Source organism: Paenibacillus sp. fava2 (assembly GCF_058313675.1).
The window spans coordinates 3916010-3973680 of sequence record NZ_CM177755.1 but is presented as its reverse complement, the minus strand read 5'-3'; the positions used below and the strand labels follow the sequence as shown (position 1 = coordinate 3973680).

General features: G+C 47.6%; 50 protein-coding genes, 1 pseudogene and 1 other annotated feature (1 of these 52 cut by a window edge). Of the genes and pseudogenes, 7 read left to right on the top strand and 44 right to left on the bottom strand.

Going from position 1 to position 57671, the window contains the following annotated elements; translation table 11 throughout:
- The 5 genes from AC4G46_RS17120 to AC4G46_RS17100 form a co-directional block, all read right to left on the bottom strand.
- Positions 1 to 730, bottom strand: partial view of a heavy metal translocating P-type ATPase gene (locus AC4G46_RS17120; protein WP_491123793.1) — the start only. It extends 1706 nt beyond the left edge of the window; only the first 730 of its 2436 coding nucleotides appear in the window; it begins with the start codon at positions 728 to 730; its stop codon lies beyond the left edge, outside the window.
- An 81-nt stretch (positions 731 to 811) separates the two neighbouring features.
- Complete coding sequence (locus AC4G46_RS17115) at positions 812 to 1012, bottom strand: copper ion binding protein (protein WP_221801635.1); 201 nt, start codon at positions 1010 to 1012, stop codon at positions 812 to 814.
- Positions 1013 to 1036: 24 nt separating this feature from the next.
- On the bottom strand, positions 1037 to 1354 hold the full coding sequence (locus tag AC4G46_RS17110; RefSeq protein WP_054940734.1) for a metal-sensitive transcriptional regulator: 318 nt from the start codon (positions 1352 to 1354) through the stop codon (positions 1037 to 1039).
- Positions 1355 to 1790: 436 nt separating this feature from the next.
- A complete protein-coding gene (locus AC4G46_RS17105) occupies positions 1791 to 3467 on the bottom strand; it encodes a methyl-accepting chemotaxis protein (protein ID WP_491123792.1) in 1677 nt (558 codons plus the stop codon).
- Between the two features lie 428 nt (positions 3468 to 3895).
- Positions 3896 to 4336 carry a DUF4175 domain-containing protein gene (locus AC4G46_RS17100; protein ID WP_221801631.1) on the bottom strand — a complete coding sequence of 147 codons (441 nt, stop codon included), beginning with the start codon at positions 4334 to 4336 and terminating at the stop codon, positions 3896 to 3898.
- Positions 4337 to 4515: 179 nt separating this feature from the next.
- Here AC4G46_RS17100 and AC4G46_RS17095 point away from each other — a divergent pair, with 179 nt between their 5' ends.
- Positions 4516 to 5109, top strand: coding sequence for a hypothetical protein (locus AC4G46_RS17095; protein WP_491123791.1), 594 nt, complete (start codon positions 4516 to 4518; stop codon positions 5107 to 5109).
- A 297-nt stretch (positions 5110 to 5406) separates the two neighbouring features.
- On the opposite strand, the gene lgt is transcribed toward AC4G46_RS17095, so the two are convergent.
- From lgt to AC4G46_RS17080, 3 genes are read right to left on the bottom strand one after another with little or no spacing between them, the layout of a single operon-like run.
- Positions 5407 to 6192: a prolipoprotein diacylglyceryl transferase gene (lgt, locus tag AC4G46_RS17090; RefSeq protein WP_068724081.1), complete on the bottom strand. Its 786-nt coding sequence runs from the start codon at positions 6190 to 6192 to the stop codon at positions 5407 to 5409.
- Positions 6193 to 6214: 22 nt separating this feature from the next.
- Complete coding sequence (locus tag AC4G46_RS17085; protein WP_491123790.1) at positions 6215 to 6844, bottom strand: YVTN family beta-propeller repeat protein; 630 nt, start codon at positions 6842 to 6844, stop codon at positions 6215 to 6217.
- The gene (locus AC4G46_RS17080) at positions 6808 to 7335 is read right to left on the bottom strand and encodes a YncE family protein (protein ID WP_491123789.1); all 528 of its coding nucleotides are present in this window, start codon (positions 7333 to 7335) and stop codon (positions 6808 to 6810) included. Before AC4G46_RS17080 ends, AC4G46_RS17085 begins: the two co-directional genes overlap by 37 nt.
- A gap of 60 nt (positions 7336 to 7395) precedes the next feature.
- On the opposite strand from AC4G46_RS17080, the gene AC4G46_RS17075 reads away from it, so the two are divergent.
- Entirely contained in the window at positions 7396 to 8109 is a 714-nt protein-coding gene (locus tag AC4G46_RS17075) for a C40 family peptidase (RefSeq protein ID WP_491123788.1), read from the top strand.
- Positions 8110 to 8929: 820 nt separating this feature from the next.
- Here the strand turns inward: AC4G46_RS17075 and AC4G46_RS17070 are convergent.
- From AC4G46_RS17070 to AC4G46_RS17025, 10 genes and pseudogenes are all read right to left on the bottom strand, one after another.
- A pseudogene (locus AC4G46_RS17070) lies at positions 8930 to 9902 on the bottom strand (NAD(P)H-dependent flavin oxidoreductase).
- 40 nt (positions 9903 to 9942) lie between these two features.
- A complete protein-coding gene (locus AC4G46_RS17065) occupies positions 9943 to 10689 on the bottom strand; it encodes an energy-coupling factor transporter transmembrane component T family protein (RefSeq protein ID WP_491123787.1) in 747 nt (248 codons plus the stop codon).
- Positions 10682 to 11539 (bottom strand): ATP-binding cassette domain-containing protein, encoded by an 858-nt coding sequence (locus AC4G46_RS17060; RefSeq protein ID WP_491123786.1) that lies wholly within the window; start codon positions 11537 to 11539, stop codon positions 10682 to 10684. The genes AC4G46_RS17065 and AC4G46_RS17060 overlap by 8 nt, the downstream gene beginning before the upstream one ends.
- The gene (locus tag AC4G46_RS17055; RefSeq protein ID WP_491123785.1) at positions 11524 to 12324 is read right to left on the bottom strand and encodes an energy-coupling factor transporter ATPase; all 801 of its coding nucleotides are present in this window, start codon (positions 12322 to 12324) and stop codon (positions 11524 to 11526) included. The genes AC4G46_RS17060 and AC4G46_RS17055 overlap by 16 nt, the downstream gene beginning before the upstream one ends.
- 27 nt (positions 12325 to 12351) lie before the next feature.
- Positions 12352 to 13137, bottom strand: a complete 786-nt coding sequence (locus AC4G46_RS17050) for an SDR family NAD(P)-dependent oxidoreductase (RefSeq protein ID WP_491128907.1) — start codon at positions 13135 to 13137, stop codon at positions 12352 to 12354.
- A gap of 5 nt (positions 13138 to 13142) precedes the next feature.
- Positions 13143 to 13496, bottom strand: coding sequence for a MaoC family dehydratase (locus AC4G46_RS17045; protein WP_491123784.1), 354 nt, complete (start codon positions 13494 to 13496; stop codon positions 13143 to 13145).
- Entirely contained in the window at positions 13493 to 13873 is a 381-nt protein-coding gene (locus tag AC4G46_RS17040; protein ID WP_491123783.1) for an FAS1-like dehydratase domain-containing protein, read from the bottom strand. The genes AC4G46_RS17045 and AC4G46_RS17040 overlap by 4 nt, the downstream gene beginning before the upstream one ends.
- Positions 13870 to 15021 carry a thiolase family protein gene (locus AC4G46_RS17035; protein WP_491123782.1) on the bottom strand — a complete coding sequence of 384 codons (1152 nt, stop codon included), beginning with the start codon at positions 15019 to 15021 and terminating at the stop codon, positions 13870 to 13872. Before AC4G46_RS17035 ends, AC4G46_RS17040 begins: the two co-directional genes overlap by 4 nt.
- The gene (locus tag AC4G46_RS17030; RefSeq protein ID WP_491123781.1) at positions 15018 to 16508 is read right to left on the bottom strand and encodes a class I adenylate-forming enzyme family protein; all 1491 of its coding nucleotides are present in this window, start codon (positions 16506 to 16508) and stop codon (positions 15018 to 15020) included. Before AC4G46_RS17030 ends, AC4G46_RS17035 begins: the two co-directional genes overlap by 4 nt.
- A 7-nt stretch (positions 16509 to 16515) precedes the next feature.
- Positions 16516 to 17067: a biotin transporter BioY gene (locus tag AC4G46_RS17025; RefSeq protein ID WP_491123780.1), complete on the bottom strand. Its 552-nt coding sequence runs from the start codon at positions 17065 to 17067 to the stop codon at positions 16516 to 16518.
- A 222-nt stretch (positions 17068 to 17289) separates the two neighbouring features.
- Between AC4G46_RS17025 and AC4G46_RS17020 the strand changes: the two genes are divergently transcribed.
- Positions 17290 to 18267, top strand: coding sequence for a biotin--[acetyl-CoA-carboxylase] ligase (locus tag AC4G46_RS17020; RefSeq protein ID WP_491123779.1), 978 nt, complete (start codon positions 17290 to 17292; stop codon positions 18265 to 18267).
- 698 nt (positions 18268 to 18965) lie between these two features.
- Here AC4G46_RS17020 and AC4G46_RS17015 read toward each other — a convergent pair.
- The 13 genes from AC4G46_RS17015 to AC4G46_RS16955 all read right to left on the bottom strand — a co-directional run bounded on the left by AC4G46_RS17015 (position 18966) and on the right by AC4G46_RS16955 (position 28598).
- Positions 18966 to 19736: a nucleotidyltransferase gene (locus tag AC4G46_RS17015; RefSeq protein WP_491123778.1), complete on the bottom strand. Its 771-nt coding sequence runs from the start codon at positions 19734 to 19736 to the stop codon at positions 18966 to 18968.
- Between the two features lie 115 nt (positions 19737 to 19851).
- Positions 19852 to 20095: a binding site (T-box leader), on the bottom strand.
- A 668-nt stretch (positions 20096 to 20763) separates the two neighbouring features.
- The gene (locus AC4G46_RS17010) at positions 20764 to 20991 is read right to left on the bottom strand and encodes an SHOCT domain-containing protein (protein WP_491128906.1); all 228 of its coding nucleotides are present in this window, start codon (positions 20989 to 20991) and stop codon (positions 20764 to 20766) included.
- Between the two features lie 20 nt (positions 20992 to 21011).
- Positions 21012 to 22274, bottom strand: coding sequence for a sensor histidine kinase (locus AC4G46_RS17005; RefSeq protein ID WP_491123777.1), 1263 nt, complete (start codon positions 22272 to 22274; stop codon positions 21012 to 21014).
- A gap of 76 nt (positions 22275 to 22350) precedes the next feature.
- Positions 22351 to 23049 carry a response regulator transcription factor gene (locus AC4G46_RS17000; protein ID WP_491123776.1) on the bottom strand — a complete coding sequence of 233 codons (699 nt, stop codon included), beginning with the start codon at positions 23047 to 23049 and terminating at the stop codon, positions 22351 to 22353.
- Between the two features lie 79 nt (positions 23050 to 23128).
- Positions 23129 to 23392 (bottom strand): FAD/FMN-containing dehydrogenase, encoded by a 264-nt coding sequence (locus tag AC4G46_RS16995; protein WP_491123775.1) that lies wholly within the window; start codon positions 23390 to 23392, stop codon positions 23129 to 23131.
- Between the two features lie 127 nt (positions 23393 to 23519).
- Positions 23520 to 23891: a rhodanese-like domain-containing protein gene (locus AC4G46_RS16990; RefSeq protein WP_491123774.1), complete on the bottom strand. Its 372-nt coding sequence runs from the start codon at positions 23889 to 23891 to the stop codon at positions 23520 to 23522.
- Between the two features lie 202 nt (positions 23892 to 24093).
- On the bottom strand, positions 24094 to 24411 hold the full coding sequence (locus tag AC4G46_RS16985) for a rhodanese-like domain-containing protein (RefSeq protein ID WP_491123773.1): 318 nt from the start codon (positions 24409 to 24411) through the stop codon (positions 24094 to 24096).
- A gap of 223 nt (positions 24412 to 24634) precedes the next feature.
- Positions 24635 to 24904: a metal-sensitive transcriptional regulator gene (locus tag AC4G46_RS16980; RefSeq protein WP_491123772.1), complete on the bottom strand. Its 270-nt coding sequence runs from the start codon at positions 24902 to 24904 to the stop codon at positions 24635 to 24637.
- Between the two features lie 155 nt (positions 24905 to 25059).
- Entirely contained in the window at positions 25060 to 25848 is a 789-nt protein-coding gene (locus AC4G46_RS16975; RefSeq protein WP_491123771.1) for a sulfite exporter TauE/SafE family protein, read from the bottom strand.
- A 319-nt stretch (positions 25849 to 26167) separates the two neighbouring features.
- Positions 26168 to 26395 (bottom strand): sulfurtransferase TusA family protein, encoded by a 228-nt coding sequence (locus AC4G46_RS16970; RefSeq protein ID WP_342561092.1) that lies wholly within the window; start codon positions 26393 to 26395, stop codon positions 26168 to 26170.
- Between the two features lie 15 nt (positions 26396 to 26410).
- Positions 26411 to 27559 carry an MBL fold metallo-hydrolase gene (locus AC4G46_RS16965; RefSeq protein WP_491123770.1) on the bottom strand — a complete coding sequence of 383 codons (1149 nt, stop codon included), beginning with the start codon at positions 27557 to 27559 and terminating at the stop codon, positions 26411 to 26413.
- Positions 27560 to 27578: 19 nt separating this feature from the next.
- Positions 27579 to 27974, bottom strand: coding sequence for a DsrE/DsrF/DrsH-like family protein (locus tag AC4G46_RS16960; RefSeq protein ID WP_491123769.1), 396 nt, complete (start codon positions 27972 to 27974; stop codon positions 27579 to 27581).
- Positions 27975 to 28019: 45 nt separating this feature from the next.
- On the bottom strand, positions 28020 to 28598 hold the full coding sequence (locus tag AC4G46_RS16955) for a sulfurtransferase TusA family protein (RefSeq protein ID WP_491123768.1): 579 nt from the start codon (positions 28596 to 28598) through the stop codon (positions 28020 to 28022).
- Between the two features lie 358 nt (positions 28599 to 28956).
- On the opposite strand from AC4G46_RS16955, the gene AC4G46_RS16950 reads away from it, so the two are divergent.
- From AC4G46_RS16950 to AC4G46_RS16935, 4 genes are all read left to right on the top strand, one after another.
- The gene (locus AC4G46_RS16950; RefSeq protein ID WP_491123767.1) at positions 28957 to 29418 is read left to right on the top strand and encodes a nuclear transport factor 2 family protein; all 462 of its coding nucleotides are present in this window, start codon (positions 28957 to 28959) and stop codon (positions 29416 to 29418) included.
- A complete protein-coding gene (locus AC4G46_RS16945; RefSeq protein ID WP_491123766.1) occupies positions 29415 to 29990 on the top strand; it encodes a TetR/AcrR family transcriptional regulator in 576 nt (191 codons plus the stop codon). The genes AC4G46_RS16950 and AC4G46_RS16945 overlap by 4 nt, the downstream gene beginning before the upstream one ends.
- On the top strand, positions 29987 to 30457 hold the full coding sequence (locus AC4G46_RS16940; protein WP_491123765.1) for a DinB family protein: 471 nt from the start codon (positions 29987 to 29989) through the stop codon (positions 30455 to 30457). Before AC4G46_RS16945 ends, AC4G46_RS16940 begins: the two co-directional genes overlap by 4 nt.
- Before the next feature lie 305 nt (positions 30458 to 30762).
- Positions 30763 to 31083, top strand: coding sequence for a hypothetical protein (locus AC4G46_RS16935; RefSeq protein ID WP_491123764.1), 321 nt, complete (start codon positions 30763 to 30765; stop codon positions 31081 to 31083).
- Between the two features lie 542 nt (positions 31084 to 31625).
- On the opposite strand, the gene AC4G46_RS16930 is transcribed toward AC4G46_RS16935, so the two are convergent.
- From AC4G46_RS16930 to AC4G46_RS16870, 13 genes are all read right to left on the bottom strand, one after another.
- The gene (locus tag AC4G46_RS16930; RefSeq protein ID WP_491123763.1) at positions 31626 to 33083 is read right to left on the bottom strand and encodes a beta-N-acetylhexosaminidase; all 1458 of its coding nucleotides are present in this window, start codon (positions 33081 to 33083) and stop codon (positions 31626 to 31628) included.
- Positions 33084 to 33117: 34 nt separating this feature from the next.
- A complete protein-coding gene (locus AC4G46_RS16925; RefSeq protein WP_491123762.1) occupies positions 33118 to 35922 on the bottom strand; it encodes an alpha-mannosidase in 2805 nt (934 codons plus the stop codon).
- A 4-nt stretch (positions 35923 to 35926) separates the two neighbouring features.
- Entirely contained in the window at positions 35927 to 36925 is a 999-nt protein-coding gene (locus AC4G46_RS16920) for a glycoside hydrolase family 130 protein (RefSeq protein WP_491123761.1), read from the bottom strand.
- Between the two features lie 58 nt (positions 36926 to 36983).
- Positions 36984 to 38303, bottom strand: a complete 1320-nt coding sequence (locus AC4G46_RS16915) for a glycoside hydrolase family 125 protein (RefSeq protein ID WP_491123760.1) — start codon at positions 38301 to 38303, stop codon at positions 36984 to 36986.
- Positions 38304 to 38322: 19 nt separating this feature from the next.
- On the bottom strand, positions 38323 to 41550 hold the full coding sequence (locus AC4G46_RS16910) for an alpha-mannosidase (RefSeq protein ID WP_491123759.1): 3228 nt from the start codon (positions 41548 to 41550) through the stop codon (positions 38323 to 38325).
- Positions 41551 to 41552: 2 nt separating this feature from the next.
- Positions 41553 to 43889: a glycoside hydrolase family 3 N-terminal domain-containing protein gene (locus AC4G46_RS16905; protein WP_491123758.1), complete on the bottom strand. Its 2337-nt coding sequence runs from the start codon at positions 43887 to 43889 to the stop codon at positions 41553 to 41555.
- 57 nt (positions 43890 to 43946) lie between these two features.
- Positions 43947 to 44864: a carbohydrate ABC transporter permease gene (locus tag AC4G46_RS16900; RefSeq protein ID WP_491123757.1), complete on the bottom strand. Its 918-nt coding sequence runs from the start codon at positions 44862 to 44864 to the stop codon at positions 43947 to 43949.
- A 28-nt stretch (positions 44865 to 44892) separates the two neighbouring features.
- Positions 44893 to 45819 (bottom strand): ABC transporter permease, encoded by a 927-nt coding sequence (locus AC4G46_RS16895; protein WP_491123756.1) that lies wholly within the window; start codon positions 45817 to 45819, stop codon positions 44893 to 44895.
- 90 nt (positions 45820 to 45909) lie between these two features.
- Positions 45910 to 47442: an ABC transporter substrate-binding protein gene (locus AC4G46_RS16890; protein ID WP_491123755.1), complete on the bottom strand. Its 1533-nt coding sequence runs from the start codon at positions 47440 to 47442 to the stop codon at positions 45910 to 45912.
- A gap of 199 nt (positions 47443 to 47641) precedes the next feature.
- Complete coding sequence (locus AC4G46_RS16885; RefSeq protein WP_491123754.1) at positions 47642 to 49159, bottom strand: response regulator; 1518 nt, start codon at positions 49157 to 49159, stop codon at positions 47642 to 47644.
- A complete protein-coding gene (locus AC4G46_RS16880) occupies positions 49152 to 50975 on the bottom strand; it encodes a sensor histidine kinase (protein WP_491123753.1) in 1824 nt (607 codons plus the stop codon). The genes AC4G46_RS16885 and AC4G46_RS16880 overlap by 8 nt, the downstream gene beginning before the upstream one ends.
- 132 nt (positions 50976 to 51107) lie before the next feature.
- The gene (locus AC4G46_RS16875; protein ID WP_491123752.1) at positions 51108 to 56132 is read right to left on the bottom strand and encodes an endo-beta-N-acetylglucosaminidase; all 5025 of its coding nucleotides are present in this window, start codon (positions 56130 to 56132) and stop codon (positions 51108 to 51110) included.
- A gap of 408 nt (positions 56133 to 56540) precedes the next feature.
- Entirely contained in the window at positions 56541 to 57380 is an 840-nt protein-coding gene (locus tag AC4G46_RS16870; protein WP_491123751.1) for a hypothetical protein, read from the bottom strand.
- Positions 57381 to 57671: the final 291 nt, after the last annotated feature.

The following is a 57671-nucleotide window of genomic DNA, read 5'->3' as shown; positions in this document are numbered from 1 at the left end:
CTGCCGAAGTCCCGAGGGCTACCAGAACGTCCATATTGGCACTTTTATTACGTAGCGCTTTATACGCACCAACATAAAAATGGCCACCGATATAAAATTGAACTGGTGTAGCCAAAATCAGTTGGAACCAGGGGTCCATGAAAATCATAGGCATCCAAATCCAAGACAAGAAAGAGAAGTGGCTGATCATGGACCATAGTAACGGTAAAGAGAGAATGGCGGAAATGATAAACCGTCTTTTTTGTTTAGAGATTTCTTTTTGTTTATGTGCTGAGGCGTCCTGCTGCCCTTCCTTCGGCATGGCCTTATACCCGAGCTGCTCCACCTTTTTTTGCATGTCTTCCAAAGTAACCGTCGCTGGGTCATACTCGACCCGGGCCGTTTCAAGGGCAAGATTAACATTCGCCGTTACAACACCGGGCAATTTATTTAATCCCTTTTCAATGCGATTGGCGCAAGCGGCGCAGGTCATCCCAGTGATTTGGAAATCCGTGGTTTGCCTTACAGTGCCGTAGCCTAAATGTTCAATCTGTTCTTGCATTTGGGGAATGGTTGCACGTTTGGGGTCAAATGTCACAGTCGCCCGTTCCAAGGCGAAATTCACATTTGCCTCCGTCACTCCATCCATTTTTTTTAATCCTTTCTCGATCCGGTTGGCACAAGCAGCACAGGTCATTCCTGTGATCTGTAAGGTTGTCTGTTCCTCGCTTTTGGATATCGTAGAACTCATTATCTATCCCTCACTTATATACCCCCAGGGGGTACATTAAATTGAAAAAAGGGGCCATCTTTGCGATGGCTACTTACGGACTTAGACGACATCGTAACCTTGCTCTTCGATGGTATTCTTTATGGCTTCCAAGGTTACACTAGATTCATCAAAAACGACTTCAACTGTTTTTTTCTCCAGGTTCACTTTTGCATCAGCCCCAATGTTTTTAACGGCTCCTTCAACACTTTTTACACAATGTCCGCAAGACATTCCTTCTACATGTAATGTTTCGTTCTTCATCTTTCATTCCTCCATATCGTTTGTTTATTTCATTAATTTATTCATGGTAACCAGAATCTCATCAATCACTTCATGTTCGCCGGATTGGATTCGTTCAATCACGCAGCTTTTCATATGACCTTCCAGAACCATCTTCCCTACGCTATTGAGAGCCGACTGAATCGCCGCAATTTGATTTAGAACGTCATCGCAATAGGTATCTTTTTCTATCATCCCTTTAACCCCACGAATTTGACCCTCAATCCGGTTTAACCGGGTCATTAGATTGGCCTTCGTTTGATCAGAATGATGACTTTTTCGATGATGTCCATGAGATGCAGTCTGTTCCACTGATTGTTCCATGTGCCTCACCTCTCACCATCAATATACCATACCCCCCTACCGTATGTAAACAGGGGATTAGGAAGTACTTCATCTCCTTTTTTAGGAGGTTCATTTAACCTCTTTGTTTATGCACCTGTATATAACCTCTGCCTTTTGTAATTTTTGCAGAAACTGCGGTTAATTACAGCCCACAATGATCCTCAGTTTGATCACGATAGACGAAGTCACGGTCTACGGAAACCCTTGATATCATGTAAATGATAATTGGCTTTTAGCTGAGATAATTATAGTGTGCCTCATATTGATAAGCTTCGCTTGATCGTCTTTCTAATGGGATAGGAATTTGACTTCCTGAACGGCACCATCAAATAAAGACTGTCAAGCCCGTGGTATATATCAACGGGCTTGTTCTATATATCATTAAGGTAAGTCTAGTGATTGGCCGTACATGATGCTACAGTTTGAAGATACGGATAGACTTTAGCAATTGGTCAACCGATTGGGACATGTTTTCAAGAGCCCCTGATATCTGGTTAACCATTTGACTTTGCATATCCGAAGTTTGGACCACATCTTGAATACGAGAAGAAGTGTGTTCGGCAATCGTAGTCACATCCGCAACAGAATCAGAAATGTAGTGAGAACCTGTTGACATTTGTCTTGTTGCTTGATATACATTTTGATTCTGAGAAGCTACATGTTGAGAGGAGATAATGATCTGTTCGAAGGATTTCCCTGCAGAGATTAGGTGCTGGTTCCCCGCTGTTAATTGAGCTAAACTTGTGTTCATCCCTTCGGCTGCTTCACTGGTGATATGTTGAACCTTTTCAATGAGTATTCTTATTGCTTGGGCTGAGTTTTCAGACTGCTCAGCTAGTTTTTTCACTTCATCTGCAACCACAGAAAATCCTCTCCCAGCTTCTCCTGCACGCGCAGCCTCAATGGAAGCATTCAACGACAGCAAATGGGTCTGTGAGGATAAATCGGTAATAACGGTCGCAATGTTCCCGATACTGCCTGAGCTATCCGATAATTGTTGTATTTTACTAGCTACATGTGTGATGGATGCGTTCAAATGGTTGATTACAGAAATGATGCTTAGAAGCCAATCGTTACCTTGATCCGCATGCACAACCATATTTTCCGATGCACTGGCGACTTGTGATGACCTTTGGACGATTTCTTGTATGCTAATTTGGATATGTTCAACGGCCTCCATACTTTGATTCATGCCCTCAACCTGTTTGGATGCACCTTGGAGTATGGATTGCAAGGTACGATCGATCTCAAGTGATGAATCTCCTACGCCATTGATATGTATTTGAACAACACCAGAAACTTTATGTACCTCATCCGCGGCCTGCTGAGCCTTAGACACTAGTGTATGTAAGTTATGAGTCATTAGATTAAATGCTCTCGAAAGGATACCCAACTCATCCTTAGAAGTGACGGGGATATCTGTGATACTAAGATCGCCATTTGCAACTCGTTCCGCCATGATAGTGACTTGTCTTAAGGGTGCGGTTAATTTTCTTGTGAAAAGAGCGGTGAGGAATAAAGCGATAAGGAGTCCGATCATCGTAAATACAATCATTTTTACTTTAAAACGACTAATTGCCTGATTATACATTTCCTTGCCCATACTAATATGGAACGCCCCAATTACAGTTCCGTCTGAGGATCTAATGGGTTCATAAACCGCCATTTCAGTTCCATCATGCGCTTCACCTACATACGACTTTCCACCTAAGACGATGGATTTTACGTTCGACTCAAGTATTATTTCTGTGATGTTCATATTATGGCTACCCTTAGACGATGCAGCTACACCCTTCTCGCCTTTAAAAATTACAATGTCATCACCAGTTAATGCTCCAACGAACAAAGCAACGTCATGATTTCCCTCTATAGAGACCTCGCCTTTAAACAACTTCCCATCCTTCAGCGTCCATTCTCCGGGAAATTTAACATCTAGCAGTGCAGTCGCTAACTTTGTGTTAGACACCATCTTTTGTTCTGCGAGGTGGGTAACCTGGGCATTCATATTCGCGATGGCATAAGTACTGAAGGAAACGATGAGTATTAAAATGAAAAGGCTTATATATAGAATCAGTTTGCTGGATAACTTCATTTCGTTCCTCCACCTTTGTTATTCACATGAAGATAGCTCTAATAAGGCTAGTTAAAAAAGGAGACCGCCACCCCAACTTAGGAGTGCGCGATCTCTCAGACTGACAGTTATTGATCAGAATAAATCGGTAAAATCTCACTTGATGCAGTACAATTAGTGTTTTTTGTTTCGCATCATTAAAGGCATAAGTACGAGATGTGAAAGCGGGCATAACAACAATACACTATAGGCAAGCATATTACTTGTTGAACCACTTACATTATTAGCAATGATTAAAATAACGAACAGCACGATCGGAAGTATACAACACATCATCATCAGACGATGGGCTGGGCCTTTTTTATGATGATTGTTATGACTGTCATGCTGGTTATGGTTTCCGCAACAGCTCATGAAATAACCTCCTTAAACTTTAATCATATAGTCTATTAAATACTTACGCTCTGCCCAGGGATATCTGTCCTATGGTTTCTTTGCATCATTTCATCCATATTGGAATCCCGCATCATCTCATCCATTGTGGTACCTTCCATCATGTCCACCATATCCGGTTTTTTCATCATTTCACTCATGTCTTTATCTTCCATCATTTTTTCCATATCAAGTCCATTCATCATTTCGTCCATGCCTGGCTGCTTCATCATTTCAGACATATCGGTATTGCTCATCATATCCGTCATAACTTCATCGTTCATTGTATCGTTCATGTTCGCCATATGGTGAAAATACGTCTCCTGCTGAGCTACCTCTTGCTTGGAAGAAACATCCCCTTTGGAGATCTCGGAATCAACTCCTGTAGCGTATACTGCGGAACCGATTCCCAACGTCAATATAAAAGCACCCAAGCCAGTTAATAATTTCGCATTCATTTTTCTTTTCGCCTCCTGTAACTCCATGGTACAAGAGATCCTTGTGGAATTTATGTAGCATTTATGGGCTTTTAATGGAGAATACATTTTAATCCTTTCTCATATCACTGTTTGTAGGTAGAGGACACGCTTTACAAGTAGCTTATTCAACCAAACTCACATTAAAAGGAGGGATTAAAGTGTCATCCTTAGGACTTGCAGTTGTTTTTTATATCTTCATTTTGGTCTGGTCTTTTGTCATTATCCTGCGATTTATGGCGACAGTTACAGAATCGATTCGAATGGTTTCGCCTATGGTAGTCGGGATGATTGTTGGTTTTGGAGGCGGTACTTTGAGCGGCCTCTATATTGCCGGCCCTGTTCAATCTTTGGTGTTAGGTGTCCTTCTAGGGATCTTTTCTGGAAGCATAATAGGAGGACTGATGGGTTTGGGGGCGTTCTTAAACGGAGCATCGTCTGGGATGATGGCCGGATTAATGGGGGTTATGCTGATACAAATGTTTCCTCAATCAGAATGGAAAGATGTTCTATTCTTTTTTATGGTCGTATCCGGATTCTTGCAATTTGCCCACACTTTATTGTTGCAGCGCTTATCTAGCGAGAACGTAATCGAAGGTACTTTTAAGGTCTTGAGTTCACCGCTATTCATGTTCCTCTTCATTTCAACAGTCCTTATGGTATATGTCACCGTTGCAAATCATAACGATCCTGAACAAGCGAAGCCGCTAGGTTTACAAAAAACGATTCAGAATACGAACCATACAAATCATTAATCTTTGAGGGTCGGGTTCAATGTTCACATAAGATAGTTACCAGACAGTTTTAAAGTGGTAATATGAAGAGTTGGCCTTATATAAAAAAAAGCCACCATGACGTTCCCATGGTGGCAGATACAACTGTACTCCGTCATAACAGAAGAACACGGCAGAGCCGGTTTTAATCCATTCACCCCAGGCAAATGACTACTAGTTACTTGCGGAGCTATATCAATGATATCAACACTACCTATATGGTAGATCCAAAATAGCTATGCGATAAGCACAAAGGATGTTCTCTTCCACTCATGCACCTTACACCCTATGTACTGTCTCTTTCACCTGGTTCCTTGTGAAGAAATAAAGGAACACAGACAGAGAAATAACAAGAATACTCATACTCGTCCACTGACCTGCTGTCCAGCCTAACGCATAACGCGGTGAATCTCCACGCAGAAATTCCATAGAAAACCGGACCAGGGCATACATAATATTATAACTTAAAAATTGTCCACCTTTAGGCAACTTTATATTCTTCAAGACTAGAAGAATACCAAAGACGATTAAGTCAAGCTGACCTTCCCATATTTCAGCAGGCCATAACGGAACTGAACCATAGCGCTCGAAAGCTATAGTCCCTTCTGGATAAACAATTCCGAAGCCAGTCCCGGTCGGGGCCCCAAATGCATCTCCATTTAAAAAGCAGGCAATTCGGCCGACAGCTTGTCCAAATATGATTGCCGGCGCTAGAATATCCGCAAGTCCCCAAAAAGAAATCTTCTCTTTCCGCGCATAATAAGCTGCCGCAATAAAACCACCTATTAACGCTCCCTGGATTGAAATGCCACCATTCCAAATCGCGAATATTTCCCCCAAATGTTTTGAATAATAACCCCACTGAAAAAAGAATACATGCCATATTCTTGCGCCGATTATTGCACTAAATATTACGTAGAAGACTAGATTCAATATATGTTTTTGATAGTTGGTCCCTCGAGCTAAATAATATGCAACACCTATTGCAAGTAGCACTGCCAACCCTACTATTACGCCATAGGATCTAATCGAAAGTCCTGCAACTTCGAATAAGATTACTCTCAAATCATTTCCTCCTTAAGCCTAGTTATGGAGTAATACTGATACCATTCGGAGTTACGCCTACGTTGATTGTTGTAATCACTTGATTTGTTTCATTATCGATCACTGTTACGGTGTTATCGAACATATTCGTTACAAAGATCTTGCTGCCATCCGGGCTGATGACTACACCATGCGCCCCTGTGCCTGTCTCAGTCGTTGCTGTTACTTGTTTTGTCCCGAGATCAATTTTTGAAATGCTATTTGACGGATTTTTTTCTGTACCTTGGTTCGCTATTACGGCATATTTATTATCAGCAGAGATATATACCTGAGCAGGGCCATTACCGACAGGCACTTTTGTAATGGTAGAAGAAACCAAATCTACTACAGCGGCTGCATTTTCTGTGTTTAATGGAACGACAAGGATTTTTCCATCAGTCGTGATTCCCGTAGTTACAGGTGTGTTACCTACACTGATTTTTTGTTTTTCATTCATAGCATCCAAGTCCAACACGCTTACCGTGTCTTCAGCCATATTTGCTATATAGGCATATTTGCTGTCTGCGGATATTCTAAATCCATGTGGTCCCGTTCCGGTTGGAATAGAATTTACTGTTTTTAAGGACTTGGCGTCAATTACAGATACATCGTTTCCTTCATTATTCGTAACCAATACATACTTCCCATCATTTGTGAATACAATATGTGCCGATGAGCCCCGACCTCAACTTTTTGGATCAGTTCGTCTGATGACGTGCTATAAAAATAAGCATACCCATTCATCTCATGTTCACTTTGCTCGTTTTCTGCTCCCTCTTCCATCTCCCCCATAGTAGGAACCACTGTAACTCCTACCGTTTTCCCATCGGGTGAAATTTGTACGTTATGAACCGAGCCGTCAATATCGATCGACTTAATGACTTTGTATGTGGTTGCATCAATTTTTGTAATACTACCACCTTCATCAGCAGTATATAAAATCACTGGTGAGCTATTTTGGGAATTCGAGGTACCAGTAGTAGGTTCAGCATTTGTTGCAGTAGTTGCAGACGGAGTCGGATCTGAATTATTCTTTTGCGCCGATCCACAGGCAGTAATGCTAACACTTAAAATGGCTACGGTGAGGACATTCATCCACTTTTTTCTCATATTGTTCATCTCCATGAAGTTTATTTGTTAAGACTTCCCTAAAAATATAGCTATATGTACATGCCATTTCTCTAAGTGTTTTTAATTTTAACTATCATTTATGTGTTAAGTATGTGCTTTTTGTGGGAAAACATCTTAATTAACATTCCAAATATTACGCCTAAACAAGTCTTTGAATCCTGTGATAGGATGACGTCAGTTTCACAAAAAACAAACGAAGGGAAGTCTACCATGAAGAAGAGTTTTGCCATTTTATTGCTTTCTACCTCTCTGGCAATCAGTATATTCGGTGTGCAATCGACGACGTCATCCGCAGCTAGTTATACTTCGCAAGAGTCTATAAGTACTGTAAGGAATAGTATCATCGCCAAAGGAATGACATACTTAGGTACCCCGTATGAATTTGGGTCCAGTAGAAATAATACTAGAACCTTTGATTGCTCTGATTTCGTTAGACAAGCCTATCTTGAAGGGGCAGGAATCACTTTACCCTCTAATTCGAGAACTCAAGGTGCCTACATCAAGAGAAAAGGGTCTTATACAACAAATTGGAAAAGCCTAAAGCCTGGAGATATTATGTTCTTTATGTCTTACCGTGGAAATAAAGCTTCAGATTATCAAGGAATTAATAGAAATACAGCACGAATTACTCATAATGGAATCTATCTGGGAAACGGAAAAATCCTACAAACCTACTCTAAAAAATCGGGTGGAGTTCGAATCGATACGATAGAGGGCACTCAATGGGAAAAACGCTTTCTTTTCGGAGGAAGTGTTTTAAGAAAGTAAGGCTACACTTAACTAAAGGTTGCCGATTAGAGTTTTTGTGATTTACGGAATTTTAAAGCAGCGTCAGAACAAGACTTGACAAATAAGATCTTAGATTAGTGTGTTTCTGTTCAACTAACGTTTCCCGTTGGAGATTAATGAAGTATCTTCAGTCTAGAACTTTATTTTCTTTTGACACATGTGTTATTTGATATTTATCAAATCGGCAATAGTATCAAGTTCTTGTCCATTTTCGGCAAAGGGACCAAGTTCTTGTCCTGCGAAAAGGACAAGAACTTGGTCCCTTAAATAAAAAAACCCGCGCTTGGCGCGGGCTGTTATGGGACTATGTTCTTGTCCTCCTACACATATATATTCGCGGTGGACACCCGTGCCCTGGGCTAACGGTAGACGCTTGCCAGCCCCCCGTTCGGGACTTTCACCCTAGAGATGATGCCCATGCTGGGCGTACTATAACAAAAGCAGCCAATCACATTGATCAGCTGCTTTTTCTTGGTATTACTGAACAAACGTTTCCGGTTAGGTAAACGTCAGCAAATATTCAAAAGTTATTGTAAAGACCGCGTTAGTTTTTACTTCGTTACGTTTACATCTACTTACTTTCTGCTCATCACTGTTTTGTTGGGCCAGATAATATTAAAATCGCTTGCTATCTTCTTTAATTATCCATCGGAGAATCTAAAGCTCATGTACCCAAAGCATATGATTGAGAGTTACCACCGGCAGCCCGTAAGGTCATAAATAAAAAAACATCCTCTCTACTGACAAAATTCTCATGTTGGTAAGATAAATTAAGGATTCATATTCTTGTCAACTTCCATTATATTTTATCTCCGAATTCCCATTTGCATCTTATACTCTCCGCCTCTTGAACCATCCGTTTGATTAAGTCAGAGACGGTTGGAATATCTTTAATCAATCCGGCGACTTGTCCTGCCCATCCGAATCCTTCTTCCATGGAGCCATCATATATCAGGCGTTTATTGGCTTTTCCGCTGATATCGTTTTTAAGTGCTTCATTTCCCGGCGTGGCAAGCTCGCTTTTCAAAATCTTCTCAGTCAAGGGACTTAAGAGCGCTCTAGCAGGTTGGTTTATTGAGCGCTTGAGCAAAACGGTATCTGTGCTTCTCGCCTCCAGTAGCGCTTTCTTATAGACGATTGAAGCATTCCTACACTCCTGTGTAGCGATAAACCGTGTTCCCATCTGTATCCCTTCAGCACCGAGAGCGTGGGCAGCCATCCAGCCGCGACCATCACCGATTCCTCCTGAAGCGATGACAGGTATTCCAACCGCATCGACTATTTCTGGAACAAGCACAACAGTTCCTATCTCGTCACGGCCTATGTGTCCCCCTCCCTCATTTCCGACAACAAATGACCGCAGAGGCACCGAGCTGTTCTGCCTTCTGTGCTTGTTTCCTTGACGAGACCAGCACCAGGGTATGAATCGATGTGGAGTTCAGGAGCTTTAAGATAGGTGTTGGATTACCACCTGTAATCGTAACTGCAGGTATTTCCTCTTCTATTGCGACCTGAACCATCTGTATATGGTCATTTCGATGCATGCTAATGGAAAAGTTTACGCCAAAAGGTTTATCAGTTAAAGCTCGCACACAAATCAATTCCCTTCTCAAAGCTGTTGCATCTGGAAGGCTCATCGCTGTAATTTGACCAAAACCGCCTGCATTAGAAACCGCAGCAGCAAGATCGGCGTAAGCCAAATAAGCAAGGCCACCTTGAAGTATTGGATATTGGATTTTAAGCAACTCAGTTATTCTGGTATTCCAATTCATAGGTAAACCTCCGATAAGGCAAACAAGTTCAATAACTATGTTATAGGTAAAGGACTAGTAGAAAAAATGCAATAATAAATCCGCCAGCTACAAAATCAATTTGCGAAAATTTCAGCACCCTATATGAAGTCCGGCCTTTTCCGCTCCCATATGCCCTTGAATCAATCGTCATCGCCAGTTGTTCCGCCCGCTGAATTGTCGTTATGAGTAGCGGAACAATTAACAATAAATAAGCTAATACCTGCTTATGACCTTTAGCAGACTTGATTTCATAGCCCCTGGATTTTTGTGCCAGAATAATGCGATCCAGTTCTTGGGTAATAGTTGGGATGAAGCGAATTGCAATGACAAGCATCAGTGCAAAAGCTTCTACCGGAACTCCCCATCTAGATAGCGGTCTAAACAGTTGTTCCAGACCTTTTGCAAGATCCAGCGGTTTTGTTGTCAGTGTTAGGACTGAAGAAAGTAAAACAAGCAACAGAATACGCCAGACTACAAAGACTCCGCCTTCTACACCTTTTGGGGCAAATAAGAAATGGTAAACAACTGTAAAAGACAAAATCAGAAGAATTGGCTTTATTCCTCTAAAGAATTTTCGAACTGGAACATTCGACACCAGCAATTGTCCTCCCACTACGACAGTTGCTGCAACATATTCACCAAACGTTTTGAGTGTAAAACAGCAAAGCGTGAAGGCAAGAACGCTCAGTAGCTTGGTTCGGGGATCAAGCTGATGGACAATAGAGTCTGAATTTACATACTGCCCCCACTTAATATTATCATTCATTTTGGAGACCTCTTGACTGCCAGACAGACCTCACCAGTCGCATAATATCTTCTTCCTTGCAGCTCGCAGGCTCAAGAATCCGTCCGGAAATCGCCTCAATCAATCTTAAGAGCTCAATAGGCTCCGGCAAAGGTAATCCGGCTTGTTCAAGGAACGCTATATGCTTCAGAAACAGCTCGTTCACTTCTAAATGGACCAGTAAATGTCCCTTTTTGAAGATCATTACCTCATCCGAATATTCAGCAACATCCTCTAACTGATGAGAGATAAATAGCACAGTCCGGTTCTTCTCCCCCTGCCATGCTTTGAGCTGCTTTAGCAGCGCTGTTTTGCTTATAGAATCAAGTCCCGCAGTCGGCTCATCTAGAATAAGCAAATCGGGCTCCGCGGTCAGCACTGAAGCGATAGCGACCAAGCGCTTAAGCCCCCCGCTCAGCTGGAACGGGTTCTTATCAAGAAGATCATCTGAGAGACCTATCTGCTCCATAACTATCTTGATAATTTCCTCCACCTTTTCAGGCGATTCTCCCTTCATTTGGGGCGCAAAGGCGAGTTCTTTATAAACTGTTGTTTCAAAGATCTGGTGCTCCGGAAACTGAAACACATAACCGATATGCGGAATGACCTTCATATTTCCTTTCCTGTCCTTCGGCAAGGGTTGCCGATTATGCGTATATTCGCCTATAGATAACGGAATCAGCCCTTTAATCACTTTAGCGAAAGTGGACTTTCCGGCTCCAGCTTGTCCAATGATTGAAATCCATCTCCCCTCATGAAGGGTACAGCTTATCGATTGCAAAATTTCTTCATCGTTTATCCTGACACTAACCTCATTTAACTCATAAACCATAAGCTAGTAATCGTCTCCTTCCAATCTGCACACAAAGGCACTTTTAAACCAAGTGCTTGATGCAGTCTTACCGCAAAAGGAAGAGCAAGCTGATGCTCAGCAACGGATATGTTACAGAACAAAGCAGATGGCGTTCCGTCGAAAGCTATTTCTCCATTTCTTAGAAGCAGAACGCGATCCGATGACAAAATCTCTTCTATATGGTGTGTGATATGAATGATGGTCATGCCTTGCCGGTGCAAAGTGTGCATAAGATCAAGGATGTCTCTTCTCCCCTGCGGATCGAGCATAGAGGTTGCTTCATCCATAATCAGAATAGAAGGTTCCATCGCCACAACGACCGCGAGCGCAACACGCTGTTTCTGACCGCCGGACAACTGATGCGGCATCGCTTCCACATAATCATCCATATGAACAGCTTTCAGAGCCTTGTTCACCCGAAAGACCATTTCATCTCTAGGTATACGCAAATTCTCCAACCCAAAGACGACTTCATCCAGAACAGATGTCGTGATGAATTGATCATCAGGATTTTGAAAAACCATCCCGACCCTCTCGCGAATTCTCCAGAGATCTTCACGTTTCTGAGTATTCAAATGATCTAGCTCTACCTGGCCTTCTCTTGGCTGCAGCACCCCGTTCATTAACTTGGCGAGCGTGGACTTTCCGCTTCCGTTCCCTCCAATGATGGAAATAAACTCTCCTTGCTCAATTTCGAGGCTTAGTTTGCGTAGAACACGATGCCCCCGCTGGTAATGATAATCGACTTGATCAAAAACAAGCATCTGTCTATGCTCCTTCCGTTATTACCATTATTCAAAAAAATCTTCCAGATTGGAAGTAATAGGAACAGAGGGTTGTGGTTTATGCCAATGTGTAATCTGCTTTCCGTTAATGCCAAATACTTTACCCGTCAGCTCAGGGTTTTCTTGTTTAAGAAGTACACGAACGAACCGAGCTACATCTTCGGCTTCTCCCAAGTTCCATAAATCTGGGAGAGGCTCATTACGGTTGGCATATTTTTCTTTTAAATATTGGATAACCAGACGCGTCATGTCAGTTAGAGCAGCGGGAGCAATACCATTGACCCTAATCAGTTTAGGTTTCAATTCATCGGCAAGTGTCCACAACATTCCAAGAAGACCAGCTTTGGCAGCGCTATAATTGACCTGCCCCACCGATCCAGTGAGCCCCGCAGTTGAGGTCATCAACACAATATCGCCTCCGTGCTGACTTAAATGGGGGAGAGCTCGCTGAATGCAGTAAAATGCCCCATTCAAATGAACGTCCAAAACGGCCTGCCATTCCTGATCCGTCATGAACCTGCATTTGCGGTCTTTAACGATCCCAGCGTTAGCAATTAAAATCTCCAGAGACCCCATCTTACTGATCACTTCACCCATCATCGCTGTGACCCCAGCAGGATCAGTTACATTCGCACAGAACCCCTCCGCTGAGCCGCCTGTCCGGCGAATATCCTCTACCACTTCCTTTATACTCGCGCCGCGCAAACCATTAACAGCCACCTGATAACCGTGCCTTCCTAACTCTATAGCAATACTTCGCCCAATTCCCCTAGTTGCCCCGGTAATCAACACCGTCTTCAAGTAACGTTCATCCCCTCTATAACGCTAAATGAACCTTTTGCAATGATGTCTCCGGCATTCGAAATGACGGTTACCTGGATATCATCATAACTCCAATCATCATACTGAAAGTATAAGATCGAGCCTTGAACGCACGGTTGTTCAAACCTCATATTCATGGATTGGATCCAAAGAGAATGATGTTCTTTCATATACATAGACTGCGCCAGCCCCATTATGTACATGCCGTGTGCTATGGGGGCTTCAAAACCCGCTTTTTTTGCAACTGCGGAATTCAGATGAATGGCTGCCTCATCCTTGGTAACAGAGGCATAATACCGGATATCCGCCTCAGCGATCTCAATTATCATTTCATGTCACCTATACCGATCAAGACAGTTTCTGCTAAAGCTAGCGGGTTGCTCTGGTAATAGCAGACTAAAGAATGGGTATATAAATTCAACCTACCCTTCCTGCCGTTTTTTTGCTCCACATTAACTAAGGAAAGCTTGCAATCCAGGATCATACCAGCTATTAGAGGAGCATGATAATAAAACTGCTGCGCTCCGTGTAATAATACCTCCTTTTTATTAAGCCAGTGGGCATCTTCCACCTTCCAGAATGTTACCGGCATGGTTGAAGGAGCAATGGCTGCTCCCTCTATTCTCTGTAAAGGTGAATTTATACTGTTTGCATAGTTCACAATACTGTCCGTCGTCAGCTTAACTTGGAACATCATCCTATTCATAAGACCCCCTCTACCAGAACGGCCAGTCCCATTCCGCCCCCGATACCAAGCGTTGCCAGCCCTCTTTGGTAGGGGGTCTGCATCATTTCCGAATATAGGCGCGTCATAAGGATCGCACCGGATACGCCATAGGGATGGCCTAGAGCCAATGCCCCACCGCCAGGATTAACCTTATCCACTGGAAGATGAAGCTCACGCAGTGATGCCAGCACCTGGGAGGCAAAAGCCTCATTAAATTCAACGACATCCAGATCGTCTATATTCAGCCGTTGACGGTTAAGCAGTTTTTGAACCGCCGGGACTGGACCGATACCCGGATAACGAGGGTCAACCCCGGCAACTTGTGAGTCAACAAAGCGTAGGACGGGAGTTAGATTAAGCAGTTCGCATTTTTCACGCGACATCATGAGCACCAGAGCGGCACCATCGTTAACAGGACAAGCATTACCGGCTGTAACGGTACCGCCATCCGAAAAAATGGGCGGCAAGCTGCTTAGCTTCTCCATGCTAGTATCTGCTCTCGGACATTCATCATCTGTGATCTGAAATCCGTTTACTTGAAGCGGTGCAAGTTCCGGGACGAATCTGCCAATGCGCTTGGCACGGACTGCCTTTTGATGGCTCTCAAGCGCGTAACGATCTTGGTCCTCCCGAGATATACCGTATTTGCTCGCTACAAATTCTGCAGCAAGCCCCATGTCCGGATCTCCGAATGCTATGGGTGTAAACGGTGCTCGTGTATATATCTTCGGCGTGCCAATCAGCGTATCGGGTCTGAACATTTTCCAAGGCGCCCGGCTTACGCTTTCAACTCCACCTGCCAGAAATATCTCACCGGCTCCGCATTGAATTAAACGGGCTGCCATGATGATGGCTTCAAGTCCTGAACCGCATTGCCGGTCAATTGTGACTCCTGGAACCGTAACGGGTAGTTTTGCTTCAAGCACAGATTTACGGGCAATATTCCCGCCCGGTCCTACTACATTGCCTACGATGACATCATCGATCCATTCTGGAGGCAACTCTGTTTCATTCACCAGGAGACGAATCAACGGTGCAAGCAGCTTCTCCGGTTCGAGCATACTTAACTGCCCGCCGACTTTTCCAATAGGTGTACGCTTGGCTATAACCAGAACGGCCTCTTTCATGTCATCCCTTCTCTCATGCAGTTTTTCATTAATTGGCGCGCTATTTTTCCAGAATTTGTGTAAATGAATCCTTCCACAGTAACGAGCTGTTTAGGCACCTTATATCTCGCAAGATAGGGACGGCAGTAATCCTTAATTTCATCCAGACTGAGACGTTGATCTCCATTCCATTGAATCAGCGCCGTTACTTGCTCCCCCCACCGATCATCCGATTTGCCGAATATCATAACCTCCCTGATAGCCTGAACGCGCAGCAGCACTGTCTCCACTTCTTCAGGGAATACCTTGAGTCCCCCAGTTTTGATCATGTTGCTTGCGCGGCCAGCCAAGTGTAAGTGCATGTCTTGATCGAGGAGCATGTAATCCCCGGTACGTAACCAGCCATCACGAAAGACGCTTACTGTATCTTCAGGAAGTTTGTGATACCCTTCGAACACCATTTCGCTTTGGATGTACAGCTCCCCAATCGTACCCGGAGAGACCTCGCGGAACTGCTCGTCGCGGATGGAAATGTGCACGCCATCGAACGACTTGCCCAGGGAATTCGGCTGCTCCTCGCCGGTTATCTCAAGATAGCTGATGTAACTGGCTTCCGATGATCCGTAAGATTCATAGAGCTTTGTGTTCTTAAATAACTCGCGGCACCTTTGTTTTGAGGACTCGGGCCACTTACCGCCAGAGCTAATCACCGCCTGTATGGATATCTGAGTAGTGCTTGAAGCCGCCAGATGAAGCAAAGGTTCTATCATCGCTGGCACGACGAACAGAGTCATATCAAGGTTGCGGGAGCAAAGGTTCAGTATGCTCTCAGCATTAAATTCTTGAAGTAGATGAAAAGTCGCCGCACTATACAGGGATTGCATCATGGCGAACAATGACAGGGAATGCACTAACGGACCAGGCGCAATTACGTGCTCCATACAGTTCAGCTTGAACGCCTTCTCCGCCACCTCGCAGCTTCTTAACCACGACAGATGAGTCCGCATGTACCCCTTAGGGAAGCCGGTTGTGCCAGACGTATACCCGATGAATAGAAGCTCGGGGTTCTCATCTGCGATGGAATCTGGCTCGCAGGCTGCCAACCAAGAACAGTAGCTACCGGCCTTGTGATCGTCGGCGAAGTATAGTTGCGGAATTTCTTGATAACGTTCTGAGAGGTCAGCCTCAAAGCATCCTTCACTAACGATTAGCCCAGGCTCGCATTGACGGATCACTTTATCCATTTCATCCAGATTCCAGTTAGGATCAAGCAGTACAGGAAAGCATCCCGCGTAAATGGCGCCGAGAACAAATTCGGCGAATTCTATTCGGTTTCCGGACAAGATGGCGATGTTGCGCTTCGTATGCCCACCATGCTGCAATCCATTTGAAACCTGTTTAACCAGCTTCATAAGTTGAGCGTATGTACGTTCTTCGCGGCCGTCCGATATAGCGATACGATGAGGGACACTTTGTGCACGTTCTAGAATATGCTGTACCAGGTTCATGGAATCCTCACACATACGCTTTTTCTTCAATAGGACTGAATGCTTTAAGCTGCATTGTTATAACTGCTGAAATTACGGCTTTGATGATGTCTCCGGGAAGAAAGGCCAATGCACCAGTAAGTCCGACCCAAACGGAAGTATCTGTTATCAAGGCCATGATAGATGCGCCAATCAGATTCACCATTATTACGCCAAAGATTAGATTGACAATTAACAGCTTCCAAGTTTGAATTTTCGGCCAGATTTTTTCAGAATACCAGCCGATGAGGCCGGCCGCGACCGGCCAACTGAATATGTATCCTGCAGACGGCCCAACGAGCACCGCCAGTCCGCCACGCCCGCCTGTCAGAACTGGTAAGCCAATTGCTATAAGAATGATGAAAACGACTACACTAAGAGCCCCCATTCGTTTACCCAAAAAACATCCGGTGAGCATAACGCCTAGAGTCTGTACAGTGATAGGAACGGGGATAAAGCCGAGGGGTAAAGGCGGAATCAAGCCGAGTACCGCGATGAAAGCTGCGAACAGTGCAACGTAAACAAGATCTTTTGTTTTCAAGTGAATAACCTCCCTGGAATAAGATAACTGCAGTTCTCTGGTACAAGAATTCGGCCAGTAAGCTGAATTATAATGGAGACAAATTACATTGTAAACCATAAATAATAATTAGGTTCACAATAAAATAAGATAAGACACTTTTGTTTTCGTATTATGATATAAGCATGTTAATATATTCGAAGAGGTTTGAACGGTAAGTTATACTTTTGGAGGGTTATGTCCATGACTGTTAAAGAAGATATTTTAGCCTTACTCGATGGCAATAAAGGTGAATATATTTCCGGCGAAGAATTAGCCGGGCAATTATCCGTCACACGAAGCGCTGTCTGGAAAGCCATAAAATCGCTGCAGACAGAAGGTTATTCCATACAAGCTGTAACTAATAAAGGATATTCCTTGTCACCTTATACGGATATCTTATCTACCGGCGCTATTTCAAAGTATCTGGATGCACAGGCTCAAAAGCTGCGTATTGAAGTCTTTAAGTCAATAACCTCAACCAATGAAGCTGTGAAAATCCTGGCCTCAAATGGAGAAGCTGAGGGCAAAGTCATACTTTCGGAACAGCAGACAGCCGGCCGCGGGAGAAGAGGCCGAACCTTCTTTTCTCCCCCGGGAACGGGAATCTATATGAGCATCCTGCTGCGTCCAAATCTTTCAGCAGCGGAATCCATTCTTCTGACGTCCTCCGCTGCAGTCGCAGTTGCACTCGCTATCGAAAGTGTATCCGGTAAAGATGCGCACATTAAGTGGGTCAATGATGTAATCATGGAGGGAAAAAAAGTATGCGGAATTCTAACAGAAGCTTCCATGTCACTAGAAAATGGATGGCTTGAATATGCCGTTCTTGGCATTGGTATCAATGTAGTACAGCCGGCAAGCGGCTTTCCTAACGATCTTACCGGGATTGCAACCTCCGTATTTCCGGCTGGAAGTCATCACGGTGACCTCCGTAACCAGCTGGTGGCAGAAGTACTAAACCATTTTATGAGATACTACGAACATTTAAAGGACAGACTGTTCCTTTCCGAATACAGAAAACGTATCCTTTTACTTGGTAGACCCTTAATGGTGACAAAAGATAATAGTCAACGTAAGGCAACAGCCTTAGATATAGATAACGATTGTCGTCTGAAGGTCCAATATGAAAATGGCGATGTGGAATATCTATCAAGCGGAGAAGTTAGCATTAAAATTTAGCTCGTGACTTTTTTAAAGAAGAACAATGCAGAAACTGCCAAAGACAACGTTACGATAGTAAACCAGGTCTCCCCTCTATACACGTAAACATTCCATCTAGGAAGTGAAGAAGTACTAAACATCTGTTTGTAGAATATCATCAGCAATACAAGTGCGTAATACTGATGTCAGAAAAAAATAAGTTTTAGACTGCCCTGCGAATATGATGTATAAAGTAACAAAATCAGAAAATAAAGTATTAGACTACTCGAGCCGGACACTCTCGCCGGCTCGCTGGTCGCGAAGCAGGGCTTTATACGGAAGGACCAGGAACGTGAGCTGCAGCTGCTCACAGCCGGCCGCCGCTGTCAAGCCAGTCTACAACTATATTTTTTAGTCTATTACTTTATTTATACATCGAATTGGTTATAGGTTCATTCAGAAAACTCGTCTTATCCCTGGCTTGGGATAAGAACTATCAGATACACAGACTACAAAATCCAAGTTTTGTGAAGAAGAACAATAGGAACGATGCTAGCAACGCCTAAACACCCATACTCATCATAGCTCTATTTTTCACTTTGTTTTTTATAAGTTCCTGTATCCCACTAACCTTAATGCTTCGCCTCTATCTTTATGCGGTTAGCTGACAAAGGCAGCTGATCTTTTTCTGTTACCAGCTGCCTGTCTTCTTACAATTCTTTTGAGCGTCAATGGTGCTAGCCGAAAGAAGTTCTGGAAGCAGCCATTGCATTTAACACGTTCTCAAAATAGCTATATACTTCATCTGCAATTCCCAGATACTCTTCAACAAGTACATTTCTACTATCCAAGTAACAAGCATACAAATAATCAACTAAAGCGGAGTCAACCTCACAATAGTTTAATATGGCATTCTTCATCTTAATAATGTCATCTTGCCATACACCTGTATTTTCTAAAACCAAAGAGTATAATGCACGAATTAATCGCTTAGAGTAACCTTTAATATATCTAGTTTTCATTGTGTTATCACTAGCATGAGAAAGTAAACTATGTATATGATCTACTTCCTCCTTGGTCTCTGTATTTAAGTCTAAAATGAACTCTGGAGAAATAATTATCGGTGGTACTTTTTCACCAATGTCATGACCATATATGCAAACACAAATGATCTTTACCCAAAAACCCCACTCATTTGGTTTACTTAATACATCGTCAATCGAGCAAATTGTCGTATCAATCTTAGTTAATACTGGATATTCTTCCAAAAGCCTGTTTTTAATATTTGACAAGCTTTCGTAATCAATATCTTTGGGATTTACACATACAATAGTAAAGTCTGCATCAGACTTAAAAGGTTTAGCAGTTCCTTTTGGAATTGAGCCACACATATAAATGCTGTGAATCTTACCTTTAAATTCAATAAGTATATTATCTATGTACTTATCAACAAAATCCTTATATTCACTTTGTATTACAATTCTATTTATAACTTTTTCCAATATCATATAGACTCCTCCTAAATTAAGAAATTTTCAATTATTATTTATTTTTGAAAATTACAAATACGCATACGAGAAGAAATAAAACAAAAAAGCCCTAAGCTGACAAATTTTCTTGTCAACTTAGGGCGAACGATTATGTCCGTGTTACCACCTAATTTCAGATTTCTCTGCGCTCTATCAATACGGGATATCTCCGATATTGTTTCCTGAATAACGGTGGAACTCCGTTGAAGCCTACTAAGATTCCTCTGTTCGGTTCACAGCTCCGAGACTGCTTCAGTATTAGATCAATGAAGATTCGCACCAACCATCTTCTCTCTGTGAGATCCCTAGTACCTACTATTTCTCATCATAGCCATTTCGTTTTTAGTTAAACCAATGCTATCACACTCAGTTTGCTCCGTCAATTAACATTTATGTAAAATTCTTAAAAGGCATAATAGACTTTCTGTCCAAAGCGGCGGTGTTCCTAGAATTTCTTCTGGAACCGGCTATGTGTGAACTGACAGAAAGCTTGTATGCGGGCCGAACTCCAAGAGTGCGGATCTCCCGCAGCGCTGGTTGATTGATCTGTGGAGAAGCATTGCAGGAGCTCTTCCAGAACCGCTTGCCAGCACTAAATCGGGCGCTATAACATGGTTAGCCTGTCTGCGCAGCAACGGAAATTACCTACACTCATTTTAGCCGTAGGGTGGCCCACTGTCGGTTAAGGATCCGCTTCACCGCAGCGACCGTTTCTGGAAAAGCTCCTGCAGGCCCTAGAAACACAAATATTGAGTAGGTAGTTAGAAAATCTGCCCTAGAGTGCTGAGGCCTATTTGGACACTTGCCACCCCTTCCACTTATCAAGGGGCTTGAGATCTTCAAGGATTCGCTTTTCTTTTGAGACATTATTATTAGGAAATTATCAAATCGGCAATGGTACCATGTTCTTGTCCATCGACAATAAACCCGTTTAATAACGGGTTGTGGATTGTCTTAATAGCCCTAATTTCATGGATTATAGTTATAAAAGTCTTCGGAATGATTTTTACATACGATCTCGAAGGATATTTTTTATCCGGAAATATTCTTCTTCTGTAATTTCACCTCTTGCAAGCCGTTCATCTAAAATCCGCTCCGGATTATTGTCATTATGCCGGGTACTCCTGTTTCCATCTCCCTGAACCCATTTTATTACCAAATAAATGACGCCTACGATCAGCAGGAAATTAATGATTAATCCAAATATACCGAAGCCGAAACCATAGCCCATCATCAAGCGAATTCATCCTTTCATTAAACTATTGGCAAACGTACAGTAACGGTTGTGCCTTTATTGACCTCACTTTGCACTTGGATGGAACCCGCATGGGCATCAATGATCGCTTTTACCACTGCAAGGCCTATACCCGCTCCACCTGTCTTCCGGTTTCTTGATTTGTCCCCACGGTAAAATCGTTCAAAGATATAAGGAAGTTCGGCTTCTGCGATTCCCATTCCCGTATCTGTAATCGTGATAAGTCCTTCCGACCGGTCCTTTGTTAATTCAATATGAACACTTCCCGCGGTAGTATATTTAAAGGCGTTACTCAACAGGTTGTCGAAGACTTGAACCAGCCGCGATCGGTCTCCGGTAATCCATACTTCATAACGATTATCCCAATGTACTGTAAGAGCATTTTGAGCATATTGACTGGATACCGTATTTAACGACTGCCCGACAATATCGTTTAGAGAAACCATTTCCTTCTTCAACTGAACCATTGGATTCTCGACAGCCGCCAAGTTTTCCAGATCATGTATCAATTGAACCAGACGCAGCACCTGATCATGGCACACTTCCAGCTTGTCCGGTGTGGGTTCCCAGATACCATCCTGGAAGGCTTCCAAATGACTTTGGATCGTTGTAAGCGGCGTACGCAGCTCATGTGCCACATCGGCGGTAAGCATTTTCCTTAAATTGTCCTGTTTCTCCAGTCCTTCGGCTAAATGATTCAGTGCCAACCCTACCTCTACGATTTCCGTGCTATGATCTGTAATCTCTACTCGGGCGCTGAGGTCTCCCTCCCTCATCCTAGACGCGGCAGCCTTAATTTGCATTAGAGGCTTACTGATACTTTTTGCCGTAAATCGACTGAACAGATACGTCCCGATTATTACAATGATCAGTGCTGCACCGAGCAGAGTATTAAACAGGCGGAGAAACTGCTGGCTCAGGCTATTTGAGCTTTCATTTATCGGTTGATATTCCAGTGTACCGAGCAGCTGATCATCTCTTTCGATCTTTGTCACAATAATGGGAAACGTTGTCTTAGCATTATTCTGTAAGTGCATCCCCATCTGACTCGTATCCCAAAGTAAACGATGATCCTTATCATAAATACGTACGATGGAATCACTGACAGCTGCCTGATGAGAAATGAGCATCCAAACGCCGGAGCCCCAACCGGACCGAGATTCATCGTAAGCGGCCATAAGCTCGTCAACAATTTGCCGGGCTTCCGCTTTCTGCACCTTACTCTGGTATATATTGAACGAATAATTCATTACCAGATTCACAAGAAGGACGATAGACAGCAGCGCGGCAAGTGCGACTCCGGCATGCGATACGAGAAGCTTTTTGTTCAGTCCGCCTCTATTTCTCATCGGGACTCACCAGGAATTTATAGCCTACACCAAAAACCGTTCCGACAAATACGGAGTGTTTAGGATCATCTCCGATTTTCTGTCTAATGTTCTTAATATGGACATCAATGGTTCGCTCAAATCCCTCATACGAATCCCCCTGAGTGAGATTTACAAGCTCAAGACGTGAAAAGACTCTCTTTGGATGCTTCGCCAAAACTTCCAGCAATTTAAACTCCATAGGGGTTAGAGCGACCGGCTCTTCTTGAACTTTTACTTCGTACTGTTCCAAATCTATCGTTAAACGGCCATGGGCAAATAACAGCTTTGAGGAATTACCTTGTCCGGGCTGACTTGTTCTTCTTAATAAACTTATTACACGGGCGAGCAGCTCTCTTGGACTGAAAGGTTTGGTTATATAGTCGTCAGCTCCAATCATCAGACCATTTACCATATCGTCCTCACTGCTTTTTGCAGTCAGCATCAGTATGGGGATGGTTGACGTTTTGCGTATTTGTCTGCAGACTTCTTCTCCGGTCATATCCGGAAGCATTAAATCCAGGACGATCAGGTCGGGATGCAGCGTTTCGAAAAGATGAAGCGCCCCCTTTCCCGTATCAGCTTCAAACACAATGTAATTATTTTTCACCAGGTAAGCCTTGATTACCTGCAAGATATGTTCTTCGTCGTCTACCACTAGAATTTTCACTTAATTGATCACCTGAATTCTTAAGATAAAAATGAGACAGACCTCATTTCGTATGAGGTCATATCTTATCATGATCCGTTTAGAAGTTCATCATACCTTTACCCAATGGAGAACCTTGCATCATTCCTGACATTCCGCTTTGGTTTGAATCACTACAGCTGTCGACCATGTTTTGTATTTGATCATCTGAAAGGCTGGGGTGCATTTGTTTCGCAAATGGCAGTATCTTTTCGAAAAAGCCGCTGTTATTGTCTCCATTATTCGCCGTTGCCGCGTAAGCTCCAGCAGACCCAATCCCCATCACCAGTATAAGAGCCGATAAACCAATCCAAAGTTTTTTCATTTGTATCTCCTCCTTATAAGTACATAATAAAGGAGAGTTATGAAGATTGAATTTGCAACTTGTTAAGAAGTTCTTAAGAAAGATTATTATTAAAGCGTAAAATTGGGATTGTTAAGGAACTCCCGGTTTATTTTTGTGTTGGACCCTTCCAGGACATCATCCCGCCACGAAGTTCCACTACATTGGAATACCCTTTTCTAACTAACAGCTTTGCGGCTTGTTTGCTTCGTATCCCACTCTGACAATACACTAAAACCTTACAATCTTTAGGGATTTCGCCTATATGCTCATGGAGCAGGCTAAGGGGAATATTTACTGCTCCTTTAATATGGCCTCTCTTATATTCATGAATTTCCCGAACGTCGATCACCTTGTTTCCCTTGACTTCGCTTTGAAACTGTTCCGGATTCAAAGCGTGCAGACCTTTCACTGGTACGAAGTGTTTGTATAGAATCCAAAGTACAAAGGACGCTAGTATTAAATAAAATAAGGTATGCATTTTTTCTCAACCGTCCTTCATTTCATTTATAATCCACAATTTTTCCATACAACGGGCAGCCGTCCCACTGAAATGTGGATGGAGTCCGGTATATGCCCCTCGCAGTACTCGTTCGCATCCTAACATGGATACCCACCATTACACCGGTTGTATAGACAATGGTCATCTGGATCTTTCCATATCAATTAATTAATCTCATTCATCAATCCCTGACAAGATTACTAGGCCATTCATTTAACCCGCCAGTCATGTTAACCACCTTATATCCCTTTTCATGCAGCAGTTCGCAAGCCAAACCGCTCCGATTTCCGCTACGACACATAATAATGATTTCCTGGTCAAGGTCTAACTCCTTGTGCCGTTCAACTAATTGGCTCAGCTGAATATGCTTAGCTCCTTCAACATGTCCCTCAAACCACTCTGCTAATTCGCGGACATCTAATAAGTTCAGCGACTTACCTGCTTCTATTTGTTCAGCAACCTCTTGTGCTGTAATCGAGCTTGGTATTTTAAATGCCATTTGTTTTCTCTCCTTATAAAGTCAGAACTGAATTTCAGCATAAATACTAATACCCCTATAGGTATTGTAACTCGACGCTTATATATTATCGCAGCAACTGTTTATCGCCACAGTTGCTGCTTAATATCGACGATTTGATTTATTCGCGAACCAATTTGTCAATCCATGCAAGGAGACCCACGTTCATATTGGCTCGTGTTTGTTTATCTTCTTTTTCCTGGATTCATCTGCTTTTCACAAGCAATTCCACCGCTTCTTTAACCATTTTTCCTGGATCTGGATTGCCGCTGGCTTGTTCTTCCAGGATACATTGCTGCAGGTTTTCCGCGACAATTTGAGCAAGCGCTCTGTCGGAGGCGTTGCGAACCGCAGACAGTTGGGATACAACCTCCTTACAGGACTTGCCCTCATCCATTAACCGCAGCACGCCGCGAATTTGTCCTTCAATTCTGCGAAGCCGGGTCTTGATTTCATCCGGATAATTATAATCCATATTGATTCATCTCCTCTTATAAACAATACCTGTATAGGTATATTATAGAGCAAAAGCATTGAATGTACACTTATATGAACAGGTTGACTTTCCCTTAACTGATATGATCCATAGGACGATTAGAGGATATTATTCCAACAGTCAAACGGCATCCCTTATAGAATTGAAGACCAAATCTTAACTGAGGTTAAAGCAATTAGGAGGACTAACGCATATCTCAGCATCTTTACGTTAACCATGGAACTTACCTTAGAACCCAGCGGTGCACCGATCAAGCTGCCAATGACAGTAAACAGTGTCGGCCACATTGGAATAGCGCCTCCAGTTATTTTACCAACCACTCCGCCAATGGCTGAAATAAAGACAATCGCAAGTGAAGAAGCAATGGTTGTACGAGCTGGAATATGGAGCAGTGTAAGCATGATCGGAATCAGAATAAAAGCACCTCCGGCACCGACAATACCTGAAACCATTCCGACCATAAACGCAGATACAACTGCAATTATGGTGTTAAATTGAAGCTCCGCTCCGCTTTCTTCCGTTCCTTTACTCGGTATTAGCATTAAAATCACGGCGACAACAGCCAGGATTCCATAGATCAGGTTGATAACCTCACCTTCCAGTAGTCCGGATACAAAACCTCCGATCAAACTGCCTGCGAGTATGCTAAAGCCCATATATAAAACGAGCCGTTTATTTAAGGGAGAAGGTCCTGTTTTACTTTTTTTCCTGAAAGCCATTACTCCTGCAAGTGACGCAAAGAACACCTGAAACATACTGATGGATGAAACCTCATGCGCATTAAATTGTCCTGCACCGAGAAGAGGCGGCACATAAAGAAGCAGCGGGTAGTTAATAATGGCGCCTCCGATCCCAAGCAAGCCTGAAAAGAAAGAACCGACCAATCCAAGCACAACCATGATGATCAACAGCAAGGGATCCATAATCTTCCTCCTTCTAGTTAGAATTTGTTATATACGAATAGAAAGTGACGGATTATAATAAAATACACAGTTAACACATAAGAAATAAAGGAAAAAGAAAATGAGGTATACATCCATGCTGAAGGTAATAAAGAAATGCTTTGCCGATATATGCCCCATATGTCAGGACAGACTACAGGCAGAAAGCTACCTCGATTGTACGACTAAATCTTGCCCCCAAGGTCATTATAAAGAAGAAGTCTATTGTACACTTGGGGTGAGATTTACTTATAAAGGCTTGTAATAGGCGAATACGCCTGGCGTTTTCGCGTACCCATCTTTAAACCTTTTTCACAAAAAATTTATAGATGCCGTTGTCTTCCTCATGCTTCAAAAGTTCATGCTTCGTCTGCTTGACCCACGCTTGGAAATCATTGATTGAGCCTTTATCCGTCGATTGGACTTCCATGACTTGTCCCGACTCCAATCCATCCAAAGCCTTCTTTGCCTTAACTATAGGCATTGGGCATGCCATTCCTTTAGTATCTACTACAATATCTGTTTTCATATTGTTATCCCCCTCTTATTTGTCATGAACTGCGCAGCGATTGGGTCCGATTTCCATATCGCGCTGTTCTTCGTCGCTTGGGTGTATTTTCCCCATATTGGTCTGGCGGATTTCCTGATAAGCATTCGGCTGTGGAGGTAAATTCTTGGTGACTGTGCGGCGGAAATCTTCCTCCTGCTGAATGTTCAAGCCGGGATTATCCTGATAGAGGTCCGACAGTTTGCCCATCACCCGACCGCCTGCCCCCAACTCGGTAACCTTCCCGAAGTGTGCAGGCAGAACAATGAGGTCTTGCGAAAGTTCCTTATAACGGCTATAGAGCGTATTGCGCAGATCGCCGACCCAATCTTCCGCCTTACCAGCCAGATCGGGGCGTCCGATCGACTCGATGAATAAGATATCGCCTGTTAACAAATATTGATCATCGACAATAAAAGAGGTACTCCCGATCGTATGACCGGGTGAATATACCGGCTGAATCCGGATGGTCGCAGATCCTACGGAAATATCACGGTCTTCTTCAAGCTTCTCATAAGTGAAGGTGACTTCTGTTGCGTCTTTAGGCGGCAGCCAATACGTGCCGCCTGTCTGTTCCGCGAGTTTGCGTCCGCCGGAAATGTGGTCAGCATGCAGATGCGTATCGAGCGTATGTCTGATCACCGCACCCTTCTCTTTCGCAAACTGTTCAAATACATCCGTCATCCGAAGGGTATCGATAACGGCTGCTTCTCCTTGAGACACGACCATGTAGGACAGGCAGCCTTTACCGATCCGGACAAACTGGTACAAAGAGCCGCCATTTTTTAAATCACCAATTTTGACCGGTTCCAGGTATTCACTCCAAGCTTTCATTCCTCCTTCTAGATAATGTACATTCGTGCGGCCAGCCTCGACAATCTGCTCGGCAACAAACTTGGATGAACCTTCTTTTGCACAGACAACGAGAAGTTTTTTGCCATCCGGTATTTGATCCAAAGCTTCGTCTACCCCATCCAGAAGATCAAAGTAGGGGATATTGATGATATCCACGTTTTCGCCTTCAATTTTCCAATCATTAAAATCACTATCGTTACGCACATCCAAAATAAACAGCTCTTCTTTAGCCAGAACGATTCGAGTCAACTCTTTGGCATTCATGATATTCAAAATTGTTGCTGCATTCATACTTAAATCCCCCTCTGGTTTAGAATGTCAGACTTACGTTGGCATCTTTTGCAAAATCCAGGAAAGTTACGGCCCCGCCTACTTCAATTCCTTCTATAAACTCCTCTTTCTTCAAGTTCATTACATCCATCGTCATCTGACAGGCAATGATTTTCACACCCAACTCCTGCGCCATCTCTACAAGCTGAGGAATGGATGGAATGTTGGCATTCTTGAAGCCTTCTGCGAAGTGTTCGGCTCCCGCCGGCAGCGGCAGCTGATAATGCGCCTGCTTGTGAATAAGATTCAACCCTTCAAAAGTGAAGAAGATCGCTACTTCCGCATCGGTTGCCGCAGAAGCCGTTGCGATGTTAAAGACTTTATAAGCGTCAAACAGCCCGCCATTACTTGCAATAATTGCTACTTTTGTACTCATGTTAATAACCTCCGTGTATTTTAATTTGTGGATCTTATTCGTGATTTATTTCTTTGCAGCTACCATAGGACCTGTCCAACGCGACATTCCTGGTTCTACATTTTTCACCTGTTTGAATCCTTTTTCACTGAGCATACGGCATGCCATATCACTGCGGTTTCCTGTCCGGCAGACCACATAAAGAACTTCTTCCGGATTCAACTCCTCTATACGATCCTCAAACTCTCCCAGTGGAATCGAAATGGCTCCTGGGATTCGGTTAAATACAAATTCAGCAGGCTCCCGTACATCAATGACGGTTACTTTTTCGTTTGCTGCTATTTTATTCGCCAACTCTTCATTGGAAATGATATGAGGATGCCGTTTCTCTTCCTTGACTTCAGCGGGTCTGGATTTACGAATGTAATGTCTTAGCACATCCCCTTCTTCTACAGTACCGAGATAGTGATGGCCTGTATTTTTGGCCCACCCTTGAATGTCGGCAAGTGAGCCTTTGTCTGTAGCTTGAACTTCAATGACTTGACCAGCTTCCAGCTGATCGACCGCCTTTTTTGTCTTGACAATAGGCATTGGACATGCGAGCCCTTTGCAATCAAGGGTCAGGTTGGCTTTAATTTCCGGCAATGTAGGCTCCTCCTTTTATTGGGCTAACGAGTGTGATATGGATATAGCTTTTATCTTTATACCAATACCCCTATGGGTATAATATAATCCGGAGAGAATATTGTCAACATCCGTCCGAGTTGAGATAGATAACAAAATATTCCTTTGGGTATGGTTTTGTGCGGTACGGAGAAAATCATCCAGCGATGCGCACTGCATACTCGATGACTTGGTACTTGGACGTCCCCGTTCGGATGTAGCAGGTTCACTACGCATAAGATTGTGGCTTCTTGGTAGATTATGATTATAAAGATTAACTTGCATCTCTAAACCGTTCGGTTTATACTAAAACAAAAGGTACAGAAAGTGAGGAAATGTAATGACTAATTTAACTCCCCCATTCACTCGTGAGACAGCAATTCAAAAAACTCGTATGGCAGAAGACAGCTGGAATAGCCGAGACCCTCAGCGCGTCTCACTTGTGTATACTGAGGATTGTTATTGGAGAAATCGGAGCGAGTTTATAACAGGCCGCCAAGAAATAGTCTCTTTACTAACTAGAAAATGGGCCAAAGAACTGGACTACCGGCTTATTAAGGAGCTTTGGTCATTTACGGATAACCGTATTGCCGTTAGATTTGCATATGAATGGCATGATGATAGTGGCAATTGGTTCAGATCGTATGGAAACGAGAATTGGGAATTCGCTGACGACGGCTTGATGAAGCGTAGATTTGCTTCGATTAATGACATGCCGATTAAGGAAGAGGAACGCAAATTTCATTGGCCTCTCGGCACGCGCCCCGCTGAACACCCAAGCCTAAGTGAGTTAAACCTATGACTCGCACTGTTTTTGAAAAATCGGATGTCATCCCTCTCGTTACTGAGGTATTTCGTGAGCTGGGTTATGAAGGTGCATCCATGAGTAAAATAACAGCCCGAACACGTCTATCTAAAGGAAGCTTATATCATTTCTTCCCCGGAGGAAAAGATCAGATGGCCGCTGAAATTCTAGCTCAAATTGATCAATGGTTTATCAGTAACATTTATGTACCGCTCGAAAATCATGAGCCTCGGGCAGCCATCGATCATATGTGGCAAGAGGTCGATACTTATTTTCAGTCTGGTCAGCGTATCTGTCTTATTGGTGCATTTGCTTTAGACGAAACCAGGGATCGATTTGCTGCTGTAATTCGGCAGTATTTTGTAAGATGGATTGAAGCCTTAAGCGCGGCACTGGTTCGGACAGGCCTCTCCCAAGAAGCTGCTGACCAAATTTCAGAGGAAACAATTGCTGGTATTCAAGGGGGATTAATTCTGAGTAGAGCACTTAATGATGAATCCTTTTTTGAGCGTACGTTGGCAAATCTGTCACAACGAGTCTCACGACTTTATGGGAGGTCAATATCATGAGCAATTTTGCCGCAGATCAATTGGGGTTTGTTCGCCGTCAGGCAGTTGAATATGTGAGGAATATAAATGACTCTGCCTCGGAAATCATTCCAGCAGGTTTGAAAAACAATATAAAATGGAATCTGGGCCACATGTATGTTATCCATGAGAAGTTCGCTTTCCAACTTACTGGGGAAGAAACCCAATACCCTGCTAATTTTAATAAGTTGTTTGATCCAGGAACCAAACCGTCTGACTGGAATATAGAGCCTCCTACGTTGTCTCAACTAATCGACTTGTTAACTGAACAAATTGAAAGGGCTGAGTCAGTACTTTTAAGCAAATTGAAAGAAGAAATCAATCCTCATTACAAGTCTTCTACCGGACTTATCTTTACAAATGTAGAACAATTACTGGGTTTTCTGATTTACCATGAAGCAATGCACTTTGCAACAATTAAAAATATCAAGAGCATAATTAACAGTTAGGTTTAGTAAAAAATTTGTTTAAACCAATATCTCGCCAGGAAATATTGAGTTATCTTATTACTTCATTAGTAGTGTCCCTTCACTAAAAAAAAACAAACCGGCCTTAAATCCTACTAAAAAATGGAATGAGGTCGGTTTCTTTTTTTAATACTTCATAAAAATCGTATACAGGATTTGCGCAGTTGAAAAAGAGCCTGATTTCGTTAACATTGCACTCAAGAGCTGATTTTTACAAAAAAATGCATTTCCAACTATGGGATTATATTATATAATCTCGAGGAGATTAACTATTGGGGGGCATATTGGTGACTAGTTCAAGAACTTTAAAATGGATCACAGGAGCATTCGAGATTATTTTGGCTATTCCGATTCTCGGTGCTGCAATTGTTATTGGAAGCGGGTATACGGTATTGGGATTAACCTTTATCCTTCATCTGGTGACGCTGATCCTGTCATCCAAGAACAAAGAAGCGTATTATGGTTCTGTGCTTGGGATTATCAGCTCGCTTCTCGCCTGGATACCTTTTGTAGGATGGGTTCTTCATTTGATTACAGGTATTCTGCTTATGGTAACTGCGTCGCAAAGATCGCGTCGGGTAACCGATCCTAATACATATCAGGCTTAACCACCGGCCTTGGCCGGGCTCAGCCTCAACACACAGCCCAATCTGATGAACTTCAGATTGGGCTGTGTTTGTATAGATACTACTCCTATGAAATTAGCTATATTATCATTATTTTCTTTTCTTCTTAATGAAAGTAAACAAATATAAAAATAAAGAAAATACAGAAGCACCCAATCCGAAAAGTAATATTAGCTGTAATGAAGCCTGTATATCATTTGCAGAATTGATCAAAAGGATTAATGAACCCATCAGGCTGCCGATAACAAAATACAGAAATAAATCTAATATAATACTGCGATTTCTGATTGTTTTATCTATATACAATGAGGCTGGGGTTACTAAGAATAAATAAATGCAGAACAGTATCAAAAATCCATTTAAAAATTCATTCGTAAATGAATAGTACAGAACATTATCGTCAGTATTGTTGTATTGACTGACCATTGTGAAAACAAGTGACAGAAGTACAGCGGATAATAGTGATGAGAGGAGTCTAGTCAAGGCCAGCCGTTCCTCCTTTTGTCGTTCTTTTACATATACAGCTATCCCATCCACGCCTTCAGCGCCATCGCTTGTAGCGGTTCACTGATACCATAAGCCACCTCTTCAGCAGTCTGCGCTTCCGGCCGGTCACTCCAGATGGAGAACGAGCAGCCGATCAGACAAGGCGGATAAGGTCTATTGTATTCTTGCACAATATCCTGTCCTCTGCCCGGGAAGAGCCCGGGATGCCAGAAGCTGCTAATTTTCTTTCCTGTAGGATAAGTATAGCCCGCATGTTCGCCTAATACATAGTAAAAATACGCATCATTATAATTCAGCACCTGATGCCCGTTGGCAATAAACGTCTCAACCGGGGCCATCTGCTCATGCCATTTTGTCCAGTACGTAATTTGGATGGAGGGTTTTGGCTGTACCTTCTGGATCAGATCCCCACGGTATAGCCCGTCATTCCAGGCGCGGACAGTCCAGCCCTTGGCTTCCAGATGTTCAGCGATACCGTTTAGGTAATCAATGTATGTGTCCACACCGGTACCGCCGCTGATGCCCAGCACGCTCCCGGCATACTCAGCGAGCTGCGGATATTTGCCGAATTGCCCGAAATCAATGAATTCATCACCGCCAATGTGAAAATGCGTGCTGCCGGCAAATAATTCTGCGTATTCGTCGATCAGCTCCAGAGCGAACCTTCGGGCGGCTGTGTTCGTAATATCCAGCGCGCCCGGAGCGGCGGCTCCCGAAGAATCCTTAAGCAGCCATTCTGGATAGCCTCTGAGCGCATAACCAAAATGACCCGGCGAGTCCAGCGAAGGAATAACATCAATATGATACCTTCTTGCTGTAGCGATAATATCCCGCACATGCTCCTTCGTTAAATATTGATCTGACGTCACTTCTGGATGGCTCTCGCTCATCAGCCGGAAGCCTTCGTTCTCGGAAAAATGCAGCTGCAGCGTGTTCAGCCTGAGCCGGGACATCTCCCCGATCCGCTCCTTGATCCAGTCCGCAGAATAGTATTTCCGTCCGATGTCGATATGCAGCGCCCGTTCGGGCATCACTGGATAATCTGAAATTGTGCCGTATTGCATAAAGCCGTTGTCCAGACATTGCTGCATTACCGTCCGCAGGGCGTACATTACGGCTCTTTCACTTGCAGCCGTTATTGTTACAGTGCTTCCGATATCCATACGATAGCCTTCCCTGTGAATGCTCTCTCCGGATTCTGCATGGTCACTTAGTGCAATAACCACATCTCCCGGCAAAGCTGCCTCTGGCTCTCCGTGCAGTACAGGCAGGAGCTGACCGGGCAGAAGTCCGCTGGAAGCCATTTCCCTGAGAACAATATTTACGGTGTCCGTCAGCAGCTCATGCCCTGTCAAACGGGCATTATCTATAAGGAGTATCCGTGATTGTGCAGACAGCCTCCATTGCTCATCTGAAGTCACAGTATACTGCTGCACACAGGGGGTACGTCTCTCCTGCTGAAACTGCTCATCCATGCGGTGGGGTCACCTCTTTCATATCTTTGCGGGATTAGCTCAGCCGGATACCTACCGTTGCGATTTCATGTCCTCTGAGCTGAAGCGATAGTGTACCAGGTGCTCCAGTATTGTCTTGCTCCAATACGCCCTCTTCAGTCTCCAATACATTGGATTTGTAGCAGCCGGCAGCGGCAAATTCTGTATCCAGCTGCAGTACGCTGGGCTGATCCGCCATATTGAACCAGCGGAGCAGCAGGTCACCGTTGTCCCTGTTCATCTTGAGCGAGGAGAACGCAGCGGTCTTACCGCTCCAGCGGAACGGTGAATAGACAGGAGGAATGACTCCTCCATGCAGCTCAGCCTGGATAGTCATCCAGGGGATCTGGAATTGGTAAGCCGCTGCCGCAGCACCGGAAGTCACTGCGTCCCCACCATGCGGAATGAGAAGCATTTCCGCTGTCTGCTCCCCCTGGCACTGGGCTTCCGGCGTAGGGAACCACCCCCAGTCACCCATCTCACCGACACAGCGGAGTAAGGTAACGGCAATCGTATTGCGCCCGTCACGCAAAACTTCATATTCTTGAAGTCCAAGATTGGCTACTGTAAGTCCTGCACGCTCCTCTGCCACATCCACGAAAGCCTGCTGATGCTGTGCATTGCTCGGGTTCAGCCATTCCGGCGCCGGTTCATTCGGGCGCTCCGCCAGCTCGAACATGGAATCAACCCGGTGAGAGTCTGAAGTAAGATCTGTGGGGAAGAGCATCCGCAACCGGTAGTCTTTGGCGTTATTGCTGATGTAGCTTTTCACTTCCAGGCCTTTACCGCTGCGTTCCAGCCTGAGTATGGTGCGCAGCTTAAGCTGCACCGTCTCCGCCGAGCGCTGCGCCTGCCGCTCCGGATAATAGACCAAGGCCCGCTGCTCTGCTTCCAGCAAGGTATCAGCTGAAGCCGGAACCGTCCAGTCATGGGTGATCTCCACTGAAGCCCGGTATGGCGTATTCTCAATGATACGAACTGCAGCCGGCAGCCCCCTGGTCGTAAGCGGCTCTTCACCTGGGGGCTGTCTGTACATATATTCGTTGCCGATGTCTCCGGTATTCTCGTAGACACCGAGATCACGGTAAATCCTGCCGCTTGGCTTATACAACAGTGTGAAGGAGCCGTCCGCCTTGATCTCCACGCGCAGGGTCTCATTCTCCAGCACCGGCTGATCTTGTTCCATTGCTGCCAGCGGATCCGGCTGCGGGAGTGCTGTTACCTCTGCCGCAGAGGTAACAATTCCGCCGGTATTCGCCAAGGAGCCACCAGCTTGACGGCGTACCCAGGAATAGGCACGCAGCCCCAGCGCAGGCACAGCCGCCGCTTCGAAGGTCAGCTTCACTCTGCGGCAGCTGTACGCCTGCCGGAATCTGTCCTCCGGCAGATCGTAGCCGAAGCTCAGCCCCAGATCCTCTACCGAGCAAGGTATTTCCATCCCTTGCTCATCAACCAGCACGCGTCCGGCCAAATCCACCGCCTGCATCCGCCGGGCGGTCTCATCCAGCGGCAGGCCTTCGCGCAGGTACAGGCGGGCGGCATCCAGCTCCACGCTGACTGTGCCCGTGCGGGTCCAGCCGCTTGTATTCGCAGCAACCAGCGGAATGGCCTCATCGCCGTAAGCGGCAAATACAGACGTATCCACCTTGCCGGCGATGAATTGCAGGCTGTCCGCCACGATGCCTTCAGCCATATGGTGGCTTTTGTCAAAGCGGGTCACCATCTCACGGTGCACCTCATCCACGCTGCAGCCGCAGATCGAATCATGCGGATGATTCTGCAGCAGCGTCTTCCATGCATAGGTGAGCAGATGCTGCGGATATTCACCGCCGTGCAGCTTGGCAATTGCTGCCAGCGGCTCGGCCGCTTTCTCCAGCAGCGCCTGGCCGCGCTGATTCAGCTGCTTCAGGTAGACCCGGGCAGACGCAGTATTGACCAGCGTCCCCCAGCCGTCGGTGCGCTGGCTCCGCAGTTCACCCTTAACGGAAGACAGGCTGCGCCCTGTGATGGAGTCCTTCACTGCCTGAATATAGTCCGGGAAGTTTGAGTGTATAAAGGAAATGTCGGGATACAGCTGCTCCGCAGTGCGGATCGCTTCCGGAAGATCAAGCTGCAGCGGCTGATGGTCGCAGCCGTTCATGAACAGCAGCTGGTCTGTGGCCGCGTACTGGTGGGCATCTGCCAGCTTGCGCTCCCAGAAAGCGCGGGCCTCATCCGCCCCCGCCGGAATCTCATTGCCGTTCGAATACCAGTTGGCGAACAGGATGCCAAGCACCTTGGAACCGTCCGCTCCTTCCCAGACCAGCTCGGAGAAGGAGGACTCGTAACCGTCTCCGGAGACGGTATTGTTGAAGCCTGTCGGCTTCACCCCGCGCCCGAAGAAGGCGTTCTGGATGCCGGCCTGCACCATCAGCTGCGGAATCTGCCCGGTCAGGCCGAAGGTGTCAGGGAAATAGCCGATTTTCGCTACCGTTCCGTAACCGCCTGCATCCTGGTATCCGAGCTGCAGATTACGCACATTGGCTTCCGGACTGGTCAGGAACGCATCCTGCAGAATGTACCACGGCCCGATATGAATCCGCCCGTCGCGGATATGGCGCTCCAGGCGTTCCCGGTTCTCCGGGCGCACCTGCAGATAATCCTCAATAATAATGGTCTGCCCGTCGAAGAAGAAGCTCCGGAATTCCGGCTCCTGTTCGAGCTTATCCAGCAGGCTGTCCACCAGCCGGATAAGCCGGAGATGATGGCGTTCATACGGCAGATACCACTCCCGGTCCCAGTGAGTATGCGAGATGATATGTGCGGTCAGTGATTTGTTCATGCCTCTATACCTCGTTCTCCAGCGGGAACTCTTCCATGTAGTTCAGCAGCTCATCCACAGTCGTGAAGGCCAGGCCCGTAACCGTATCCGCACAGCCGTAATAGATGGCGATCCTTCCGGTAGCAGCATCGGTCAGCGCCGCACAAGGGAACGTCACATTCGGCACGTCGCCAACACATTCATACAGCGTCTCCGGGCCGAGAATATAGTTGCGTGAGCGGGCTTTTACCTTCCAGGGCTGATCCAGGTCGAGCAGCGCACAGCCCATCCGGTAGACGAACCCGTTGCATGTATTGATTACGCCGTGATAGATCAGCAGCCAGCCCTTATCTGTTTCAATCGGGATCGGGCCGGGACCGATTTTCTTCGACTGCCAGGCGGAGGCATCGCCGTTGACTGTTCCCATGACATAACGGTGCTTGCCCCAGAAGGTCAGATCCGGGCTTTCACTGTAGAAAATATCGCCAAACGGTGTATGTCCGGTATCGCTTGGCCGGCTGAGCATGGCATAATGTCCACCGATTTTACGCGGGAACAGCACACCATTGCGGTTATACGGCAGGAAGGCATTCTCGAGCTGATGGAAGGTGACAAAATCAAAGGTATACGCCAGCCCGATGGTCGGCCCATGATAGCCGTTGCACCAGGAAATGTAGTAGCGGTCACCGATTTTGCAGACCCGGGGATCATAGCGGTATTCCCGCTTGATAATCTCCTCATCGCCCTCAAAGACAATCGGATCATGGTTGATGCTCCAGTTCACGCCATCTGCGCTGAACCCGGCGAAGATATCCATGCTGACCGATCTGGAATCACAGCGGAATACTCCCGCGAAGCCGTCTTTAAACGGAATAACAGCGGAATTGAACACACTGTTGGAATTCGGGATGGCATTGCGCTGAATGATCGGGTTGGCGGAATATCTCCAGACCGGCGCATTCACATCTGCCGGCTTCTCCTCCCAGGGAATATTCGCTAAAGGGTCTCCAATAATGGTAGTCATGTTCAAATCTCCTTTGGTTATATAGTTTGGTTATTTAATTTGCTTTTATATAAAAGTGTTAAAGAATGCCTTCCTGCAGCGCCCGCCAGATCAGCTGGGAGAACAGGCTGTTCGACCAGGCGAACCATTTGCGGGTATAGACATCCGGGTCGTCCGCATGAAAGCCTTCATGCATATATCCGGTACCGCCGTCGGTTGCCTCAAGCATATCAATGACCGCCAGCTTTTCTTCCCGGCTATCCGCTGTAATTCCCTGCATGGACAGCGCCATATGCCAGATGTACCCCGGAGGGGTATGCGGGCTGCCGATTCCCTTCGCGGCCTTGCCCTCGTAATAGAAGGGATTCTCCCGGCTCAGTGCAAACCGTCTTGTATTCTGATAGACCGGATCATCATTCTTCAGATAGCCCAGATAAGGAATAGAGATCAGGCCCGGTGTCCCGGCATCGTCCATCAGGCAGTAGTTGCCGAAGCCGTCCGTCTCATAAGCATAGATGGGCCCGAACAGCGGATGGCGGTAGATACCGTACAGCTTGATGCCGTGATCCACCTCCTGCTCCAGCTCTTTCAGCTCTTCCAGGAAATCAAGATCACGGAATACCCACTCGGCAAAATCCTGCATCTGCCGCAGCGCGACCACAGCGAACATATTTCCCGGAATGTTGTAGTGGAAGTCGCAGGCATCGTCACTGGACCGGAAGCCGGACCAGATCATTCCCGTATAGTTGACCGGCATGCCCAGGCCGCCGTTACGGATGGAATCCTCCATAATCCCGTTGTTCCGCGTGAAGCGGTACGGGGATTGTTCAGCATGGTGCTGCTCCCGCTTGAACAGATCAGTAATGGTCCGCAGCATTTTTTTGAACTCAGCAGTAAAGAAATCCGTCTGCTTCGTCTCCTCCCAGTAGGCATGTGCCAGCCGGATTACGAAGCATAGCGAGTCAATCTCGAACTTGCGCTCCCAGACCCAGGGCGACATCTCTGTCATATCCCCGGCGTTCCAGTGCCAGTCATTGGCCGTTTCGTTGAACGCATTGGCATAAGGGTCGGTCAGCACATACTGTGTATGGCGCCTGATCAGGCCGCCGATAATACGCTGCAGCTCAGGGTCATTTTTGGCAAAAGGCACATAATGAATAACCTGCTCCACTGAATCGCGCAGCCAGCAGGCGGGAATATCGCCCGTAATCACGAATGTCGTCCCGTCCTCAAGCAGCTTGGTTGTGGTCTCCAGTGTGTTCGGGAAGCAGTTCTTGAACAGCTGTTGTAGCTTGGGCCGGTGGGCCAGCTTGTCATCGGCTTCGGCCAGCACGGCCTGAATGGAGGCTGGCAGCGCCAGCTCCGGCATCTGAATTTGGGGAAGGCGGAATTGTTCCAATGGTTTGTTCTCCTTCTAATTAATCTGTAGAATGAATGATTTTGACTGTCTTGATCTCGAACGGGCGGAACCCCAGGGTTATACTCCCGTCCTCTGCCTGCAGCAGCTCTGTCTCTTCCTCCAGGGCATTCGATAAACACAGCTTGGAATAAGGCTGCAGCCAGCTAAGCTTCACCGTTTCACGCCCGCCTGCCGATTCATAGAACCGCAGAATGCTGCCGCTGCCGTCTTCCGCCGGTTTGACCGTATCGAGGACAACCTGCTTCCCGTCAAAAGCAATGAAGGAGCCTGCCGCAGACCGCTTGCCCGCATCTGCTGCTGCTTCACTGGCACCTCCGCTTGAAGCACCGGCAGCAGCCACTGCATAGGCCGGATGATTAAGCTCCGCCGCTTTGCGCAGCGTATGCGCCGACCGCCAGTCCCCGCGGTGCGGATAGAGGGAATAAGTAAATTCCTGGGTGCCCAGATCGGCCGAATGGTCCGGCCAGCGCGGTGCGCGCAGAAGTGACAGCCGGATGGTACTGCCCTGAATGTCATAGCCGTACTTGCAGTCATTTAATAAGCTTACGCCGTAATCATGCTCAGACACATCGGCATAACGGTGTCCGCAGACTTCATACTGCGCCTGCTCCCAGCTGGTATTGCGATGTGTAACCCGCTCCAGCGCCCCGAATGGAATTTCGTAGGTCGCCTTGCTGGTCACTACATCTACAGTAAAACCGACTTTCAGCAGCTTATGGGCTTCCTTCCAGTCGACGGTTGTCTTGAAATCGATTCTCCGGTCGGCATGATACAGGATCAGCTGCTGCCGGATTTCAGACTGGCCGATGCTCCAGCGGAAGAACAGCACATCGCAGACTTCGCCTGTGGAATGCAGGCCTTTCTCCAGCAGCACCGCCGCTCCGGCAGGCTGGGCTTCATAGCGGCTGTCGATATCCCAGGCATCCCATAGCACTGGACGGTCATGGAAGAAGTGAAGCCGGTTTGCGCTTTCCCCGGGCTTTACAATCTCCCGCCGGGCTTCCTTATCGTACAGGCTGATGATTTCACCTTGTTTATTGAATAGAATGCGGTAATATTCGGTCTCCCAGCGGTCGTCCAATACCGGCCCGGCAGGGATAACGGCTGATTCTTCCGTATCCTTCACTGAACCCGAAGCCGCGTGTTGATCGCACTGATCACCAATAGCCTTTGCCGTCAGTTCCTCCGCACTCACCCATACGGTTGCGTACCCGAATGCGGGAACGTCCGGTATCCGGACACGCAAAAGATTTTGCTCTCCAGTAGTAACCGGCTGTGCTGACAGGCGCTCCCCGTTCTGGTCATACACCGCAAACCCAGCATCCTCCGCTCCTTCATTCAGCAGTTCTACAACCATATCCCGGGCCCAGCCCAGGCTGTTCAGCACAACATACGGCCGGCCTTCACCTTCCGCAGGGATGCCGGAAACAACGGCTTTCATGACGGTCTTCAGACTGCGTTCCCCCAGGGAGAAGATTTCCTTATATTCCTTCTCTGAGGTCTGATAGACCTCGGGAATCGAAGATCCGGGAATGATGTCATGGAACTGGTTGAGCAGAAGCAGCTTCCAGCCGTCATGCAGCGCCTGGTTCACCGCTTCACGTTCCTCCGGCTGCAGCCGCTGTCCGGCCAGACTCTGCCACAGTTCAGCTTCCCGGTACAGGATTTCGGCCTTGCGGTTATTACGCTTATTGCGCGCATGGGTCGTATACGTTCCCCGGTGCAGCTCCAGATACAGGTCACCCTGCCAGACCGGAAGCTCCGTCTGCTTCGCCTGGATGCCTGCAAAGAAATCAGCAGCCGTACTGTAGCCGGAGGCCGGCTGGCCCACCATCAGCTCCGAACGGCTGATGTATTCCAGCATCTCCCGCGTAACCCCGCCGCCGCCGTCACCGTGTCCGTACAGCAGCATCTGCTCGCTGTGGACAGCCTTCTCGCGGTAGGACTGCCAGTGGTCATGGATATCCTTCGGCAGCGTGTTCTCGTTCACCCCGTGATTCATGAAGGATAAGAGTGAGGTGCCGTCGATGCCCACCCAGCGGAACAGATCATAAGGGAACAGATTGGTATCATTCCAGCCGAGCTTGGTGGTCATGAAGTAGCGGATTTTGCCGTGCTGCAGAATCTGCGGCAGCGAAGCGCAATATCCGAAGGTATCCGGCAGCCACTCAATCTCTGAGCGCAGCCCGAACTCCTCCTGGTAGAAGCTCTGCCCGTAGAGCATCTGCCGCATCAGCGATTCACCGCTCGGGATATTAAGATCCGGCTCAACCCACATGCCGCCGACCAGCTCCCAGCGTCCTTCGCGGATCCGCTCCTTGACCTTGCCGTACAGCTGCGGGTCATTCTCCTTCAAGTAGGCAAACAGCTGCGGCTGGCTCTGGGCATACCGGTAATCCGGATATTTCTCCATCAGTGCATTCACCGTGGAGAAGGTCCGGCTCGCCTTGCGCACCGTTTCCCGCGCCGGCCACAGCCAGGCGATGTCGATATGCGACTGGCCAATCATATGAATGAAGCCCTCACTGTTGCCGCCAAGCTTGCGGACTTTGCTGATCAGCTCCTGCTCAATGCCCGAGATTGCGCCGCCGTTCACCGCAGCCTCCGGCCCCAGCATGACAAAGGCATCCATCGCCTGAATCAGCGCCTCAAGGATACGGCTACGGCGGAAATCCTGCTCCGGCAGCATTAGCGCCGAATCCCGGATAACGGTCGCCGTATACATCAGCGACTGTACCGGCAGATTCACTCTAACCAATGCAGCGGTAATTGAGCGGACCGGCGGCTGGATGACCGCCTGCTTATTCAGCGGGTCATCCGGTTCCGGGACCGGATCATAGAGCTCGATCTCCAGCTCCGGTGTCCGGCTGTCGGCTTCCGGGTCCAGGGCGGCAAAGGTATGATTGCGGTCCAGCCCCTGACGTGAAGCCCCGTTCACCCGCAGCAGCCCTTCTCCGCCGGAACGGAAAAGGATACCGGTGTCCGCCCCGGTCCACCCGTCAGGAATGTTCAGCCTTGTGCGGAAGAAATAGGTCGTTCCCTGCACACTCGGAAACAGGCCGAAGGCTTCACTGCCGTGATAAGGCTGCAGCTCTGAGTAATCGCCCGGCAGCCTGTACTCGGCGGAAAAAACCTTCCAGTCCTCAATATCCCGGTACTCCAGCCATTGCTGCTGCGCACATTCACGGATAAACCGGTTAATACGTTCGAGATCCATACGTTCCATGTCTATTCCTCCATAACAATAAGTCCAATATCGAGCGTATCATTAACATTCCGGCCGACCCTGACCCGGAAGCTTCCCGGCTCTACCACCGGCTTATAATCCGGTCCGATATAGCTCAGCTGTTCTGCACCTACTGTGAAAGTGACCGTCTGTCTCGCTCCCGGCTCCAGAACGATTTTACGGAAGCCCTTGAGCTCCTTTGCCGGTCTTGTCACCTTACTGACAGAGTCGGAAATATACAGCTGAACGACCTCTGCACCTTGGTAGGAGCCGATATTCTCTACTTCAACCGTAACCTCAGCGGTACCGCCCGCCGGAATCTCCGCCGGTTCAATCCGCAGACCGCTGTAGCGGAATTCGGTATAGCTTAATCCGAACCCGAAAGGATAACGGGGCTGGGACGACCCTTCCAGATAACGGGCACCGCGTGAGCGTTTGCCGAGATAATAGACCGGCAGCTGTCCGGCATCCACGGGGAGGGAGACGGTCAGCCGGCCGGAAGGATTGACATCGCCGAACAGGATGTCCGCAATGGCATGTCCGCCTTCCTGCCCGGGATACCAGGCTTCCAGAATGGCATCCGCATGCTCATCTATCCAAGGCTCAGCGACAGGGCGGCCGTTGATGTAGACAACGACCACCGGCTTACCGAGCGCCTTCAGCTGCTGCATCAGCTCCAGCTGGATGCCGGACAGGTGCAGCGACATCCGGTCGATGCCTTCCCCGCAATCCATATCGCTCAGCTCATTCTCCGTAACCTTCGAGGCTCCGGTCCGCAGGTCAATGCTGCCTTCACCGAAATCTCTTGCGCTGGACCCGCCCAGCACGAGAACAACCGTGTCCGCCCCGGCTGCTGCCTGCATCGCAGGCTCCAGACCCTCAGCCGACTGATCCTTGATCCGGCAGCCCGGCGCATAGATCACCCGCTCCGGCTCTGCAGAGAGCTTGCTGCGGATTCCGCCGAGCACCGTCGTCACCTTGCCGGGAGGCTGCGGGGAGGTATAATCCCCGAGCTGGTTATAGCCGGCATCGGCGTTTGGCCCAATGACAGCAATCCTGCCGCTGTACTTAGACAGGGGCAGCACCCCGTCATTCTTCAGCAGCACAATGCCTTCAGCGGCGATGGTCCGGGCCAGCTCCGCATGTGCTGCACTGCCAATGAGCTGCTCCGCCCGGTCCGGGTCAGCAAACGGCTGTTCAAACAGCCCCAGCCTGAACTTCAGGTCAAGCACACGGGAGACGGCTTCATCGACGTACCGCTCCTCCAGCCTTCCGGAGCGGAGGGCCGTAAGCAGATGCCGTCCGAACATCTCGCCGGACATTTCCATGTCAATGCCCGCCTGCAGCGCCTGCACAGCCGCATCTTCGCCGTTCTCAGCCGTATCATGGCCGGAGGCCAGCATATCAATGGCGCCGCAGTCGGTAATAATCATGCCGCGGAAGCCCCATTCCCCGCGCAGCACATCCTGCAGCAGCTCCTTATTGGTTGTGCAAGGGATGCCGTCAATTTCGTTGTAGGCAGGCATAACCGATGCCGCGCCGGCCTCCACCGCTTTGCGGAAGGGATACAGGTCAACCTCAAGCAGCTCCCGCTTGCCGATATGCGCTGGTCCGGCATTCCGGCCGCCCTCCGAACTGCCGTAGGCGACGAAATGCTTCAGCGTCGCGCCTACACTCGACACGCTGCTGATATCCTCGCCCTGCAGCCCTTCGACTGAAGCTGCGGCGAATTCGCCGATGAGATACGGGTCCTCGCCGAAGCATTCCTCGGTGCGTCCCCAGCGCGGATCGCGGACTACGTCCAGCACCGGCGAATAGGTCACCGCACCGCCCTGGCTCCGGGTCTCCAGAGCTACAGCCCGGCACATCTCGCGGTACAGCTCCACATTCCAGGTGCTGCCGATCAGTAGCGGAACGGGGAATACCGTCGCCCCGATCGCCATATGCCCGTGCGAGCATTCTTCCCCGATCAGCAGGGGAATGCCCAGCCGCGAATGCTCCAGAGCATAGCGCTGAATAACATTCACCGCTTCCGCACCGGCGCGCGGTCCAAGTCCGGTATCCAGCGTAACTCCGGTCCAGGGATCTGCCCGCAGGGTTCCATATAAGGAACCGACACTGCCCTCACGGATTCTGCGTTTGAAATCCTCTGTCAGCCACACAATGCCTTCGGTCACTTCCGTATGATCTTCTGCCGGTTCTGCGCTGTCTTGTATATATTCATAGGTCTGCCATCCGAACAGCTGAATCAGCTGGCCTACCTTCTCTTCCGACGTCATCAGCCCCAGCAGATGTTCTGTCCGCCTGGAAATCGGCTGCGTATGGTCTTTGTATAACATCCGGCTCCACTCCCTCTCTGTTGTTTGGTGCGCTGCTTTGCTTCCCTTCACTAATACTTATTCTTTAACTGCCCCGACGGTCAGACCCTGGATGAAGTAACGCTGGAAAAACGGATAAGCGAAGATAATCGGCCCGGTAGCCAGCACAACCATAGCCATCCGCGATGTATCCTGAGGCATCGAGCGGAGCGCTTCCAGACTCAGCGAGCTGTTCTGGGAATTCTGCAGAATGAACTGCATGCTCGTCTCAATCCGCATCAGCATGGACTGCAGCGGCACGAGATTAGGATTATCAATATAGAGCAGCGCATTGAACCAGTCATTCCAGTACCCGAGTGTGCTGAACAAGCCAATCGTAGCCAGGCCGGGCAGGGACAGCGGCAGCACAATTCTCAGGAAGGTGCGGAATTCACCGGCACCGTCAATTTTGGCAGACTCAATCAGGGGATCAGGTACGCTGGTAATGTAAAAGGTACGCAAGATCATAATGTAAAAAGCATTCATCGCCAGCGGCAGCACCAGCGCCCAGATGCTATCCTTGAGGCCGAGCATCTGCGTCACGATGATGTAGGTCGGGACCAGTCCCCCGTTGAACAGCATCGTAAAGAAGGCGAAGAAGGCGAAGAATTTGCGGTACTTAAAGCTTTTACGCGAAATCGCATAGGCATAGAGTGAGATAAGCAGCAGGCTGACCATTGTACCAATCACCGTCACGGCAATCGTCACCCCATAGGACCGGAGCAAGGTATCCCCCGTGCCAAAAACATATTTATATGCCTCAAAACTCCATTTGGCCGGAATTAACTTGTAGCCGTCCCGGGCCAGCGCCCCTTCATCCGTAAACGAGATGAGCACCACAAACAGAAACGGGAACACACACAGTAAGGAAAAAGCTCCGGCAATACCATTAAAGACAATATTCCATACCGATGAGAGCTGATGAAAATCGCGCGATTTTACAGGCTTAGCAGACATTCGAAGACCTCACTTTCCTTTAATTCCCCTAGAATAATGCACTGTCCTTATCAAATTTACGCACGATGTAGTTGGAGGCAAGCACCAGCACGAATCCAACCACCGACTGATACAGGCCGGCTGCGGTACTCATTCCGATCTCTCCTGTTGTCTTAAGTCCACGGTACACATACGTATCGATTACGTTGGTCACGCTGTAGAGCGTCCCCGAATCTCTCGGCACCTGATAGAACAGCCCGAAATCTGCATAAAAGATTTTCCCGATCGCAAGCAGAGTCATAATGATAATAATCGGATTCAAAAGCGGCAGCGTAATGTTGCGGATCTGCTGGAATTTGCTGGCCCCGTCGATCATCGCCGCCTCGTACAGCGACTTGTCTATGCCCATAATCGCAGCCAGATAGACCACGCTGTTATATCCGACGGCCTTCCACAAATAGACAAAGATAATGATGAATGGCCAGTATTTCGATTCCGAATACCAGGAAATCTGGCTGCCAAATAATTGATTCAGCAATCCCCGCTCCGAGCTCAGGAAGCTGAACGCGAAATAGCCTACAACCACCCACGATAAGAAGTACGGCAGGAACATTCCCGTCTGATACAGCTTTGCAAGCTTTTTATTGGCTATCTCTGACAGCACAACGGCCAGCAGCACCGACATAATCAGGCCCAGCACAATAAAAGCTGTATTATACAAAATCGTATTGCGTGTAATCAGAAAAGCATCATTCGTGCTGAACAGAAACTTGAAGTTATCCCAGCCGACCCATTTACTCTTGATAATGCTTGCCCAGAACCCGTCCCGGCTGAACCGGTACTCCTTGAAGGCAATAACCGTCCCCACCATCGGCAGGTAGGAGAAGAATAAAAACCACAATGTGCCCGGCAGAACCATAAACAGCAACACTTTATTTCTCATAATATCCTTAGCCGATCTTCCTATTTTCCCCATGTGCCCTAGCTCCTCCTATGCCTTAAAATGCATTTATGGTGCAAAAAGACCGGGCCAGGTCTGTTCACCCTCCCGGTCTTCAATCAGGTACTACTTATTATTCGCTGCTTTCCAGGCATCGATTTGTGTCTGGGCTTCAGCAATGATTTTATCCAGACCGGCGGCTTTGAATTTCTCGTTGGCCTTGGCCAGGTAATCATCGGGATCTACCGAACCAGTCATCAGCGGGGCCCAGAATTCTTCCTTCACGTTCTGCACGGCGGCAATCTCATTGGTAATATTGGATGTATCGAAGTTGAAGCCGAGCAGCGGAGCATTGATACCGGAATCATTAAACTTCTTGAATTCTTCCCATTTGTTCTCCGGGTCACCTTCATTAAGATAGTTAATCATGATATTGCCCAGAGAGAAGGTTGGCATATCATAGTTTTTGGCATCAGGCAGGTTCTTGATCATGTTGTCGCTGATTTTCTCGTAGTGCACGCCTTCGATACCGGAGTCAATCATGTTGCGCAGTACAGGATCTGTGTTCAACAGGTTCAGGAATTCCATCGCCTTCTCAGGATGCTCGGAGTTGGCCGAAATCGCCTGCATCGAGCCCATTACGGACCAGTTGTAAATATACGGCTGGCCGGCTGGTGTCGATACAACCGGATAACCGTAGCTTGCGCTCCACAGATTGTCGGCCATCGGCTGGGTAGCCGCGCGGTCTGTGAACCATTTGCCTGCTTTATACAGGTCATCCACGGAGGTTGTAGTGGCTACTTCAGGAGAAATATAACCGGCCTGATAGAACTTGCGGACCGTTTGAAGCGCTTCCTTAATTTCCGGCGTTTCAAGAATATTTACAACCTTGTAGTCCTTGGTATCCATATAAACAGCCATCGGCATCTTCTCAATGACATAGTCGAACGGCATAACCGGCATAAAGTCCTTTACCATAGCGTACGGGGTGATTTCAGGCTCGTTATCCTTAATTGTTTTCAGCAGCGGCTCCAGGTCAGCCATTGTTTTCACACTGGACATATCGAGCTTGTATTTGTCCAGCAGCTCTTTGTTGAAGCGGTACACCTCTTGTGCCGGAAGCTCTTTGTTGGCCGGGATGGCATAGTTGTGGCCGTCAACCTTGGAGCCTTCCAAGAAAGCAGGATCAATTGTATCCACAATGCCTTTGCCTTGATCTTTGAGCAGATCATCGAGCTGCAGGAAGGCGCCTTTGCGGGCATTCTGCACATAATCAAAAGCCCAGGAGCAGGTGAACAGTATATCCATCGGTTCGCCGGAAGCGACCATAACCTGCATCTTCTGTGTGTAGTCGCCGAAGTCGATCATTTTCACGTCGAGCGTAACATTGATTTTGTCCAGCGTGTATTTGTTGACTTCCTCCATGACTTTATCCAGATCCTTCTGCGGTGCACCGATGGTATACCAGATCAGCTCTACAGGATCTTCCGCAGGCTTGGTTTCAGGTGCATCGGTTGCCGTGTTCGTTGCTGCAGCGTTATTACCGTCAGTACCCGCAGTATTATTGGTGTTGCTGTTTCCCCCGCATGCGCTAAGGGCCATCGAAAGCGTTAAAAGCGTTGTCAACAATAAGGAGAAGTGTTTCTTTTTCTTGCTCATATGTCGTACCCCCTTTTAATTAGCTGCCGGGCAAGCAGTCATACCGGGTATTTCCGGCTGCTGTTTCCCTGTGGCTATAGCCTAACTTTATAAGATGAAAGCATTTTCAAATAGAAGAGAAACTATATAAATTCAGGTATGAAATAAAGAAACAATGCTGTAAAAGTTAAATCCTTCTCTTTCCGTAAAAAGGACTGCCTTAGAGCAGCCCTTTGAATTCTGTCGGTGAGATGCCGACGTATTTCTTGAATTGCTTATAAAAATAGCCCATTTCCCAGTAGCCGACGCTCCGGGCAATTTCATGCACCTTATGATTTGTCAGGCGCAGCTGCTCCTTCGCTTTCTCAATCCGGTAACGGTTCAAATATTCGGCAAAGGATTCGCCGGTCGATTTGTGGAATACCTGTCCGAGATAGACGGGGTGAATGTTGAACATATAGCCCAGCTTTTTCAGGGACAGATCCTCCCCGTAGGATTTCTCAATATAATTCAGCACCTGATTCACCACCGGGCTTTTCAGCTCCCGGTCCAGCAGCTCAATGATGCTTCCGGCCGTCTCTCTCAAGGCTGCGGATAATCCCGGCAGGGATTGCGCCCTGCGAACCGCGGTCAGGCCGGCCCCTATGAGATCGCGCTCCAATTCATTGCGGATATCCTTAATGAGCATGCGGAAGAAGAGGACCCATTCAATGGCGATTTCCTTCAAGAGCTCAGGGGTGAGACCCTCCATACAGGACGCGGAGAAATACAGGTCGAACTGCTCCGTCAGCCCCGCAGCATTTTTGGACATAATTAATTTGGAGTATTCGCTCCAGTCCTCCGGCAAGGCCGCTTCCAGATTCTCCTTACGGTCCTTCAGCTGTTCATAATAAACCAGGCTGCGCTCCGGATGGATCTCCAGGAATTCCTGGACCTGCTTCGCCTGCTCATAGCTGAGCGGGGCGGAATCCTGCACATCGACAATGCTTCCGACCGAAATACGGAGCCTCTGGCTGTCAGCGCATAAGCCTTCTACCTTCTGCAGGAGTGAGGACAGCTCCGCCGCCCCCTTCTTTTCCCCGGCAAAATTATGTATGAGCACCAGATCATTGTCCGAATCCCAGAACATGAAGAAGGCAGGATAGGCAGCAACCAGCTCTGCCGCATTGCTCCTGAACAGCTCCGTTGCCGGATCTGCCTGGACCAGCGCAACCTGAACATAAGGCTCATTGAACGACAGACCCAGCAGCCGGAGCCGCTCAGCCAGCTCCACCGGGTCAATCTGGCCCCGCAGCCAGCGCAGCAGCACATTGTCTTTAAGCACGGAATTGGTGTATTGCGACCGTTCGGTATCCATCCTTGAGACATTCAGCTTCTCCACAAGGGTCTCCAGTGTACTGTGGAATTCCTCCAGATTAATCGGTTTGAGCAGATAATTTTCGATTCCGAGCGACAGGCCTTCTTTTACATACGTGAATTCATCATAGCCGCTCAGCACAACCGCCTTCATCTCCGGACGGAATTCACCGGCTGCACGGATTAGCTCAAGACCGGTCATCTCCGGCATCGAAATATCGGTTATCAGGATATCAGCGGGTACCTCACGCAGCCTCTCCAGCGCCTCCCGTCCATTCTCAGCCTGTCCGGCAATCGTAAGGCCCAGCTGATTCCAGTCCAAAATATCCTGTAGACCGCTCAGGATGAACGGCTCATCGTCCACAATAAATACCTTATACATGCTCTGTCTCCTCCTTCGCGGGATAAGGGAATGTGATGGTGACCTCAGTACCTTTTCCTTCCTCGCTAATCAGCTCAACCCCAAATGGTGCCCCATACATCAGCCTGAGGCGCTCATGAATACTTCGCAGCCCGAATGACTCTGACCCGGATAAAGCACCCTGATTATCCAGTCCCTGCCGGAGCTGGCTCAGCCGTTCTGCGGGAATACCCAGTCCATTGTCTGCTACGATAACCCGGATATGCTCATTCTCCGCGGTTACTGTAATGGTGATTACGTTCCCGCTCTGCCCGGTCCGCATGCCGTGCAGGATATAATTCTCGATTACCGGCTGAAGCGACATTTTGAGGACAGGCAGCCCTTCCAGCTCTTTATTGCACTCAATCGTATAAACAAATCTGTCCTTATAGCGGATGCGGAACAGCTCCAGGTACATCCGGCACGCCTCCAGCTCATCCTTGAACGTATATCTCGCCTTGGGCCGGACATAGGATTTGAACAGCACTGACAGGCTGTAGATCATCTCGCCGACATCCTTCGCCCCGCTTGAGATCGCCCGCATACGGATGACCTCCAGCGTGTTGTAGAGAAAATGCGGATTCACCCGCGCTTCCAGCGTGGCAATTTCCGTATGCTTTTGCCTGATTTCCGCCTTGTATACCTGATCAATATATTGGTTGAGCTCATCCAGCATGCTGTTGAAGCTCTTGGCGATCTGGCCCAGTTCGTCTTCGCGGCTGTCGATAATCCGGGTATTGAGGTCCCCGTTCTTCACTTTGCGGGTAAAGCGAATGATCCGGTGTGTGCGCTTGGCGAAATTGGAAATAAACATCGCCGGCAGCAATACCGCGAACAGGATGCAGACGAGGGCAATGAACAGAACTGTATTGCGTGCACTGCGGTAGGTTTCGGCTAGCTCCTGCCTGGAGATCAGGCTGACTACCGAATATCCGGCCTGGCTCTGAGTCAGGCTTGTTACCACCATCCCGTCAACTGTGATTTCCTCACCGAAGTTCAGTCCCGTCAGCTTACCGTATTTCTTGCCGTACCCTGCACCCAAAGTATCGAAAATGACTTCATTCTGTGCGGAGAGCACCAGGATATTCCCTTTAAACTCCTCCTTATAGTTGTTCATCGCCTGCCAGATCGCCGACGAGTCAAAATAGACCAGCATCTGGCCGATATTAAGCAGCGACGACTTATTGTTGATCGGGATTTTCACGGAGAACATGGGTGCTTTCTGCATTCCGATGCTCTTCAGTACCCAGATATTTGGAACAGACACGAGACTCTCCTCATCCAGATACATACTGTCCGGGACGAAGGAGCGCGCAGCATTGGTCGCCACGATGTCGAACTGCCGGCGGTCCTGGTAATAGTACATCACCTGCTGGTTGGCACTGTACAGCATGAGACTGCGGATATCAGGGTCATCATCGATTTTATTCTGAAAATACTGCACAACATTGGATGTGGACGGGTCTCCCTGAAGATAACGGTCCAGCCGGTGCTCCACATATTCCCCATACGGATTCTCCAGCAAAAAAGTAGTGTTGCTCGCCAGACTCCCGTCCCGGTACACATCGCGGATCATATCCTGGACAGACTGATATTTGCTCTCCACATAATTGCTGATGCTCTCCATCGTCTTCCGCTGGATATCCATCTGCCGCTGTACCGCCGATTCCGAGATCAGCTTCAGCATCAGATAAGTAAAGACGATAATCGTTGCAATGAACACACAGGATACGATCAGGGTGAAGCGCATGAACAAATTATCTTTAATATATTTACGGTACAGGGTGTTTCTCCGCATAATCCACCTCCTAATGTACATTTGAACTGTGAGCATGATACGCAAGAAGCGCTCCCCCCTGATGGCATCAGGAGGCGAGCGCCTTAAGTTATGGCTTGCGGAGCATGAGCTGCCCGCTTCTTAAACAATAGTTTATTGCAAATAATTCAGCAGAAGCTGCGCTGCTTCCGCACGGGTGGCAGAGGCTTTGGGTGCAAAGGTACCATCCGGCCGCCCGTTCACCATGCCGAGCGAAGCCGCTGCCTTCACAGCTTGCAACGCCCAGGCCGAGATTTCTGAAGCATCCTTCAGAGGCAGGGAGGCCGGAGCCTCCGGAGCCGAGCCGTGCTGCAGCGCGTAGGCCCGCATCAGAATAACGGTCATCTCCTCACGGCTGATCTCTGCACCCGGCTGGAACGTTTCAGGCGTCCGTCCGTTTATTAAGCCGGCATCCATCATGCCGGAGAGTGCTTTTGCGTACCAGGCATCAGCCGGCACATCGGAGAAACCGGCTGTGCCGCTGCCGCTCAATTGCAGAGCGCCTGCGATCAGCTGTACGAATTCAGCCCGGGTAATATTTCTGCCCGGCTGAAAGGCCGTCTCCGAGATTCCCTGAATCAGGTGCTTGGCAGACAGCTCACGCAAAGCATCAAAAGCCCAGTGTGCTGCCGGCACATCACTGAATTGCTTAGAGTATTCCAGCAGTGCATAGGTACCGCTGCTGCCCAGAAGCGCATTCAAGCTTCCTGCTTCCGCTGATCCGCCCAGATAAGTGAGCGTACCGTTACTGTCTATCCGGTAAAGCCCAAGCAGCTTCTGGTTCAGCCCTTCATCAGCCACCCAGCTAAAGGCCACTGGTACAGCCGCCTGCTCTGCACGGTGAACGCTTCCGTCCGCCGCCGTCAGACTAAGATCATAATTCATCAGCCTGCCCTTCAGCAGGACACCTGCTTCCGTCTTTAGCGCAGTGCCTTCGAGCGCCCTCAGCTCTGCTTTCAGTTCAATCCTGGCTGCGCTGCTCTGAGCGGCAGGCAGGGCTGCAGCCAGCTGCTTCAGCAGCTCCGGCTTCAGTTCAAGAGCCATTCCGTCTCCCGTCAACTTGAGCACATGAGTCCCCAGCAGCTCCCCGGCATTCCCCGGAAGCACAATTACAGCCGCCTTGCCTACCTTCACTGTAACGGCTCCGTTCTCCGCCGTACTACTCAGCTGGCTGGCTGAAATCACTGCGGATGAAGGCGCTGGCGTAGCGCTTGGCACTGGCGTTGGTGTCGATGTGGGAACCTCCACAACAACCGGCGGGCTGGTCTGAGACGATCCGCGGTTAACGAGCAGCTCAATCGCATCCGTGTTGACCGTATCCGAATAGGTGCGGCTGCCGATTGTACGGGTATTGGTCACCTGAACCTTGTATGCTCCCGCAGCGGAGCTTTGAATCCGTTCGAGGGTCAGAGAGCTGTCGTTTGCCCCCTCCAGCAGTTGATCATTCTTCAGCCAGCGGTAACTCAAATTACCGTACACCGAATCAGCGACCACCGTAAAGGTTGCAGCGCCTCCTTCGGTTGCCGGATTAGCGGAAACCGTGAATGATTCAATTACAGGAGTTTCGTGTATCGGGTACACCTTAAGCAGAAGCTCGTTTCCTGTGACGGTCTCCGGTGTTTCCGCTCCCTTACCGGTCAGCTGGACCCGGTACTGGTTGCCGTCATCCCCGGCTTCCGGAGTGAACCGGTACACTGCTCCCGTAACACCCGGTATCTGCAGCCATTCTCCGCTGTCCTTAGATTTCACTTCCCAGCCGATAGATTCAATATCTCCGGTTGTATTAACAACCAGGGTAACATCCTCTCCTGCAACGGTCTCCAGTGCAGAAGGCAGGTCCGCAATAAATGCCGGAGTTATCCATTCCGCCTCAGCCGGGAGTACCTGCAGGACATATTCAGCTTCCCCGGTCATCCCGCTTTCGTTCGTCACGATCACCTTGTAAGTATAGCCGCTCATTTCCTCTGTCAAGGCTGTCAGTCCCAGAAGATCGCCAGATCCCGCCGGTTCAGCTTCATAGCCAGCCCCTTTATTCACGTACCAGGTATAAGTGAGTGCTCCGGCACCTGTACCGGCTGCACGCAGCCAGCCGTCCTTGCCTTTCCGCATGGAACCTTCACTGACAATCTGCACAGCCGGCGCCTGAAGATTCCATTTGGCAGTCAGGGTAAGCGGCCCCGTCACGGTCTGGTTCGCGAAATCCCATTTCACCTGGTCATTGTACCAGCCTTCCAGCTCGTAGCCCTCGCGAACGACCGCCGGAGCCGCAACCGGATTACCGTATACTGCCTTAACCACAGTCTCAGCCGGATTGCCTCCGCTGCTGTGAAAGGTAATATGATATTGTCCTCTAAGATAGACAGGTTCAGATTTATTTCCGCTATAGTCTTCCATTACAGCTGTGACTACTTTTGCCGTCGATGTAAAACTCAGACTGGCTTTGGTCGTGCGCCCGCGGATAATAAGCGGCTTATTGGCTGCAGCGCCTGACAAGTAGGTTACCGGGAAGGATTTAGCCTTGCCGTCTTCATTAATGTACATATACCGCCAGTCCCGGGTATTCGGCATCGGCAGATTCAGCGTATTGTTGTTCCAGGACCAGGCCTCAGTATAAGGCTCTGCTATTTTATCAATAAAAGCCCCGTTATAGGTGACAGCATCCGTACTGCCCGCCTGCACTGTAACGGTATACTCATCTCCGTTGACAGGCATGTCAGTGAACAAGGCTGACACTGTACCTTGCGGCAGGACCATTTCTCTGGATACAGGCTCAGGCGTTGTGATCCAGTTGACCGATTTTACAGTAACCTTGATGCTGCCCTGGCTCTGACCCGGATTGGACCATTTGACCAAAAAATCACCATTGCTGCCTGATTCGGTTTCAATGTTCGAGACCGCGGTGTTCAGGTCGAAGGATAAGCTTGCTGCTTCACCCTCCAGCCCGTCCGCGCCTACCGGAACGACCTTCAGCACACCATACTTGGACGGCAGCTTCTTAATGTAGAAGGTTTCATCGTATTTTCCGCCCATAAATACGTCGTTCACGTAGACATTATATTGCTTCACTTTGGAATAATCGTTGTCCATCGTCCAGTTTACGATCATTTCATTGGTGCCGGAGAGCGCCTGGGCAATCTTAAGATTCGCCGGAGCAGCCGGTTTGACAGACGAGCCGTCATAAATCCGGAGCTGGCCGATATTCACCTGATAATCTGCGATTGTACTCTGCCCCGGTGTGAATACAAGCCCGAACGCCGCGATCTCCCTGCCGGCATAGGCACCAAGATTCAGTTCGGCAGAGACCCAGCCGGCGGTTTGCTTCCCGCTGCTTCCTACAGGCAGCTTAACCACTTCGTCCGGCTTATCCTTGAAGATGAGGCCGGCACTTATGACCGAAGCATCGTCGGCAGACGGCTTATTATAGACGACAGATAGCTTGGAGCCAGCCTTCACGGCCAGATCACTCTTGTATAGGCGGAGGAAATTCTCCTTGTCCAAGGCCCCGCTTACAGCGAGGGAGCTGCCGCCGTTGTAGGCGCCGAGCTGCTTGTAATGGACCCGTGTGTTGGCGGTCTGATTATATTCCGGGCCATAATCGAAATCTACCGTCAAAGGGCTGCCTGCAGTCTCCTGCCACCATTGCCAGGTAACCGGTATATCCTGCAGACTCATATTGGACCACTCTTCCCCGTTTGATTCCGCCCCGTTCACATAATAGGAGAGCCCGTGTCCGGTATTGAAATTTGTATAGAAGTTCGTATCCTTCACAACCGAGCGTTCCGTAATGACCGAGGCAATGCCCGGCCAGTAGCGGTTATCGGCATAGACATCAGCTACCGTATTTGTTGGCGATACGGTTGTACTGGCCGGATTGACATTCGGTCCGGACCACCAGAGCTGCTCCCGCAGATGGGTCATCCACTGGTAGCTGTTGTCAGAGCGGTTGGAGACGGGCCAGGCTTTTCCCATATCTTCATCAAGCCCGGCATGTACGAAGTCTGCTCCCAGCGTGGCAAGGCTGACCAGCGGTACGCCGCCCGACAGTTTATTCTTAAGTGCAGTTCCCTGCACACTCTTGAAGCGGTCACGTCCAGCCTCAAGTCCCGCAAAGCCGATGTCAAAGAGGGTGTAATTAGTCCCTTGGGAGGTGTTCAGATTGCTCAGATAATTCTTTGCAGAAGTAATCTGCGAGCTGCCCATGCCATAGTCGAAGAAGTAGGAATCCGAAACCTGTTCCTTCGTTGACTTGTCATACAGCATAGAGATGTTATTGTCGTTAAAGGTACGGGCAAAGGTATTGGAACCCGTTGACGTATTCAGGGAATCGTACCACTGGACGTACATGCCTCCCTTTTGTAGCGTTTTCATAAAAGCGATGTAGGCGGGAATATCCGCAGTGGCCACATTTGGGCTTAGCTCCTCCTGATTCAGGAAATACCCGTCATAGCCAAAATAACGCGCCATTTCAATCATTTTCTCCGCAACCGGGAAATTCCCGTTCTCGTCCTTCACAATCATCTGCTTATAGGTCTGCTGACCGCGGTCATTGTTGGAGAAAAAGACACCGGCCAGTGACAGAACCCCGTTCTTATGTGCGGCATCTGTATAGGTCGGGTTCGGTATGTTCAGCATGCCGAATTCAAACCATTTCTGCTGCCAGTCGGACTGCGCCAAGTCATCGTAATATTCAGGCGGGGTATACGCTGTAGCGGTACCATGCCAGTAAGAATAGTAGTCAATGTACTGCCAAAAATTGAAATGATACTGGGCAAACTTGTTCGTATAAGGGGCGTTCTCAATGAATGCGTTTCCATAATCGCCGGCAACGGTAATCATTTTTACATCCGGGTTCAGACCGGGATTTGCCTGTGTGTCCTTGAAAGGCGCAATCCGTTGCTGCAGTGGTACGCGGGACCTTAGCAGTTCTGCATCGGGATCGGTGGCCGGGCTCCAGTCCGCAATCTGATTGCTGGTATAGCCGTGTACACTGGGCTGATTCACTCCATGCGCACTGTCTTCCTTGAACGGCCAGGTGTCTCCGGCAAGGGCGGTCTGCGGCAGCATTGTGACGAGAAGCGCTGCACTAAGTGCAGCTGAAGTCAGCTTACGGAGCTTGTGTGCTCGTGGATATAATACCATTGTTCACTCTCCTCATTCCATGGATAATTTCTGGTGCTTGGCTCAAGCCTTTTTTTGAAATCGCATTCATGAAAAGATCCGCGGTACCTCCCTTTTCTTTTTATCCAACATAACTATATAGCAGGATCTGCCGGTCCAAGTAGAAGCGATATTAAAGATACCCTAGTCAAATTAAAGAAAAAGATGATAAAGCAGCATTCCGATTTACATAAGCAAAACTTGATCACACAAAAAAACCCGCGCTCAGCGCGGGTTCTAATGAAACATGTTCTTGTCCGATGACAAAATAAAATGAAGTGGATAATAGTAAATTAGTGGCCCATGCCATGGGTATTGGTTGTTACTGTGCCGCTATAAACAACACTGGACACCCCATCAGCACTTGCCGCAGTCAGAATGGCGAATGAACTAATCAGTAATACGGTGGTCAATAACAAAAGCTTCTTTTTCATCATTGAACTCCCTCTCTATGATTTTTTTCATTATGTAGTGATACTCCTGCTGCTGGGAAGCATTGGCGTCCGTTCTAACAAGTTCATAAAAGGCAGTTGCTTTTCTAAAACCCGCCTCATCTCTTAGTCTACCACTAAATTCAATATTTTCTATTATCAGGTTTATTGCATATTCTTTTTTGCCTCTTTTAAATAAGTAAATAGATAATAGATGAACGTATTCTATGTAATAATGAACATCTACATCAGGTGAGGAAGCATCGGCTATTTCAACATAACCTTGTAATTCGTCCAATGCCCAATCCACTGAGTAATTGTATTTTAACGCTGAGTCTAAGATGTTTAGCAAGCCGGCAGTAAACTCTTTTTTGCCGCATGTCTTAAGGAATTCCACGTATTCAGGCAGGACGCTATTGTTCCCCTCAAGCAAAGCGATTACAAAAGCATTTGCTACGGCAATACTTTTGTAATATTCAATTTCCGACAATGAATCTTCATCATAAAGCTTTACCCAGCTCAGATTTGAATACCTTTTAATATGTTCCCTTGCAATGTTATATTCTCCTATTTTCTGATGAGCAATCCCCTTTGCGCAAAGGCTAAAACCAAAATAGTAAACCAGCGATCGCTTGAGCATTTGGGCTTCTAATCCATAGGGATTAGTTGCATGTATGACTGAAACCACTTCAATAAGCTTGTCTGATATTTCTATCATTGCTGTCCAGTTATCCAAGGAGAATGAAGCTTTTAGCATGTCTATTAACGAATCAGCGTTCATGCCATTAAGTTCCAACAAATCCTATTTCACTCCTTTAAGTTCCATTAAATAACAATTATATGATCCTTTTGTCCATTGGTCAATTGTTTTGTAATATCGTAAAATCGATGATCCAAAACAACAAATTATGATATTATCCCCATAACATAGCTGATGCATTTCTATATTATTTAAGGAGATTATCTGATGAGGTATTTCTATATGCAGCCCCGGTAAAATAATACCCGCTTCCAGATAGAAGTTTTGGAGCATGCACTGGGTATCCAGTTCCATCAGTTATTTCCTGTTAATCTCGAATCTCCCCCGGAA

Bases quoted from the DNA above. Each gene is read 5' to 3' on its own strand.
- AC4G46_RS16925 (WP_491123762.1), bottom strand. From the start codon at position 35,922: ATGAACAAATCACTGACCGCACATATCATCTCGCATACTCACTGGGAC.
- AC4G46_RS17065 (WP_491123787.1), bottom strand. From the start codon at position 10,689: ATGAATGATAATATTAAGTGGGGGCAGTATGTAAATTCAGACTCTATT.
- AC4G46_RS16945 (WP_491123766.1), top strand. From the start codon at position 29,415: ATGACTCGCACTGTTTTTGAAAAATCGGATGTCATCCCTCTCGTTACT.
- AC4G46_RS16885 (WP_491123754.1), bottom strand. From the start codon at position 49,159: ATGTATAAGGTATTTATTGTGGACGATGAGCCGTTCATCCTGAGCGGT.
- AC4G46_RS17035 (WP_491123782.1), bottom strand. From the start codon at position 15,021: ATGAAAGAGGCCGTTCTGGTTATAGCCAAGCGTACACCTATTGGAAAA.
- AC4G46_RS17105 (WP_491123792.1), bottom strand. From the start codon at position 3,467: ATGAAGTTATCCAGCAAACTGATTCTATATATAAGCCTTTTCATTTTA.
- AC4G46_RS16940 (WP_491123765.1), top strand. From the start codon at position 29,987: ATGAGCAATTTTGCCGCAGATCAATTGGGGTTTGTTCGCCGTCAGGCA.
- AC4G46_RS16960 (WP_491123769.1), bottom strand. From the start codon at position 27,974: ATGAGTACAAAAGTAGCAATTATTGCAAGTAATGGCGGGCTGTTTGAC.
- AC4G46_RS17040 (WP_491123783.1), bottom strand. From the start codon at position 13,873: ATGAATAGGATGATGTTCCAAGTTAAGCTGACGACGGACAGTATTGTG.
- AC4G46_RS16930 (WP_491123763.1), bottom strand. From the start codon at position 33,083: ATGGATGAGCAGTTTCAGCAGGAGAGACGTACCCCCTGTGTGCAGCAG.
- AC4G46_RS16900 (WP_491123757.1), bottom strand. From the start codon at position 44,864: ATGTCTGCTAAGCCTGTAAAATCGCGCGATTTTCATCAGCTCTCATCG.
- AC4G46_RS16890 (WP_491123755.1), bottom strand. From the start codon at position 47,442: ATGAGCAAGAAAAAGAAACACTTCTCCTTATTGTTGACAACGCTTTTA.
- AC4G46_RS17060 (WP_491123786.1), bottom strand. From the start codon at position 11,539: ATGGTTTATGAGTTAAATGAGGTTAGTGTCAGGATAAACGATGAAGAA.
- AC4G46_RS17100 (WP_221801631.1), bottom strand. From the start codon at position 4,336: ATGAATGCGAAATTATTAACTGGCTTGGGTGCTTTTATATTGACGTTG.
- AC4G46_RS16905 (WP_491123758.1), bottom strand. From the start codon at position 43,889: ATGTTATACAAAGACCATACGCAGCCGATTTCCAGGCGGACAGAACAT.
- AC4G46_RS16875 (WP_491123752.1), bottom strand. From the start codon at position 56,132: ATGGTATTATATCCACGAGCACACAAGCTCCGTAAGCTGACTTCAGCT.
- AC4G46_RS16975 (WP_491123771.1), bottom strand. From the start codon at position 25,848: ATGGATCCCTTGCTGTTGATCATCATGGTTGTGCTTGGATTGGTCGGT.
- AC4G46_RS17055 (WP_491123785.1), bottom strand. From the start codon at position 12,324: ATGCTTGTTTTTGATCAAGTCGATTATCATTACCAGCGGGGGCATCGT.
- AC4G46_RS16980 (WP_491123772.1), bottom strand. From the start codon at position 24,904: ATGGATTATAATTATCCGGATGAAATCAAGACCCGGCTTCGCAGAATT.
- AC4G46_RS16910 (WP_491123759.1), bottom strand. From the start codon at position 41,550: ATGGAACGTATGGATCTCGAACGTATTAACCGGTTTATCCGTGAATGT.
- AC4G46_RS17010 (WP_491128906.1), bottom strand. From the start codon at position 20,991: ATGATGGGCTATGGTTTCGGCTTCGGTATATTTGGATTAATCATTAAT.
- AC4G46_RS16880 (WP_491123753.1), bottom strand. From the start codon at position 50,975: ATGCGGAGAAACACCCTGTACCGTAAATATATTAAAGATAATTTGTTC.
- AC4G46_RS16970 (WP_342561092.1), bottom strand. From the start codon at position 26,395: ATGAAAACAGATATTGTAGTAGATACTAAAGGAATGGCATGCCCAATG.
- AC4G46_RS17045 (WP_491123784.1), bottom strand. From the start codon at position 13,496: ATGATAATTGAGATCGCTGAGGCGGATATCCGGTATTATGCCTCTGTT.
- AC4G46_RS16950 (WP_491123767.1), top strand. From the start codon at position 28,957: ATGACTAATTTAACTCCCCCATTCACTCGTGAGACAGCAATTCAAAAA.
- AC4G46_RS16965 (WP_491123770.1), bottom strand. From the start codon at position 27,559: ATGAATGCAGCAACAATTTTGAATATCATGAATGCCAAAGAGTTGACT.
- AC4G46_RS17020 (WP_491123779.1), top strand. From the start codon at position 17,290: ATGACTGTTAAAGAAGATATTTTAGCCTTACTCGATGGCAATAAAGGT.
- AC4G46_RS16990 (WP_491123774.1), bottom strand. From the start codon at position 23,891: ATGCATACCTTATTTTATTTAATACTAGCGTCCTTTGTACTTTGGATT.
- AC4G46_RS17030 (WP_491123781.1), bottom strand. From the start codon at position 16,508: ATGAACCTGGTACAGCATATTCTAGAACGTGCACAAAGTGTCCCTCAT.
- AC4G46_RS16895 (WP_491123756.1), bottom strand. From the start codon at position 45,819: ATGGGGAAAATAGGAAGATCGGCTAAGGATATTATGAGAAATAAAGTG.
- AC4G46_RS16985 (WP_491123773.1), bottom strand. From the start codon at position 24,411: ATGGCATTTAAAATACCAAGCTCGATTACAGCACAAGAGGTTGCTGAA.
- AC4G46_RS17115 (WP_221801635.1), bottom strand. From the start codon at position 1,012: ATGAAGAACGAAACATTACATGTAGAAGGAATGTCTTGCGGACATTGT.
- AC4G46_RS17015 (WP_491123778.1), bottom strand. From the start codon at position 19,736: ATGATATTGGAAAAAGTTATAAATAGAATTGTAATACAAAGTGAATAT.
- AC4G46_RS16920 (WP_491123761.1), bottom strand. From the start codon at position 36,925: ATGACTACCATTATTGGAGACCCTTTAGCGAATATTCCCTGGGAGGAG.
- AC4G46_RS17110 (WP_054940734.1), bottom strand. From the start codon at position 1,354: ATGGAACAATCAGTGGAACAGACTGCATCTCATGGACATCATCGAAAA.
- AC4G46_RS16995 (WP_491123775.1), bottom strand. From the start codon at position 23,392: ATGAAAAAACTTTGGATTGGTTTATCGGCTCTTATACTGGTGATGGGG.
- AC4G46_RS17080 (WP_491123789.1), bottom strand. From the start codon at position 7,335: ATGGAGATGAACAATATGAGAAAAAAGTGGATGAATGTCCTCACCGTA.